This window comes from Pseudomonas sp. SM4, assembly GCF_051913165.1.
Classification (GTDB): Bacteria; Pseudomonadota; Gammaproteobacteria; order Pseudomonadales; family Pseudomonadaceae; genus Aquipseudomonas.
Genome location: NZ_JBODOE010000001.1, coordinates 347419 through 404561 on the forward strand (window position 1 = coordinate 347419; position 57143 = coordinate 404561).

51 protein-coding genes (1 of these 51 running past the window's edge) are annotated in these 57143 nt (G+C 59.8%); 30 read left to right on the forward strand and 21 right to left on the reverse strand.

The annotated features are described in order from the left end of the window. Positions 1 to 18: 18 nt before the first annotated feature. The 3 genes from ACQ4MY_RS01535 to ACQ4MY_RS01545 all read right to left on the reverse strand — a co-directional run bounded on the left by ACQ4MY_RS01535 (position 19) and on the right by ACQ4MY_RS01545 (position 3331). Entirely contained in the window at positions 19 to 963 is a 945-nt protein-coding gene (locus ACQ4MY_RS01535; RefSeq protein ID WP_008080198.1) for an ornithine cyclodeaminase family protein, read from the reverse strand. A gap of 136 nt (positions 964 to 1099) precedes the next feature. Continuing rightward, a complete protein-coding gene (gene rhlB, locus ACQ4MY_RS01540; RefSeq protein ID WP_008080196.1) occupies positions 1100 to 2578 on the reverse strand; it encodes an ATP-dependent RNA helicase RhlB in 1479 nt (492 codons plus the stop codon). A 96-nt stretch (positions 2579 to 2674) separates the two neighbouring features. Beyond that, complete coding sequence (locus ACQ4MY_RS01545) at positions 2675 to 3331, reverse strand: alpha/beta hydrolase (RefSeq protein ID WP_008080194.1); 657 nt, start codon at positions 3329 to 3331, stop codon at positions 2675 to 2677. A 467-nt stretch (positions 3332 to 3798) separates the two neighbouring features. On the opposite strand from ACQ4MY_RS01545, the gene ACQ4MY_RS01550 reads away from it, so the two are divergent. The 9 genes from ACQ4MY_RS01550 (at position 3799) to ACQ4MY_RS01590 (ending at position 12177) form a co-directional block, all read left to right on the forward strand. Next, complete coding sequence (locus tag ACQ4MY_RS01550) at positions 3799 to 4830, forward strand: amino acid ABC transporter substrate-binding protein (RefSeq protein WP_007914328.1); 1032 nt, start codon at positions 3799 to 3801, stop codon at positions 4828 to 4830. 65 nt (positions 4831 to 4895) lie between these two features. Then, positions 4896 to 6077 (forward strand): amino acid ABC transporter permease, encoded by a 1182-nt coding sequence (locus tag ACQ4MY_RS01555; protein ID WP_440093355.1) that lies wholly within the window; start codon positions 4896 to 4898, stop codon positions 6075 to 6077. Between the two features lie 10 nt (positions 6078 to 6087). After that, the gene (locus ACQ4MY_RS01560) at positions 6088 to 7185 is read left to right on the forward strand and encodes an amino acid ABC transporter permease (protein WP_008080192.1); all 1098 of its coding nucleotides are present in this window, start codon (positions 6088 to 6090) and stop codon (positions 7183 to 7185) included. A gap of 13 nt (positions 7186 to 7198) precedes the next feature. Further along, positions 7199 to 7963 carry an amino acid ABC transporter ATP-binding protein gene (locus tag ACQ4MY_RS01565; protein ID WP_008080191.1) on the forward strand — a complete coding sequence of 255 codons (765 nt, stop codon included), beginning with the start codon at positions 7199 to 7201 and terminating at the stop codon, positions 7961 to 7963. A gap of 234 nt (positions 7964 to 8197) precedes the next feature. Further along, entirely contained in the window at positions 8198 to 8857 is a 660-nt protein-coding gene (locus tag ACQ4MY_RS01570; protein ID WP_440093357.1) for a FadR/GntR family transcriptional regulator, read from the forward strand. Beyond that, entirely contained in the window at positions 8847 to 10151 is a 1305-nt protein-coding gene (locus tag ACQ4MY_RS01575) for a CynX/NimT family MFS transporter (RefSeq protein WP_440093359.1), read from the forward strand. Before ACQ4MY_RS01570 ends, ACQ4MY_RS01575 begins: the two co-directional genes overlap by 11 nt. Positions 10152 to 10343: 192 nt before the next feature. Continuing rightward, positions 10344 to 10814: a nuclear transport factor 2 family protein gene (locus ACQ4MY_RS01580; RefSeq protein ID WP_440093360.1), complete on the forward strand. Its 471-nt coding sequence runs from the start codon at positions 10344 to 10346 to the stop codon at positions 10812 to 10814. Between the two features lie 40 nt (positions 10815 to 10854). Then, on the forward strand, positions 10855 to 11157 hold the full coding sequence (locus tag ACQ4MY_RS01585; RefSeq protein ID WP_008083651.1) for a GIY-YIG nuclease family protein: 303 nt from the start codon (positions 10855 to 10857) through the stop codon (positions 11155 to 11157). Between the two features lie 84 nt (positions 11158 to 11241). After that, complete coding sequence (locus ACQ4MY_RS01590; RefSeq protein WP_008083650.1) at positions 11242 to 12177, forward strand: glutathione S-transferase family protein; 936 nt, start codon at positions 11242 to 11244, stop codon at positions 12175 to 12177. An 83-nt stretch (positions 12178 to 12260) separates the two neighbouring features. On the opposite strand, the gene ACQ4MY_RS01595 is transcribed toward ACQ4MY_RS01590, so the two are convergent. Both ACQ4MY_RS01595 and yejK read right to left on the reverse strand, forming a co-directional pair. Beyond that, a complete protein-coding gene (locus tag ACQ4MY_RS01595) occupies positions 12261 to 12611 on the reverse strand; it encodes a glutaredoxin family protein (RefSeq protein WP_008083649.1) in 351 nt (116 codons plus the stop codon). Further along, entirely contained in the window at positions 12611 to 13615 is a 1005-nt protein-coding gene (yejK, locus tag ACQ4MY_RS01600; protein ID WP_440093362.1) for a nucleoid-associated protein YejK, read from the reverse strand. The genes ACQ4MY_RS01595 and yejK overlap by 1 nt, the downstream gene beginning before the upstream one ends. Before the next feature lie 520 nt (positions 13616 to 14135). On the opposite strand from yejK, the gene ACQ4MY_RS01605 reads away from it, so the two are divergent. Beyond that, positions 14136 to 14417, forward strand: a complete 282-nt coding sequence (locus ACQ4MY_RS01605; RefSeq protein WP_003221909.1) for an HU family DNA-binding protein — start codon at positions 14136 to 14138, stop codon at positions 14415 to 14417. Between the two features lie 181 nt (positions 14418 to 14598). Here ACQ4MY_RS01605 and rlmF read toward each other — a convergent pair whose 3' ends face one another. From rlmF to ACQ4MY_RS01630, 5 genes are all read right to left on the reverse strand, one after another. Next, positions 14599 to 15618, reverse strand: a complete 1020-nt coding sequence (gene rlmF, locus ACQ4MY_RS01610) for a 23S rRNA (adenine(1618)-N(6))-methyltransferase RlmF (protein ID WP_440093364.1) — start codon at positions 15616 to 15618, stop codon at positions 14599 to 14601. Positions 15619 to 15855: 237 nt separating this feature from the next. After that, positions 15856 to 18702: a valine--tRNA ligase gene (locus tag ACQ4MY_RS01615; protein WP_440093366.1), complete on the reverse strand. Its 2847-nt coding sequence runs from the start codon at positions 18700 to 18702 to the stop codon at positions 15856 to 15858. A 246-nt stretch (positions 18703 to 18948) separates the two neighbouring features. Then, positions 18949 to 19344, reverse strand: coding sequence for a DNA polymerase III subunit chi (locus ACQ4MY_RS01620; RefSeq protein WP_440093368.1), 396 nt, complete (start codon positions 19342 to 19344; stop codon positions 18949 to 18951). An 8-nt stretch (positions 19345 to 19352) separates the two neighbouring features. Then, entirely contained in the window at positions 19353 to 19781 is a 429-nt protein-coding gene (locus ACQ4MY_RS01625; RefSeq protein ID WP_440093370.1) for a DNA polymerase III subunit chi, read from the reverse strand. A 60-nt stretch (positions 19782 to 19841) separates the two neighbouring features. Next, positions 19842 to 21332, reverse strand: a complete 1491-nt coding sequence (locus ACQ4MY_RS01630; RefSeq protein WP_440093372.1) for a leucyl aminopeptidase — start codon at positions 21330 to 21332, stop codon at positions 19842 to 19844. Between the two features lie 308 nt (positions 21333 to 21640). On the opposite strand from ACQ4MY_RS01630, the gene lptF reads away from it, so the two are divergent. The 8 genes from lptF to pdxJ all read left to right on the forward strand — a co-directional run bounded on the left by lptF (position 21641) and on the right by pdxJ (position 30161). Continuing rightward, positions 21641 to 22762 (forward strand): LPS export ABC transporter permease LptF, encoded by a 1122-nt coding sequence (gene lptF / locus ACQ4MY_RS01635; protein ID WP_158831730.1) that lies wholly within the window; start codon positions 21641 to 21643, stop codon positions 22760 to 22762. Then, positions 22755 to 23816, forward strand: a complete 1062-nt coding sequence (lptG, locus tag ACQ4MY_RS01640; protein WP_008083641.1) for an LPS export ABC transporter permease LptG — start codon at positions 22755 to 22757, stop codon at positions 23814 to 23816. Before lptF ends, lptG begins: the two co-directional genes overlap by 8 nt. Before the next feature lie 173 nt (positions 23817 to 23989). Beyond that, positions 23990 to 25789, forward strand: a complete 1800-nt coding sequence (gene lepA, locus ACQ4MY_RS01645; protein ID WP_008083639.1) for a translation elongation factor 4 — start codon at positions 23990 to 23992, stop codon at positions 25787 to 25789. 5 nt (positions 25790 to 25794) lie between these two features. Further along, a complete protein-coding gene (lepB, locus tag ACQ4MY_RS01650) occupies positions 25795 to 26649 on the forward strand; it encodes a signal peptidase I (RefSeq protein ID WP_008083637.1) in 855 nt (284 codons plus the stop codon). A gap of 169 nt (positions 26650 to 26818) precedes the next feature. Further along, a complete protein-coding gene (gene rnc / locus ACQ4MY_RS01655) occupies positions 26819 to 27508 on the forward strand; it encodes a ribonuclease III (protein WP_016986099.1) in 690 nt (229 codons plus the stop codon). Next, entirely contained in the window at positions 27501 to 28403 is a 903-nt protein-coding gene (gene era, locus ACQ4MY_RS01660; RefSeq protein WP_007909024.1) for a GTPase Era, read from the forward strand. Before rnc ends, era begins: the two co-directional genes overlap by 8 nt. A gap of 114 nt (positions 28404 to 28517) precedes the next feature. Continuing rightward, positions 28518 to 29207, forward strand: coding sequence for a DNA repair protein RecO (recO, locus tag ACQ4MY_RS01665; protein ID WP_158831734.1), 690 nt, complete (start codon positions 28518 to 28520; stop codon positions 29205 to 29207). Between the two features lie 207 nt (positions 29208 to 29414). Continuing rightward, positions 29415 to 30161, forward strand: a complete 747-nt coding sequence (gene pdxJ / locus ACQ4MY_RS01670) for a pyridoxine 5'-phosphate synthase (RefSeq protein WP_008083632.1) — start codon at positions 29415 to 29417, stop codon at positions 30159 to 30161. Positions 30162 to 30244: 83 nt separating this feature from the next. On the opposite strand, the gene mltF is transcribed toward pdxJ, so the two are convergent. Then, positions 30245 to 31705, reverse strand: a complete 1461-nt coding sequence (gene mltF / locus ACQ4MY_RS01675) for a membrane-bound lytic murein transglycosylase MltF (protein ID WP_081500510.1) — start codon at positions 31703 to 31705, stop codon at positions 30245 to 30247. A 285-nt stretch (positions 31706 to 31990) separates the two neighbouring features. Between mltF and purL the strand changes: the two genes are divergently transcribed. From purL to ACQ4MY_RS01690, 3 genes are all read left to right on the forward strand, one after another. After that, positions 31991 to 35887, forward strand: a complete 3897-nt coding sequence (gene purL, locus ACQ4MY_RS01680; RefSeq protein WP_440093377.1) for a phosphoribosylformylglycinamidine synthase — start codon at positions 31991 to 31993, stop codon at positions 35885 to 35887. 5 nt (positions 35888 to 35892) lie between these two features. Next, positions 35893 to 36213, forward strand: coding sequence for an NGG1p interacting factor NIF3 (locus tag ACQ4MY_RS01685; protein WP_440093379.1), 321 nt, complete (start codon positions 35893 to 35895; stop codon positions 36211 to 36213). Positions 36214 to 37342: 1129 nt separating this feature from the next. Next, positions 37343 to 37705: a DUF6124 family protein gene (locus ACQ4MY_RS01690; RefSeq protein ID WP_440093381.1), complete on the forward strand. Its 363-nt coding sequence runs from the start codon at positions 37343 to 37345 to the stop codon at positions 37703 to 37705. Positions 37706 to 37953: 248 nt separating this feature from the next. On the opposite strand, the gene nagE is transcribed toward ACQ4MY_RS01690, so the two are convergent. The 7 genes from nagE to ACQ4MY_RS01725 all read right to left on the reverse strand — a co-directional run bounded on the left by nagE (position 37954) and on the right by ACQ4MY_RS01725 (position 46685). Beyond that, positions 37954 to 39666 carry an N-acetylglucosamine-specific PTS transporter subunit IIBC gene (nagE, locus tag ACQ4MY_RS01695; protein ID WP_440093384.1) on the reverse strand — a complete coding sequence of 571 codons (1713 nt, stop codon included), beginning with the start codon at positions 39664 to 39666 and terminating at the stop codon, positions 37954 to 37956. A 23-nt stretch (positions 39667 to 39689) separates the two neighbouring features. Beyond that, positions 39690 to 42203 carry a phosphoenolpyruvate--protein phosphotransferase gene (ptsP, locus tag ACQ4MY_RS01700; RefSeq protein ID WP_440093385.1) on the reverse strand — a complete coding sequence of 838 codons (2514 nt, stop codon included), beginning with the start codon at positions 42201 to 42203 and terminating at the stop codon, positions 39690 to 39692. A 188-nt stretch (positions 42204 to 42391) separates the two neighbouring features. Further along, entirely contained in the window at positions 42392 to 43414 is a 1023-nt protein-coding gene (locus tag ACQ4MY_RS01705; protein WP_440093387.1) for an SIS domain-containing protein, read from the reverse strand. Continuing rightward, positions 43395 to 44501 (reverse strand): N-acetylglucosamine-6-phosphate deacetylase, encoded by a 1107-nt coding sequence (gene nagA, locus ACQ4MY_RS01710; protein WP_440093389.1) that lies wholly within the window; start codon positions 44499 to 44501, stop codon positions 43395 to 43397. Before nagA ends, ACQ4MY_RS01705 begins: the two co-directional genes overlap by 20 nt. 24 nt (positions 44502 to 44525) lie before the next feature. Continuing rightward, a complete protein-coding gene (locus tag ACQ4MY_RS01715; protein ID WP_440093390.1) occupies positions 44526 to 45257 on the reverse strand; it encodes a GntR family transcriptional regulator in 732 nt (243 codons plus the stop codon). A gap of 283 nt (positions 45258 to 45540) precedes the next feature. Beyond that, positions 45541 to 46056: a L,D-transpeptidase family protein gene (locus ACQ4MY_RS01720; RefSeq protein WP_008081650.1), complete on the reverse strand. Its 516-nt coding sequence runs from the start codon at positions 46054 to 46056 to the stop codon at positions 45541 to 45543. 74 nt (positions 46057 to 46130) lie between these two features. After that, entirely contained in the window at positions 46131 to 46685 is a 555-nt protein-coding gene (locus ACQ4MY_RS01725; protein WP_008081648.1) for an NUDIX hydrolase, read from the reverse strand. A gap of 147 nt (positions 46686 to 46832) precedes the next feature. On the opposite strand from ACQ4MY_RS01725, the gene ACQ4MY_RS01730 reads away from it, so the two are divergent. The 5 genes from ACQ4MY_RS01730 (at position 46833) to purT (ending at position 50100) form a co-directional block, all read left to right on the forward strand. Next, the gene (locus tag ACQ4MY_RS01730) at positions 46833 to 47432 is read left to right on the forward strand and encodes a CoA pyrophosphatase (protein WP_400755683.1); all 600 of its coding nucleotides are present in this window, start codon (positions 46833 to 46835) and stop codon (positions 47430 to 47432) included. 45 nt (positions 47433 to 47477) lie between these two features. Further along, on the forward strand, positions 47478 to 48002 hold the full coding sequence (locus ACQ4MY_RS01735) for a gamma carbonic anhydrase family protein (protein WP_007954617.1): 525 nt from the start codon (positions 47478 to 47480) through the stop codon (positions 48000 to 48002). Further along, a complete protein-coding gene (locus ACQ4MY_RS01740) occupies positions 47999 to 48214 on the forward strand; it encodes a DUF1289 domain-containing protein (protein ID WP_440093393.1) in 216 nt (71 codons plus the stop codon). Before ACQ4MY_RS01735 ends, ACQ4MY_RS01740 begins: the two co-directional genes overlap by 4 nt. A gap of 136 nt (positions 48215 to 48350) precedes the next feature. Then, positions 48351 to 48818, forward strand: coding sequence for a preQ0 transporter (locus ACQ4MY_RS01745; RefSeq protein WP_440093395.1), 468 nt, complete (start codon positions 48351 to 48353; stop codon positions 48816 to 48818). 100 nt (positions 48819 to 48918) lie between these two features. Continuing rightward, the gene (purT, locus tag ACQ4MY_RS01750) at positions 48919 to 50100 is read left to right on the forward strand and encodes a formate-dependent phosphoribosylglycinamide formyltransferase (RefSeq protein ID WP_007908992.1); all 1182 of its coding nucleotides are present in this window, start codon (positions 48919 to 48921) and stop codon (positions 50098 to 50100) included. 113 nt (positions 50101 to 50213) lie between these two features. Here the strand turns inward: purT and ACQ4MY_RS01755 are convergent, their stop codons facing one another. From ACQ4MY_RS01755 to ACQ4MY_RS01765, 3 genes are all read right to left on the reverse strand, one after another. Next, a complete protein-coding gene (locus ACQ4MY_RS01755; protein ID WP_440093396.1) occupies positions 50214 to 51530 on the reverse strand; it encodes an MFS transporter in 1317 nt (438 codons plus the stop codon). A gap of 296 nt (positions 51531 to 51826) precedes the next feature. After that, positions 51827 to 53068 (reverse strand): transporter associated domain-containing protein, encoded by a 1242-nt coding sequence (locus tag ACQ4MY_RS01760; RefSeq protein WP_008081634.1) that lies wholly within the window; start codon positions 53066 to 53068, stop codon positions 51827 to 51829. 12 nt (positions 53069 to 53080) lie between these two features. After that, complete coding sequence (locus ACQ4MY_RS01765; protein ID WP_008081632.1) at positions 53081 to 53893, reverse strand: cytochrome C assembly family protein; 813 nt, start codon at positions 53891 to 53893, stop codon at positions 53081 to 53083. 210 nt (positions 53894 to 54103) lie between these two features. Here ACQ4MY_RS01765 and ffh point away from each other — a divergent pair, with 210 nt between their 5' ends. From ffh to trmD, 4 genes are all read left to right on the forward strand, one after another. Then, a complete protein-coding gene (gene ffh / locus ACQ4MY_RS01770; RefSeq protein WP_008081630.1) occupies positions 54104 to 55480 on the forward strand; it encodes a signal recognition particle protein in 1377 nt (458 codons plus the stop codon). Between the two features lie 251 nt (positions 55481 to 55731). Continuing rightward, positions 55732 to 55983 (forward strand): 30S ribosomal protein S16, encoded by a 252-nt coding sequence (gene rpsP / locus ACQ4MY_RS01775; RefSeq protein ID WP_003185073.1) that lies wholly within the window; start codon positions 55732 to 55734, stop codon positions 55981 to 55983. Positions 55984 to 55988: 5 nt separating this feature from the next. After that, positions 55989 to 56525 (forward strand): ribosome maturation factor RimM, encoded by a 537-nt coding sequence (gene rimM / locus ACQ4MY_RS01780; RefSeq protein ID WP_160056093.1) that lies wholly within the window; start codon positions 55989 to 55991, stop codon positions 56523 to 56525. A 2-nt stretch (positions 56526 to 56527) separates the two neighbouring features. Further along, positions 56528 to 57143: the 5' portion of a tRNA (guanosine(37)-N1)-methyltransferase TrmD gene (gene trmD, locus ACQ4MY_RS01785; protein WP_008081628.1), read on the forward strand. The gene runs 137 nt beyond the window's last position; 616 of the gene's 753 nt are visible here — the first part of the coding sequence; the start codon lies at positions 56528 to 56530; its stop codon lies off the right edge, out of view.

A 57143-nucleotide genomic window follows, 5' to 3' on the forward strand; every position in this document is an offset into this window, starting at 1 on the left:
CGGCAGCTCCTACAGTGGTCAGTTGTTGAGGTGGTAGAGCGCATTGGCGAGGGCGATGTCTTCCAGGCCCAGGCCAATTGAGCGGAAAAACACGTGACGATCGTAATCCGGGCGCTGCACTTTCTCGCTCAGCAGGTCGGCGAGGTCGCCGACGATCAAATCCTTGCTCCAGCCATGTTGTTCAGCAGCAATCAGCATTTCACCCGCCGAACCCGGCGTGGTCAGACGATAGTCGCAGAACACTTGCATCTCGTTGAGGCGCTGCGGTGGTACTTCGTGGGCGCGCGGGGCGTTGGTGCTGATCGAGGTAATCAGCGCCGGTTTACTCAGCTCAGCCGGATCGATCACCGGCCCGGCTGACGAGGTGCAGAGCATGATCACGTCAGCCTCGGCGAGGGCGGCTTCCCGGCTGTCGACGATCTTCAGATTGGGCGTGATGGCTTTCAACAGGGCCTGGGTCTGCGCGTCGGCGGACAGGCTTGGCGAATACAGGCTGATGCTCTGCCAGTCGCGCAGCGACTTCACGTAATGCAGATGCGCCTGCGCAACCTTGCCGCTGCCGATGATCGCCAGTCGCGTGGCATTCAACGGCGCGAGGGCGTCAACTGCCACGGCAGTGGTCGCGGCGGTGCGTGCGGTGGTCAGTTCACCGGCATCGCAGAGCAGCAGCGGTTGACCGGTTTTCATCGACATCAATAGCGTCCACGCCGTCACCAATGGGCCTTGCTCGCGAACGATGTAGGGCGAAGTCTTCATGCCGTACACACCGTCTTCAGCCAGTACACCCAGATAGTTGATGAAGTCACCGGCACCCTGCGGGAATTCCACCAGTTGCTGCGCCGGTTGTACGGCGCTACCCGCCGCAAGGTCGCGAAACAGCTTGCGCAGGATCTGCGGCACATCGAGACGCGCCAACAACTCGCAGGCCTGATGCTGGTCGATCACGTAGGGCGTACTGGACATGTAGGGCTCCGGAATCCGAATGTAAACTTATTAGTCTATTATGGACTTTTAGTATTCTCTCGCAAGCGTCCGATCAAATCCCGGGCGAAAAAAAAGCGCAGTCCGTTGCCGGCTGCGCTTTTCTATTAAACGTCGCTTACTGCGGACGCTTGCGCTCGACCGCACGCAACAGATGCGTCGGTGGCGTTTCACAACTGATCTTGCGACCCAGCTTCTCTTCGATGGACGGCAACTGATAAGAGTCGTCTTCCCCGGCGAAGCTGATCGACACGCCATCAGCGCCCGCGCGACCGGTACGGCCGATGCGGTGCACGTAGTCGTCCGGCACTTCCGGCAGGGTGAAGTTGATCACATGGCTGATGCCGTCGATGTGGATGCCGCGACCGGCGACATCGGTGGCGACCAGTACGCGGATCTTGCCTTCGCGGAAACCTTCCAGGGTCTTGATACGTTTGTGTTGTGGCACATCGCCTGACAATTGCGCAGCGTTCACACCGTCGCGCACCAGGCGCTCTTCGATGCGGCGGACTTCGTCCTTGCGGTTGGCGAAGACCATCACCCGCTCCCAGCCATTATCGTTGACCAGGTTGTAGAGCAGTTTGTACTTGTCGGCACCGGCCACGGCGTAGATGTGCTGCTCGACGTTTTCGCTGGCGACGTTGGTGACTTCGATTTCGACGATCGACGGATCGGTCGTCCATTGCTTGGCGAGGTTCATCACGTCTTCGGTGAAGGTCGCGGAGAACAGCAAGGTCTGGCGCTCGGACTTCGGCGGGGTCTGGCGAATGATCTGGCGTACCTGCGGGATGAAGCCCATGTCGAGCATGCGGTCGGCTTCGTCCAGCACCATCACTTCGACCATGTCCAGGTGCACATCGCCGCGCTGGTTGAAGTCGAGCAGACGGCCCGGAGTGGCGACGAGAATGTCGCAGTGGCGCGCTTCGAGGTGCTTGAGTTGCTTGTCGAAGTCCATGCCACCGACAAACGTCATGACGTTGAGGCCGGTGTACTTGGTCAGGTCGGCAGCATCTTTGGCGATCTGCACCACCAGCTCACGGGTCGGCGCGATGATCAGCGCACGGGGTTCGCCCATGTAGCGTTCTTTCGGCGGCGGCGTTTGCAGCAGCTGGGTGATGATCGAGATCAGGAACGCGGCGGTTTTGCCGGTACCGGTCTGCGCGCGGCCAATGGCGTCTTTGCCGGCGAGGGTGAAACCCAGCACCTGCGCCTGAATCGGCGTGCAATAAGGAAAGCCCAGATCCTGGATGGCGTGCATCAGCTCTGGAGACAGCTTGAAATCGTGGAAGCGGGTTTTGCCTTCCTGTGGTTCGACAACGAAATCTTCGAGTTTCCACGGAATGACCGGCGCCTTGGGCTTCGGTTCGCGGCGTGGCTTGGCCGGTTTCGGCGCTTCGCTGCTGGCGGGTTCGGCGGCGATGGGCGCGGCCGGTGCAGGTTGCGGGTCTGGCTTCGGTGCCGCTATGGGAGCGGGGCGGTCGGCCTGTGGGGCATCGGTGCGATGACCGGGGGCGTGCGACGGCGCACTGGGAACTGGCGCGAGCTGCTCAGCCTCGCTTTTACCGAACATTTTCTTGAGTGCTTCGAGCACGGTCATCTCATCAATTGGTTAAGGAATGTACGCCGGCCAGTGTAATGCAAGAATCGGGCGCGGCGTAGTGGGATGATCAAAGGGCAGGAATTGACCGGAAAATCAGCGCAGACGCTCGCTCAACCAGACGCCGATATCGCGAATTTCCTCGGGTAACACTTCGTGCTCCATTGGGTATTCCTGCCATGTCACGGTGACACCATGGTGCTTTAAATACTCGTAAGCGCTGCGGCCCATCGAGTTCTGCACCACGTTATCGAACTGCCCGTGCAGGCAAAGCACCGGAATTCGTTGCTGACTGGCGGACAATTCCAGTTCATCACTAAATGTCGGCGCATAGGTCGACAACGCCAAAACACCCCCCAACGGCCCCTGCCATTTCAGAAAAGCGCTGTGCAAGACCACTGCGCCGCCCTGGGAAAAACCGGCGAGGAAAATTCGCGAGGCGTCTATTCCGCTGGCGCGCTGCTCTTCGATCAATTCGATGATGCGATCGGCGGACGCTTCCAGCTCATCGCGGTCGATGGCGCGGGCCGGGCTCATGGCCTTGATGTCGTACCAGCTCGGCATGGCGTAGCCGCCGTTAATTGTCACTGGGCGTGTCGGCGCCTGCGGCAGCACAAAACGTGTGCTCAGCAGACTTTCCTGCAGCGCTTCGGCGACTGGCAGGAAGTCATAGCGGTCGGCGCCGAGGCCGTGCAGCCAGATCACGCAGGCGTCTGCGGGCTTAACAGGCTGAAGAATCAAGGGCTCGGTCATGGCTGCTCCAAATATGTGCGGGCGCTCTCATTAAGTGCGTGATTCGAGTGCGCGTCCGGTTGATCCGTTAAGAAGATGTCGCAAGGTTACAAGTTTTGCTATTGACCTGTCGCTCAAACGCTTCAGCGATCGGTGTGGTACGGGCTTTGCTATGGCTTCCAGCGTGCAACCGATCCCGCGCCTGGCGGTAACACTATCAGTGTACCCCTCGGGACGGGATGCAAAGAATCCGGTGATGGATGTTCGCCAATGGCCGCAACGGGCTTAGCGAACGTGAAAGGGCTACCGCCCGTTCGGCCGATTGGTGAGAAGTGAGTTGTCCATGATGTGGATTGTCTCCTACTAGACTCATAGCGAAAGTCTTACGTCGGTTGACCCCAAAAAAAGCCAACACGGGTCAACAACGCCTCAAAAGGGTGCGACTGGACTCAAGCTCCGACACAACAAGAGCAAAACTGGAGGTTTGAATGAAGATGTTGAAATCCACCCTGGCCATCGTGACTGCAGCAACAGTACTCGGTGTCAGCGGGTTCGCTCAGGCGGGTGCAACCCTGGATGCAGTGCAGAAGAAAGGTTTCGTGCAATGTGGCGTCAGCGACGGTCTGCCGGGCTTCTCGGTACCGGACGCGACCGGCAAGATCCTCGGGATCGACGCTGACGTTTGCCGTGCTGTGGCCGCTGCCGTATTCGGCGACGCGACCAAGGTCAAGTTCAGCCAGTTGAACGCCAAGGAGCGCTTCACCGCGCTGCAATCTGGCGAGATCGACATCCTGTCGCGCAACACCACCATGACCAGTTCGCGTGACGCGGGCATGGGCCTGAAATTCCCGGGCTTCATTACCTACTACGACGGCATCGGCTTCCTGGTGAACAACAAGCTGGGCGTGAAAAGTGCCAAAGAGCTGGACGGTGCAACCATCTGCATCCAGGCCGGTACCACCACCGAGCTGAACGTTTCCGACTACTTCCGTGGCAACGGTCTGAAATATACCCCGATCACTTTCGACACCTCCGATGAAAGCGCCAAGTCGCTGGAATCCGGTCGTTGCGACGTGCTGACCTCCGACAAGTCCCAGCTGTTCGCCCAGCGCAGCAAGCTGGCCTCGCCGAAAGACTACGTGGTACTGCCGGAAACCATTTCCAAAGAACCACTGGGCCCGGTCGTACGTAACGGCGACGACGAGTGGCTGGCCATCGTGCGTTGGGTCGGCTACGCGCTGCTCAACACCGAAGAAGCCGGCATCACGTCGAAAAACGTTGAAGCCGAAGCCAAGTCGACCAAGAACCCGGACGTCGCCCGTATGCTCGGTGCTGACGGCGAATACGGCAAAGACCTGAAACTGCCGAAAGACTGGGTGGTACAGATCGTCAAACAAGTCGGCAACTACGGCGAAATCTTCGAGAAAAACCTCGGCAAGAGCACTCCGCTGGAAATCGACCGTGGCTTGAACGCCCTGTGGAACAACGGCGGCATTCAGTACGCACCACCAGTGCGCTAATGGTTCTATCGCCCGGCGGGCCAACCGCCGGGTGATGTTCTGTTCCATTTCTTGCGGGGCACTTCATGCAAAATTCAATCGGCGCACCTAAGCAGAGGCTCAGCCTCAGCGATCCACGAGTGCGTGCGTGGTTATTCCAGATCATCACCATTGTGGCGGTGGTCTCGCTGGGCTGGTTTCTGTTCGACAACACGCAAACCAACCTGCAGCACCGGGGCATTACTTCCGGTTTCGACTTTCTGGAGCGCAGTGCCGGGTTCGGCATCGCTCAACACCTGATCGATTACACCGAAGCGGACAGTTATGCCCGCGTCTTCGTTATCGGTTTGCTCAACACCTTGTTGGTGACAGTGATCGGCGTGATTCTGGCGACGATTCTCGGCTTCATCATCGGTGTGGCGCGGCTGTCGCAGAACTGGATCATCAGCAAACTGGCGACGGTGTATGTGGAAGTTTTCCGCAACATTCCGCCGCTGCTGCAAATCCTGTTCTGGTACTTCGCGGTATTCCTGACCATGCCGGGGCCGCGCAACAGCCACAACTTCGGCGACACCTTCTTCGTCAGCAGCCGGGGCCTGAACATGCCGGCCGCCTTGGCCGCTGATGGTTTCTGGGCGTTCGTGGTCAGCATCGTGGTGGCGATCATCGGCATCGTGCTGATGTGCCGCTGGGCCAACAAGCGCTTCGAAGCGACCGGCGTGCCGTTCCACAAGTTCTGGGTAGGGCTGGCGATTCTGCTGGTGATCCCGACCTTGTGCGCACTGATCTTCGGCGCTCCGCTGCACTGGGAAATGCCCGAGCTCAAAGGCTTCAACTTCGTTGGCGGCTGGGTGCTGATCCCGGAACTGCTCGCGTTGACCCTGGCCCTGACCGTGTACACCGCGGCGTTCATCGCAGAGATCGTGCGCTCCGGGATCAAGTCGGTCAGCCATGGCCAGACCGAAGCGGCGCGTTCGCTCGGCCTGCGCAACGGCCCGACCCTGCGCAAGGTGATCATTCCGCAAGCCCTGCGCGTGATCATTCCGCCGCTGACCAGCCAATACCTCAACCTGGCGAAAAACTCTTCGCTGGCGGCCGGTATCGGTTACCCGGAAATGGTTTCGCTGTTCGCCGGCACCGTGCTCAACCAGACCGGTCAGGCGATCGAGGTGATTGCCATCACCATGAGCGTGTACCTGGCGATCAGTATCAGCATTTCCCTGCTGATGAACTGGTACAACAAGCGCATTGCGCTGATCGAGCGGTAAGGAAAAGCGCATGAGTACTCATACTTTCAAACCCGACATGCCCCCACCGAACAGCAGCATCGGCGTGGTGGCGTGGATGCGCGCGAACATGTTCTCCAGCTGGCTCAACACCCTGCTGACGCTGTTTGCGTTCTACCTGATCTACCTCGTCGTGCCACCGATTCTCAGCTGGGCAATCATTGATGCCAACTGGGTCGGCACCACCCGCGCCGATTGCACCAAGGACGGCGCCTGCTGGGTGTTCATTCAGCAGCGTTTCGGCCAGTTCATGTACGGCTATTACCCGGCTGAATGGCGCTGGCGCGTCGACCTGACCGTGTGGCTGGCGGTGATCGGCGTGGCGCCACTGTTCATCTCGCGCTTCCCGCGTAAAGCGGTGTACGGGCTGAGCTTTCTGGTGATCTACCCGATTGTTGCCTGGTGCCTTCTGCACGGCGGCGTGTTCGGTCTGCCACAGGTGGCGACCAGCCAATGGGGCGGCCTGATGCTGACTCTGGTAATCGCCACCGTTGGTATCGCCGGCGCCTTGCCGCTGGGAATCGTGCTGGCACTGGGTCGACGCTCGAACATGCCGGCAATTCGGGTGGTCTGCGTGACCTTCATCGAATTCTGGCGCGGCGTGCCGTTGATCACCGTGCTGTTCATGTCCTCGGTGATGCTGCCGCTGTTCCTGCCCGAAGGCATGAACTTCGACAAGCTGCTGCGGGCGTTGATCGGGGTGATTCTGTTCCAGTCGGCCTATGTCGCTGAAGTGGTGCGCGGCGGTCTGCAAGCGATTCCCAAAGGTCAGTACGAAGCGGCCGCAGCGATGGGCCTCGGTTACTGGCGTTCGATGGGTCTGGTGATTCTGCCGCAAGCCCTGAAGCTGGTGATCCCTGGCATCGTCAACACCTTCATTGCGCTGTTCAAGGACACTAGCCTGGTGATCATCATCGGCCTGTTTGACCTGCTCAACAGCGTCAAGCAAGCCGCTGCCGACCCGAAATGGCTGGGCATGGCCACCGAAGGCTACGTGTTCGCCGCCCTGGTGTTCTGGATTTTCTGTTTTGGTATGTCGCGCTATTCCATGCATCTGGAACGCAAGCTCGACACTGGCCACAAGCGTTAGGAGTTCTCTGTAAATGAGCGAAGCAATCAAAAAGCCAGTGGGCCCTGAAGGCATTATTCAGATGCAGGGCGTCAACAAGTGGTACGGCCAGTTCCACGTGCTGAAAGACATCAACCTCAACGTCAAACAAGGCGAGCGTATCGTCCTGTGCGGCCCGTCGGGTTCCGGTAAATCGACGACGATTCGTTGCCTCAATCGTCTGGAAGAACACCAGCAGGGCCGCATCGTCGTCGACGGCGTGGAACTGACCAACGACCTCAAGCAGATCGAAGCGATCCGCCGCGAAGTCGGCATGGTGTTCCAGCACTTCAACCTGTTCCCGCACCTGACCATTTTGCAGAACTGTACCCTGGCGCCGATGTGGGTACGCAAGATGCCCAAGCGCAAGGCTGAGGAAATCGCCATGCATTACCTGGAGCGCGTACGCATTCCGGAGCAGGCGCACAAATTCCCGGGGCAATTGTCCGGCGGTCAGCAGCAGCGTGTGGCGATTGCCCGCGCCCTGTGCATGAAACCGAAAATCATGCTGTTCGATGAACCGACTTCAGCGCTTGATCCGGAGATGGTGAAAGAGGTGCTCGACACCATGATCGGCTTGGCTGAAGACGGCATGACCATGCTCTGCGTGACTCACGAAATGGGCTTCGCCCGTACCGTGGCCAATCGCGTGATCTTCATGGACAAGGGCGAAATCGTTGAGCAAGCGGCGCCGAATGACTTCTTCGATAATCCGCAGAATGAGCGGACGAAGTTGTTCTTGAGTCAGATTTTGCATTGATCTGATCGCAGCCTGCGAAATAAACCCGGACCTGTTCCGGGTTTTTTTTTGCCCCGCTCCCCTGTAGGAGCTGCCGCAGGCTGCGATCTTTTGATCTGGTTTTTAAAATCCAAGTCAAAAGATCGTCCGATCGCGGCCCGAACCTGCGGCGGCTCCTACAGGGTTGTGTGGGGGGCCCTTCCTGACTAACATGTCAGAAAATTCATCCTATGATTGGATGAAAGGGCGAATTCTATGTCAGACATTTTTCCACTCATCAAACGATCCCTGGTCGATCAGGCCCTGGATCAGCTGCGTCAGCGCATTAACAGCGGTGCCTGGCAGGTTGGCGAGCGTTTACCAACCGAACCCGAGCTGTGCGCCGAGCTCGGCATCAGCCGCAACACGGTGCGTGAAGCCATGCGCGTGCTGGCGTTTTCCGGATTGATCGAGATTCGCCAGGGCGATGGCAGTTACCTGCGCGCGTTGGTCGACCCGCTCGATACGCTGAAAGCGTTGTCGCGCTGCTCGCTGGAGCAGGCACGGGAAACCCGGCACATCCTTGAAGTCGAGGCCATTGGCCTGGCGGCGTTGCGGCGTACCGACGAAGACCTTGTCGCATTGCGCGAAGCATTGGGCACCAGCGGCAGTCACTACCACGGCGACCTCGACACCTTCATCGCTTGCGATCTGGTGTTCCACCGCCGCTTGGTCGACGCCGCGCACAACCCGGCCCTCAGCGAGCTGTACGGCTATTTCTCCAGCATCGTCGGCGCGCAGTTGCGCCAGACCCTGAACATCGTCCCGCGCCGTCAGGAAGTGTTCGACCTGCACATCGAGTTGCTCGATGCGGTCGAACAACGCGACCCGGAGCGGGCCAAAGCCTTGTCGAGGCAGTTGATCAATGAACCTTGAAACCGAGAAATCCATGTCCCGCAGTGAGATATCCACAACCCCGAAACGCACGGCTGAGCTTGAAGAGCTGCTGATCGACGCCGAGGCCGATGACGAGCAAGTGCAACAAAGCCATCCGCTGGTCCGCCGCCCGTGGCTGTTGTTGCTGGGTCTGATTCTGGTCGCGCTGAATTTGCGCCCGGCGCTGTCGAGCATGGCGCCGCTGCTCAGCGAAGTGTCGAAAAGCCTCGGCTTGTCGGCGGCGCAAGCCGGTTTGCTGACCACGCTGCCGGTGCTGTGCCTGGGTTTGTTCGCGCCGCTGGCGCCGATTCTGGCAAGACGTTTTGGCGCCGAACGCGTGGTGCTGGGAATCCTGCTGACACTGGCTTGCGGCATCATTTTGCGCAGCAGCTTTGGTGAAATCGGTTTGTTCGCCGGCAGCGTACTGGGCGGTGCCAGTATTGGCATCGTCGGCGTATTGCTGCCGGGCATCGTCAAACGCGACTTCGCCAAGCACGCGGGCACCATGACCGGCGTCTACACCATGGCCCTGTGCCTGGGCGCGGCAATGGCGGCGGGCACGAGTGTGCCGTTGAGTGAACATTTTGGCGGCGACTGGACAATTGGCCTGGGCTTCTGGGTCATCCCGGCGCTGGTGGCGGCGTTGTTCTGGCTGCCGCAGGTCGGCCAGAAACACGGCGCACACAATGTCGCCTATCGCGTGCGCGGTTTGCTGCGTGATCCGCTGGCCTGGCAGGTGACCTTGTACATGGGCCTGCAATCGTCGCTGGCCTACATCGTGTTCGGCTGGTTGCCGTCGATCCTCATCGGTCGTGGGTTGACGCCGACGCAGGCGGGTCTGGTGTTGTCCGGTTCGGTGATCATTCAACTCGCCAGTTCACTGGCCGCGCCTTGGCTGGCGACGCGGGGCAAGGATCAGCGTCTGGCGATCGTCGTGGTGATGGCGCTGACCCTTGGCGGTCTGTTCGGCTGTCTCTATGCACCGATCGAAGGCTTGTGGGGCTGGGCGATTCTGCTGGGTCTGGGGCAGGGCGGGACGTTCAGTCTGGCGTTGACCTTGATCGTGCTGCGTTCGCGTGACTCACATGTCGCGGCGAACCTGTCGAGCATGTCTCAGGGTTTCGGTTACACGCTGGCGTCGATGGGGCCGTTCGCGGTCGGCGTGGTGCATGACTGGACCGGCGGCTGGAATGCGGTGGGCTGGATCTTTGGCATCATTGGTACAGGCGCGATCATCGCCGGGCTTGGCGCCGGGCGTGCGCTGTACGTGCAAGTGCAAAGCGAAAGAATCTGACCTCTGTGGGAGCTGCGGCACGCTGCGATCTTTTGATTTTTATCCTTGGTAAATCAACATTAAAAGATCGCAGCGTGCCGCAGCTCCTACGGGGTTTTGTGGGTTGCCGTATTCGGTGGGCGAATGCCGATAGTGTTTCTTCGCTTTGCAGATTATCGTGCTGGCAATCTGTACCTCTTTTGGAGATTGCCCATGAGTGAAGTCCACGCCGCGTTGATCACCCGGTTCTATGAAGCCTTCCAGCGTCTGGATGCCGAAGGCATGGCCGCGTGCTACACCGATGACGTGGTGTTCAGCGACCCGGCCTTCGGCGAACTGCGCGGGCGCGATGCCGGCGACATGTGGCGCATGCTCACCACCCGCGCCAAGGACTTCTCTCTGACCTTCGACAACGTCCGCGCCGATGAGCGCAGCGGCGGCGCGCATTGGGTCGCGACCTACCTGTTCAGCCAGACCGGCAACATTGTCATCAACGATATCCAGGCCCGTTTCGTCTTCCGTGACGGCAAGATCTGCGAGCACCACGATCACTTCGATCTGTGGCGCTGGTCGCGTCAGGCCCTGGGTTTCAAAGGCCTGCTGCTCGGCTGGACGCCGCTGGTGCGCAACGCCGTGCGGGCGCAGGCACTGAAGGGACTGAAGGCATTTCAGGCCGGTCGCTGATAAGATCGCGACCTGTTTCCTACACGCCTCTGATCCCAAAGTGACCAGCCTTAGCGAAAAATCTGTCGATGTTGCCGAACCGGTGAGCAAGTCCTGGTTCGTCTACCTCGTTCGTGCGGCCAACGGCTCGTTGTACTGCGGGATCAGCGACGATCCCGTGCGTCGTTTCGCCAAGCACCAGAGCGGCAAGGGCGCGCGCTTCTTCCTTTCCAGCCCGGCCATGGCATTGGTGTACACCGAACTTTGTCGCGACAAGAGCGACGCCTTGCGCCAGGAACGGTTGATCAAGAAGCTGCGCAAGAGCGCCAAGGAATGCCTGGTTGCGTCTTATCAATCTGACTGATCGGTTCCCATCAGCCAGATCTGTAGGCTGCTAACAAAATGCGCGCTAAGCTGCCGACTCACTATCTGAGCGGCGGAGCCGAGCATGTCCGAGTTGATTCTCCATCATTACCCGACCTCTCCATTTGCCGAGAAGGCCCGCCTGCTGTTGGGGTTCAAGGGCTTGTCCTGGCGCTCGGTGCATATCTCGCCGGTGATGCCAAAACCTGATTTGACTGCCCTGACCGGCGGCTATCGCAAGACCCCGGTGCTGCAAATCGGCGCTGATATCTATTGCGACACTTCCTTGATCGCGCGTCGACTGGAGCAGGAAAAAGCGTTGCCGGCGTTCTTCCCCGAAGGTCAGGAGTTCACCAGCGCAAGTTTTGCCACTTGGGCTGATTCGGTGGTGTTCCAGCATGCCGTGAGTCTGGTGTTCCAGCCGGAATCGGTTGCCGTGCGTTTCGCCAAGCTGCCACCGGAAGCGATCAAGGCGTTTATCGCCGACCGTGCAGGCCTGTTCTCGGGTGGCAGTGCCACGCGTTTGTCCGCCGAACAGGCCAAGCACCAATGGCCGACGATCATGGCGCGTCTGGAGCAGCAGTTGCAGCGCGAACAGGGCGACTACCTGTTCGGCGAGCCGTCGATAGCCGACTTCGCGCTGGCGCATCCCATGTGGTTCCTCAAGGCCACGCACGTCACGGCGCCGCTGGTGGATGAGTATCCGGCGGTTTCTGCGTGGTTGAATCGAGTGCTGGGCTTTGGTCATGGCGCGGCGAGTGCGATGACCTCGGAAGAGGCGCTGGAGGTGGCGCGTAACGCGACCCCGGCGGCATTGCCGGATGAGCAGTTCGTTGACCCGAACGGGTTCAAGGCTGGCCAGCAGGTGGCAATTGCCGCGACCGATTACGGGGTTGATCCGGTGGTGGGTGAGCTGCTGTTTGCCGGTCGCGAAGAGCTGATCATTCGTCGTGAAGACGAGCGTGGCGGCGTGGTGCACGTGCACTTCCCGCGCTTCGGCTTCCGCATCGAGGCTCGCTAAAAGCAAAAGATCGCAGCCTGCGGCAGCTCCTACATATGTCTCATGTAGGAGCTGCCGCAGGCTGCGATCTTTTGATCTTGCTGTTATTTCAGAGCGGCGAGAATCTCGTCCGGGTCGAACCCACGAATCAACGTGCCGTTGACGTCGATCAACGGGATCCCGCGTCCACCCAATGCCTCATACGCCTTGCGCGCCTCGGCATCCTTCTCGATGTCGAACTCCTTGAACGCAATCCCCTTGCTGTCGAGAAAACGCTTGGTCTGTTTGCAGTAGCCGCACCAGTCGGTGGCGTAGAGCACGACGTTGGCCTGCGCGCGCGTCTGCTCGGCAACCATTTGTGACGGATTGAACACCCGCTCGATCTTGCCCCAGTTCTGATAAACCACGACCACCAGCAGAACCAGCGCGACCTTCTTCAGCACATTGCCGAGCATCAGTTGCGCCGCTTCAGCTGATCGGTCAGCGACGTCGGCAAACCTTTGATCACCAGGGTGCCAGCCTCTTCGTCGTACTCGATCTTCGAGCCCAGCAGGTGCGCTTCAAAGCTGATCGACAGGCCCTCGGCGCGGCCGGTAAAGCGGCGGAATTGATTGAGGGTGCGTTTGTCCGCCGGAATCTCTGGCGACAGGCCGTAGTCCTTGTTGCGGATGTGATCGTAGAAGGCTTTCGGGCGCTCTTCGTCGATCAGCTCGGAGAGTTCTTCCAGGCCCATCGGTTCGCCGAGTTTGGCCTGGCTGCTGGCGTAATCGACCAGGGTCTTGGTTTTCTCGCGGGCAGATTCTTCCGGCAGGTCTTCGCTTTCAACGAAATCGCTGAAAGCCTTGAGCAGCGTGCGTGTCTCGCCCGGGCCGTCGACGCCTTCCTGGCAACCGATGAAGTCGCGGAAGTACTCCGAAACCTTTTTGCCGTTCTTGCCCTTGATGAACGAGATGTACTGCTTGGACTGCTTGTTGTTCTGCCACTCGGAGACGTTGATGCGCGCCGCCAGGTGCAACTGGCCGAGGTCGAGGTGGCGCGACGGGGTCACGTCCAGCTCGTCGGTCACCGCCACGCCTTCGCTGTGGTGCAGCAGGGCGATAGCGAGGTAATCGGTCATGCCTTGCTGATAGTGGGCGAACAGTACGTGACCGCCGACCGACAGGTTCGACTCTTCCATCAGCTTTTGCAGGTGCTCGACCGCGACTTTGCTGAACGCGGTGAAGTCCTGGCCGCCTTCCATGTATTCCTTCAGCCAGCCGCTGAACGGGAACGCGCCGGATTCCGGATGGAACAGACCCCAGGCTTTGCCCTGTTTGGCGTTATAGCTTTCGTTGAGGTCGGCGAGCATGTTCTCGATGGCTGCAGACTCGGCCAGTTCGGTGTCACGGGCGTGCAGAACTGCGGGCGTGCCGTCGGGTTTTTTGTCGATCAGGTGGACGATGCAATGACGGATCGGCATGGGCTTCTCGGCTGTTGGAAGGGAGGAGGGCAGGCTCCCCCGAAAAAGCGCTCAGTGTACCCGATTCTCAGCACAGGCCTCCTGTAGGAGCTGCCGCAGGCTGCGATCTTTTGATCTTGTTTTTTTCAAAAGCCAAATCAAAAGATCGCCGCCTGCGGCAGCTCCTACATAACCGGGGAAACTGCGTTGGCGGCAGCGTAAACGGGGGGTTGTAGGGCAAAACCGGGGCGTGCGAACGGGCTTATGCAGTTTTTTACCGATTTAGAGCAATAAAGCTGACCAAATGGGTAGCTAGAGGCGGATATTTCCCCGTCTCTGTGCTAGTTTTGCCCGGTCTTACGCGAAGTCACTGCGTTAAGCGTGCAATCAGCATTTGTCAGGTCGAACCAAACCCTGATTTCGGCATCTATAACCCGACTCGTCGTGGTTATCGCCGAGGGTGCCAGATCCAGAAGATCGGGCTCGATGGCTGACACTGCACTCTGCAATCCATATGAATTTGATAGGGAAGGAACACTACATGGCTCTTACTAAAGACCAACTGATCGCCGACATCGCTGAAGCTATCGACGCGCCGAAAACCACCGCGCGTAACGCTCTGGACCAACTGGGCCAAATCGTTGCCGATCAGCTGGAAAACGGCGGCGAAATCACCTTGCCTGGTATCGGCAAGCTGAAAGTGACCGAGCGTCCTGCCCGCACTGGCCGTAACCCTTCGACTGGCGCTGCCATCGAAATCCCTGCGAAGAAAGTGATCAAGCTGGTTGTGGCCAAAGGCCTGACCGACGCTGTGAACAAGTAAGACGCAGCAATAAAAAACCGTGCACCGGAGTGATCCGGGCACGGTTTTTTTGTGCCTGCGATTTGACGCATTACCCCTGTAGGAGCTGCGGCACGCTGCGATCTTTTGATTTTGTGTTTAAAAATCAATCAAGATCAAAAGATCGCAGCGTGCCGCAGCTCCTACAGGGGGCCGAGCAGGGTTAGCGAACCCAGCGCTCGCGGCGCCAGATCTGCTGCTCGGACTTGGTCTGGAACGTCCACGCCACAAAGCGGCTCTGCTTCTGGCCCTGCGACATCTCCACGACCTGGCTTTCCAGCACGCCGGCCTTTTTCAGTGCAATTTCAATGGCTGGCAGGTTCGACGCCTTCGACACCAGTGTGCTGAACCACAGCACCTTGTGCTGGAAATTCGCGCTCTCGGCGATCAGTTGCGTCACGAATCGCGCTTCGCCGCCTTCACACCACAGCTCGGCCGACTGGCCACCGAAGTTCAGCACCGGCAGTTTACGTTTCGGATCGGCCTTGCCCAGCGCACGCCATTTGCGCTCGCTGCCCTTGGTCGCTTCGTCCATCGAGGCGTGGAACGGCGGGTTGCACATGGTCAGGTCAAAGCGCTCGCCCGGCTCCAGCAGGCCAATCAGGATGTGCTTGCGGTTTTCCTGTTGGCGCAGCTGGATGACCTTGCTCAGGTCGTTGGACTGAACGATGGCCTTGGCAGCAGCCACCGCCGTCGGGTCGATCTCCGAGCCAAGGAAGTGCCAGCGGTATTCGCTGTTACCGATCAGCGGATACACGCAGTTGGCGCCCATGCCGATGTCCAGCACGTTGACGATTGCGCCGCGCGGCACCTTGCCGTCGTTCATGCTCGCCAACAAATCCGCGAGGAAGTGCACGTAATCGGCCCGGCCCGGCACCGGCGGGCACAGGTAGTCTGCCGGGATGTCCCAATGCTGGATGCCATAAAACGACTTGAGCAGCGCCCGGTTGAACACGCGCACCGCATCGGGGCTGGCGAAGTCGATGCTTTCCTTGCCGTACGGGTTGGTGATCACGAACTTCGCCAGTTCCGGCGTGGTCTTGATCAGCGCCGGGAAGTCGTAACGACCCTGATGGCGATTGCGCGGGTGCAGGCTGGCCTTTTCGCGCGGCTCGACGGCCTTGGCCGGGGTCGCGGAGTCAGGCTTCTTGCGCGCAGGTTTGGGGGTGCGGGGGGCGTTCATGGGCGTGGTCGATTCGGGTATGGCTGAAAGTGGCGGGTATTGTCCCACATTGACGAGCTATGCGCCGATCCCATGTAGGAGCTGCCGCCGGCTCGGGCCGCGATCGGACGATCTTTTGATCTTGGTTTTTAAAAGCCAGATCAAAAGATCGCAGCCTTCGGCAGCTCCTACAGGGGAAATGTGCGGGAATGAAAAAGGGAGGCCACTTGGGCCTCCCTTTTTCAGTGCGATTCGCCGTTACAGGCTGGCAATCCGCGCGTGCTGCTCGGCCAGTTTGGCCAGGGCCTGTTCAGCCTCGGCCAGTTTGGCGCGTTCCTTCTCGATGACTTCGGCCGGAGCCTTGTCAACGAAACCGGCGTTGGACAGTTTGCCGCCCACACGCTGGACTTCGCCCTGCAGACGCAGGATTTCCTTGTCCAGACGCGCCAGCTCGGCGCCCTTGTCGATCAGACCGGCCATCGGCACCAGCACTTCCATCTCGCCAACCAGTGCGGTGGCGGACAACGGTGCTTCTTCGCCAGCCGCCAGAACGGTGATCGATTCCAGACGCGCCAGCTTCTTCAGCAGCGCTTCGTTCTCGGTCAGGCGGCGCTGGTCTTCAGCGCTGACGTTCTTCAGGTAGATCGGCAGTGGCTTGCCCGGGCCGATGTTCATTTCGCCACGGATGTTGCGCGTGCCGAGCATCAGTTCCTTGAGCCATTCGATGTCGTTCTCGGCGGCCGGATCAATGCGTTCTTCATTGGCCACTGGCCAAGACTGCAGCATGATCGTCTTGCCCTGAATGCCGGCCAGCGGCGCGATGCGCTGCCAGATTTCTTCAGTGATGAACGGCATGAACGGATGCGCCAGACGCAGCGCCACTTCGAGCACGCGAACCAGCGTACGGCGAGTGCCGCGCTGACGCTCAACCGGCGCGTTCTCGTCCCACAGCACTGGCTTGGACAGTTCCAGGTACCAGTCGCAATACTGGTTCCAGATGAACTCGTACAGCGCTTGCGCGGCGAGGTCGAAACGGAACTGATCGAGTTGACGGGTCACTTCGGCTTCGGTGCGTTGCAGCTGCGAGATGATCCAGCGATCCGCCAGCGACAGCTCGTAGGCTTCGCCGTTCTGGCCGCAATCTTCGCCCTTGTCCAGAACGTAACGCGCGGCGTTCCAGATCTTGTTGCAGAAGTTGCGATAGCCTTCAACGCGGCCCATGTCGAACTTGATGTCGCGACCGGTCGAAGCCAGCGAGCAGAAGGTGAAGCGCAGGGCGTCGGTGCCGTAGCTGGCGATGCCGTCGGCGAACTCGTCGCGGGTCTGCTTCTCGATCTTCTTCGCCAGTTTCGGCTGCATCAGGCCAGAGGTGCGCTTCTGCACCAGGTCTTCCAGCTCGATACCGTCGATGATGTCCAGCGGGTCAAGGACGTTGCCCTTGGACTTGGACATCTTCTGGCCCTGGCCATCACGCACCAGACCATGCACATAGACGGTCTTGAACGGCACCTGCGGCGTGCCGTCCTCGTTCTTGATCAGGTGCATGGTCAGCATGATCATCCGGGCAACCCAGAAGAAAATGATGTCGAAGCCCGTCACCAGCACGTCGGTGGAGTGGAATTTCTTCAGGAATTCGGTCTTTTCCGGCCAGCCCAGAGTGGAGAACGTCCACAAGCCGGAACTGAACCAGGTGTCGAGTACGTCATTGTCCTGTTGCAGCGCCACGTCCGGGCCAAGGTTGTGCTTGGCACGCACTTCGGCTTCGTCGCGACCGACATAGACTTTGCCCGACTCGTCGTACCAGGCCGGAATCCGGTGGCCCCACCACAGCTGACGGCTGATGCACCAATCCTGAATGTCGCGCATCCACGAGAAGTACATGTTTTCGTACTGCTTCGGCACGAACTGAATGCGACCGTCTTCAACGGCAGCAATCGCAGGCTCGGCCAAAGGCTTGGTCGACACGTACCACTGGTCGGTCAGCCACGGCTCGATCACGGTGCCCGAACGGTCGCCTTTCGGCACTTTCAGGTTGTGATCGTCAACGCTGACCAGCAGGCCGGCGGCGTCGAACGCAGCGACGATCTGCTTGCGCGCTTCGAAACGCTCAAGACCGGCGTACTCGGCCGGAATTGCGCCGTCGATGCTTTCGTTCAGCGTACCGTCGAGATTGAACACCTGGGCTGCGGGCAGCACGTTGGCGTTCTTGTCGAAGATGTTCATCAGCGGCAGGTTGTGGCGCTTGCCGACTTCGTAGTCGTTGAAATCGTGGGCCGGGGTGATTTTCACGCAGCCGGTGCCGAACTCAGGGTCGCAGTAATCGTCGGCGATGATCGGGATGCGGCGGCCAACCAGTGGCAGCTCGACAAACTTGCCGATCAGGGCTTTGTAGCGCTCGTCGTTCGGGTTCACCGCGACGGCGGAGTCGCCGAGCATGGTTTCCGGACGGGTGGTCGCGACGATCAGGAAATCGTTGCCTTCAGCTGTTTTCGCGCCGTCGGCCAGCGGGTACTTCAGGTTCCACAGGAAACCTTTTTCGTCGTGGTTTTCCACTTCGAGGTCGGAAATCGCCGTGTGCAGTTTGGTGTCCCAGTTGACCAGACGCTTGCCGCGGTAGATCAGACCGTCTTCGTGCAGGCGCACGAACGCTTCTTTAACCGCTTCCGAGAGGCCGTCGTCCATGGTGAAGCGCTCGCGGCTCCAGTCCACGGACGAGCCGAGGCGGCGGATCTGACGGCTGATGTTGCCGCCGGACTGATCCTTCCATTCCCAGACTTTCTCGAGGAATTTTTCGCGACCCAGATCGTGGCGATTCTGGCCCTGGGCTTCGAGTTGACGCTCCACCAGCATCTGCGTGGCGATACCGGCGTGGTCGGTGCCCGGCTGCCACAGGGTGTTGCGACCCTGCATGCGGCGGAAACGGATCAGGGCGTCCATGATCGCGTTGTTGAAACCGTGACCCATGTGCAGGCTGCCGGTGACGTTCGGCGGCGGGATCATGATGGTGTAGGAGTCGCCCGCGCCTTGCGGGGCGAAGTAGTTCTCGGACTCCCAGGTGTTGTACCAGGAAGTTTCAATGGCGTGCGGCTGGTAGGTCTTATCCATGCGCGGCGGGACCCTATTGGCATTAATTCAGGAAAAGCCGACGAGTATAGCGGGGCATGGGGCCGAGGGCGAGCGGGGGGAGGTCGCGCGGACACTAATGTTGGGGGGGAACCTTTGTGGTGAGGGGATTTATCCCCGATGGGCTGCGCAGCAGCCCCAATATTTCAATCACGCTGCGCGTTTGCAGGGTTAACGACTGCTGCGCAGCCGATCGGGGATAAATCCCCTCACCACAAGGAGGGGGGGTTATTCGTACTGGCTGAGGAGGCGTTCCATGCGTGCATCGAGGCGGCGTTTGATTTCGGTTTCGATGTGCGGGGCGAAGTCGTCGATCACGTCTTGCATGATCAATTGCGCGGCGGCGCGCAGTTCGCTGTCGAGGTGGAGCAGGGCGTCCGGGCCTTTATTTGCAGGAGCCGCAGGCGGTGCGGCGGGTGTCGGGACCGGCGCGGGAGGTGGTTCGACAGCAGCCGGCTCAGCGCCGACAGAGTCAAACAACATCGGAATCTGTTCCTGTTCGCCATCCTCGACCGTGTCGGTCAGCAGTGGCGGTTGCAGGTTGTCGTCGCCGAGCAGCTGACGGATCGATTCGAGATCGTCGAGCAGGTGTGTCGGCTTTTGCTGCGGTTTCGGAGTGTCCATTGGAATGCTCAGAGTCGCTGTAAACGGTGATCTTGCAGAGGATAGCCCTGTTCGCGGTAGAAGCGAAAACTCTCCCGCGCCGCGGCACGAATCGTCGGGTCTTCGACCACCACTTCCGCCACTCGGGCGAACTTGTTGGCGAAGGCCGGGACTTTCAGGTCGAGATTGACCAGCAAATCCTGATGCTGACCGCAGTCATCGCCCACACTCAGCACGATCAAGCCGTCCGGCTCGCTGTCGGCGGGGCCGTGCGGCACGAAGCTTTCGCCCTTGAACGCCCACAGGCGCGCATCGAGATCGTCCCGCTGGGCGGCATCGCGGCAATGCAGATAGATGCGGTGGCCCATGCGCCAGGCTTTTTCGGTGAGCTTGCAGGCAAAGTCCAGGCGAGCCGAAGGGTCGGCGCTGGGCAGAATATAGAAGTCGACTTTGGTCATTGCGGTTCCAGAGCGGCAAGCGGCGTCACCCGAGAGTGACGCCGCCGCCCATCAGCGGTGTCAGGCTTTGGCGCGATCGAGCAGGTATTGGGTCAGCAATGGCACCGGACGGCCAGTGGCGCCTTTGTCCTTGCCGCCGCTGGTCCATGCGGTGCCCGCGATGTCCAGGTGCGCCCAGTTGAGGTTCTTGGTGAAGCGCGACAGGAAGCATGCTGCTGTGATGGTGCCGGCTTTCGGGCCGCCAATGTTGGCGATGTCGGCGAACGGGCTGTCCAGCTGTTCTTGATATTCGTCGAACAACGGCAGTTGCCAGGCGCGGTCGTCGGCTGCCTTGCCGGCGCTGAGCAGTTGGTCGATCAGTTCGTCGTTATTGCCCAGCAAGCCCGAGGTGTGCGCGCCCAGAGCAACGACGCAGGCGCCGGTCAGGGTGGCGATGTCGATTACCGCTTGTGGCTTGAAGCGCTCGGAGTAGGTCAGCGCATCGCACAGCACCAGACGGCCTTCGGCGTCGGTGTTGAGGATTTCCACGGTCTGGCCGCTCATGGTGGTGACGATGTCGCCCGGACGCGTCGCATTGCCGCTCGGCATGTTTTCCGCGCAAGCGAGGATGCACACCAGGTTGATCGGCAGTTTCAGCTCAAGCACGGCGCGCAGGGTGCCGAACACGGAGGCAGCGCCACCCATGTCGTATTTCATTTCGTCCATGCCGGCGCCCGGTTTCAGGCTGATGCCGCCGGTGTCGAAGGTGATGCCTTTACCGACGAGTGCGTACGGCTTCTCGGATTTCTTGCCGCCGTTGTATTGCATGACGATCAGGCGCGGCGGTTGCTCGCTGCCTTGGCCGACGGCGTAGAACGAGCCCATGCCCAAAGATTTGATTTTCTTCTCGTCGAGGACTTCGACTTTCAGATCCTTGAATTCTTTGCCCAGGTTCTTCGCTTGTTCGCCAAGGAAGGTCGGGTGGCAGATGTTTGGCGGCAGGTTGCCCAGATCGCGGGTGAAGGCCATGCCGTTGGCGATAGCGGTCGCGTGGTTCACGGCGCGCTGCACTTCGGCCTGGGCAGCCTTGATGGTCAGCAGAGTGATTTTCTTCAGCGCGCGCGGTTCGGCTTTCTGGCTCTTGAACTGGTCGAAGGTGTACTCGCCGTCCACCAGAGTTTCCGCCAGCAGACGGGTTTTGCCGTAGCTGTCGCGGTTTTTGACAATAACTTCATCCAGCGCCAGCACGGCGTCGCTGCCGTTCAGACCTTTCAGCGTATTGAGGATGCCGGCAACGATTTTACGGAACGGACGATCGCCCAGCTCTTCATCCTTGCCAACGCCGACCAGCAGCACGCGCTCGGCTTTGAGGTTTGGCAGGCTGTGCAGCAGCAGGCTTTGTCCGACTTTGCCGGCCAGATCGCCACGCTTGAGGACGGCGCTGATCGCGCCACCGCTCAGTTCGTCGACCTGCTTGGCGGCGGCGCCGAGTTTGCGGCCTTCACCGACGGCAACCACCAGGGTGGCGGTTTTCAACGTTTCCGGGCTAACGCTTTTTACAACCAGTTCCATGTGCGGATCCCTGAATGAATGGTCAACACGCAGGCGTTCGACGGTGGCCGCAGTCGCCTGCTTATAGAAAGAAGAGGCGCAGGCCAAAGCCTGCGACAAGGGCCGCAGTTTGAACCTCGCTCCCCGCGCCTGACAACCCTCGGTTGTACGATCTGCAAAGGATTACAGACATGGATGAGTGTGCGCAGTGACAGGCGCCCTCAATCACAGGATAATGCCGCATCTTTTTTCGACGGCTCTGCGTTGCGGGCCGGTCGATGTGTTTGCTTGTTTGGCCGCCTTAGCCTGACAACCCTGGAGTGTCTGGTTTGATCGTCTTCCGTTATCTGTCCCGCGAAGTCCTGTTGACCCTCAGTGCCGTGAGTGCCGTGCTGCTGGTCATCATCATGAGCGGTCGTTTCATCAAATACCTCGCTCAGGCCGCTGCCGGCCAGCTCGATCCGGGTTCTTTGTTCCTGATCATGGGCTTTCGTCTGCCGGGGTTCCTGCAACTTATTCTGCCGCTGGGCCTGTTTCTCGGGATCTTGCTGGCTTACGGGCGCCTGTACCTCGAAAGCGAAATGACCGTGCTCTCGGCCACCGGCATGAGCCAGCAGAAGCTGTTTCGCATGACCCTGTTTCCGGCGACCCTGGTGGCGCTGGTAGTGGCATGGCTGAGCCTTGGCCTGGCCCCGCAAGGTGCCAACCAGTTCCAGTTGCTGCTGAACAAGCAGGACGCCCTGACCGAATTCGACACCCTTGAACCTGGCCGTTTTCAGGCGCTGCGTGACGGCACTCGGGTGACCTACACCGAAACCCTGAGCGACGATCGCGTCAATCTGGGCAGCGTGTTCATCTCGCAGAAAAACCTCGGTGCCGATCAGAAGGATCGCGGGATTTCCGTGCTGGTGGCCGAGAAGGGCCGGCAGGAAGTGCGTCCCGACGGTAACCGTTACCTGATTCTCGACAATGGCTACCGCTATGACGGCAGTCCGGGTCAGGCCGACTACCGAGCGATTCATTACGAGACCTATGGCGTGCAACTGCCCAAGCCAGACGTCAGCGAAGAGGTCACCGACCGCGACGCCATGCCGACATCGGCCCTGTTGGGCAGCGACGACATTCGCTCGCGCACCGAGCTGCAGTGGCGTCTGTCCCTGCCGCTGCTGGTATTTATCGTGACCCTGATGGCGGTGCCGCTGTCGCGCGTGAACCCGCGCCAGGGGCGTTTCCTCAAGCTGCTGCCGGCGATTCTTCTTTATATGGCTTACCTGACCATCCTGATTGCCGCTCGCGGCGCCCTTGAAAAAGGCAAGATCCCACCGGCCCTCGGTCTGTGGTGGGTGCACGCGATCTTCCTGGTCATCGGTCTCGGCCTGCTCTATTGGGAGCCGATGCGTCTGAAGATGGCCAGTCGTCGCTCTGCTGCGCTGGAGGTGGCTCGTGGTTAAACTCGACCGCTATATCGGCAGCAGCGTGTTCATGGCGATCATCGCCGTGTTGGCGATCATCCTCGGTCTGGCGACGCTGTTTGCCTTTATCGATGAAATGGGCGACGTCAGCGACACCTACACCCTGCTTGACGTGCTGAGCTTCGTCTTGCTGACCGCGCCACGCCGTCTCTACGAAATGTTGCCGATGGCGGCGCTGATCGGCTGTCTGATCGGCCTCGGCAGTCTGGCCAGCAGCAGTGAGCTGACGGTCATGCGTGCAGCGGGCGTGTCGATCGGCCGTATTGTCTGGGCGGTGATGAAGCCGATGCTGGTGCTGATGCTGGCCGGTGTGCTGATCGGCGAATACGTCGCGCCAGCCACGGAAAGCATGGCTCAGGCCAATCGCTCGCTGGCCCAAGGCAGCGGCGATGCGCAAAGTGCCAAGCACGGTATGTGGCACCGTCAGGGTGACGAGTTCATCCACATCAACGCGGTGCAACCGAACGGCCTGCTGTATGGCGTGACCCGCTACCACTTCGACAAGGAACGCCATCTGCTCAGTTCGAGCTTCGCCAAGAAGGCCGAGTTCGACGGTAATCATTGGCAGCTCACCGACGTCGCGACCACGGTTTTTCATGAGCGCAACACTGAGGTGGTGAACACTCCGACCGAGCGTTGGGACGTGTCGCTGAGCCCGCAATTGCTCAGCACCGTGGTCATGGCGCCGGAATCGCTGTCGATCAGTGGCTTGTGGGGTTACATCCACTATCTGTCCGAACAAGGACTGAGCAACGGTCGCTACTGGCTGGCATTTTGGGTCAAGGTGTTGCAACCGCTGGTCACTGCCGCCCTGGTGCTGATGGCGATTTCCTTCATCTTCGGCCCGTTGCGCTCGGTGACCCTCGGTCAGCGTGTGTTCACCGGCGTACTGGTGGGCTTCACCTTCCGTATCGTCCAGGATTTGCTCGGCCCTTCGAGCCTGGTGTTCGGTTTCTCGCCGTTGTTCGCGGTGCTGGTGCCGGCGGGTGTCTGTGCGCTGGCGGGTGTCTGGCTGCTGCGAAGAGCCGGTTGATGACGGGCGAAATACCCGTGCTTTAAACCTCGAAAACGCCTCGATCGACAGATCGGGGCGTTTTTGCATGCAATCCGGGTGACAGGCGAACGTGACGCTTGCGCCGTGTATCAGGTACAATTCCCGGCTATTTTTCGGCGGGCTATGCCTGCAGCCTTTTTGAGTGTTGATCCGTGAGTGATTTGAGTCATATCCGCAATTTCTCCATCATCGCCCACATTGACCATGGCAAGTCGACGCTGGCCGATCGCTTCATCCAGATGTGCGGCGGCCTGGCCGAGCGTGAAATGGAAGCCCAGGTACTGGATTCCATGGATCTGGAACGTGAACGCGGGATCACCATCAAGGCCCACAGCGTCACCCTGTATTACACCGCCAAAGACGGTATCAAGTACCAGCTGAACTTCATTGACACCCCGGGTCACGTCGACTTCACCTACGAAGTCAGCCGTTCCCTGGCCGCGTGTGAAGGTGCACTGCTGGTGGTCGATGCCGGTCAAGGCGTTGAAGCCCAGTCCGTGGCCAACTGCTACACCGCCATCGAGCAGGGCCTTGAGGTCATGCCGGTACTGAACAAGATCGACCTGCCACAGGCCGATCCTGATCGCGTCAAAGACGAAATCGAGAAGATCATCGGCATCGATGCCACCGACGCCGTCACCTGCAGCGCCAAAACCGGCCTGGGTGTCGACGAAGTGCTCGAGCGTCTGGTGCACACCATTCCTGCGCCGACCGGCAACATCGAAGATCCGCTGCAAGCGTTGATCATCGACTCCTGGTTCGACAACTACCTGGGCGTTGTTTCCCTGGTGCGTGTGCGTCATGGTCGCGTGAAGAAGGGCGACAAGATCCTCGTCAAGTCCACCGGCAAGATCCATCTGGTCGACAGCGTGGGCGTGTTCAACCCGAAACACACCGCCACCACGGATCTGAAAGCCGGCGAAGTAGGCTTCATCATCGCCAGCATCAAGGACATTCACGGTGCACCGGTTGGTGACACCCTGACCCTGGCCTCGACCCCGGACGTTGAAGTGCTGCCCGGCTTCAAACGCATCCAGCCACAGGTTTACGCCGGTCTGTTCCCGGTCAGCTCCGACGACTTCGAAGATTTCCGCGAAGCGCTGCAGAAGCTGACCCTCAACGACTCGTCGCTGCAATACACCCCGGAAAGCTCCGATGCCCTGGGCTTCGGCTTCCGTTGCGGCTTCCTCGGCATGCTGCACATGGAAATCATCCAGGAGCGCCTCGAGCGCGAGTACGACCTGGACCTGATCACCACCGCGCCGACGGTAATTTTCGAGCTGGTGCTGAAAACCGGTGAAACGATTTACGTCGACAACCCATCCAAGCTGCCGGATGTGTCGTCGATCGAAGACATGCGCGAGCCGATCGTGCGCGCCAATATCCTCGTGCCGCAAGAGCACTTGGGTAACGTCATCACTCTGTGCATCGAGAAGCGTGGCGTTCAAGTCGACATGCTGTTCCTCGGCAATCAGGTGCAGGTCACTTACGACTTGCCGATGAACGAAGTGGTGCTGGACTTCTTCGACCGTCTCAAATCCACCAGCCGCGGCTATGCTTCGCTGGACTACCACTTCGATCGTTACCAATCGGCTAATCTGGTGAAACTGGACGTGCTGATCAACGGCGACAAGGTCGATGCCCTCGCATTGATCGTGCACCGTGACAACTCGCACTACAAAGGTCGCCAGTTGACCGAGAAGATGAAAGAACTGATTCCGCGTCAGATGTTCGACGTAGCGATTCAGGCTGCCATTGGTGGTCAGATCGTTGCCCGGACAACCGTCAAGGCACTCAGAAAGAACGTATTGGCCAAATGCTACGGTGGTGACGTCAGCCGTAAGAAGAAACTGCTCGAGAAGCAAAAGGCCGGTAAGAAACGCATGAAGCAGGTCGGCAACGTGGAAATTCCACAAGAAGCCTTCCTTGCAGTGCTCAGGTTGGATAGTTAGGTCCTATGTCACTAAATTTCCCGCTGTTGCTGGTCATCGCCGTGTTCGTCTGCGGCCTGTTGGCGTTGCTCGATCTGTTGATCCTTGCACCGCGTCGGCGTGCTGCCATTGCCTCTTATCAGGGCAGTGTCGGTCAGCCAGATGTCGTGGTGGTCGAGAAACTCAACAAAGAGCCGCTGCTGGTTGAATACGGCAAGTCGTTCTTCCCGGTGTTGTTCATCGTGCTGGTGCTGCGTTCGTTCCTGGTGGAGCCGTTCCAGATTCCGTCCGGTTCGATGAAACCGACCCTGGACGTCGGCGACTTCATTCTGGTGAGCAAGTTTTCTTACGGGATCCGCCTGCCGGTGATCGACAAGAAAATCATCGAAGTCGGTGATCCACAGCGTGGCGATGTGATGGTGTTTCGCTACCCGAGCGACCCGAACGTCAACTACATCAAACGTGTAGTCGGTCTGCCAGGCGACACGGTGCGCTACACCGCTGACAAGCGTCTGTTCGTCAATGGCGAATCGATTGCCGAACAGTTGGTGGGCTCCGAACCGGGTACCTTGGGCAGCGCCGAACTGTACAAAGAAAAACTCGGCGCCGCAGAGCATCTGATCCGCAAGGAAATGAGCCGCTACCGCGCCACCCCGGACCACAGCTGGACTGTGCCGGCCGGGCACTACTTCATGATGGGCGACAACCGCGACAACTCGAACGACAGTCGCTACTGGGATGATCCGAACATTCCCAAGGATCTGCTGGGCATGGTTCCCGACCAGAATATCGTCGGCAAGGCCTTCGCGGTCTGGATGAGCTGGCCGGAACCGAAACTCAGTCACCTGCCGAATTTCTCGCGGGTTGGCCTGATCAAGTAATCACACACGGCGCTGTTGACCACAGCGCCGAATGCATTTCTGGAGCCGGCACAATCGGCTTCGCTATCGCCAGGATTTAATTTTTGAACACAGCGTTAATTGTCCCAGGCCTGCGCCGTATCCCGGCGATGGCAGTGGAATCCAGCCACGAACTCAGCGTGGGTAAACCGTGAGCGTTTCTCTAAGCCGTCTCGAGCGCCAGCTCGGTTACACCTTCAAGGATCAGGAGCTGATGCTTCTGGCACTCACGCACCGCAGTTTTGCCGGGCGCAACAACGAACGCCTGGAATTCCTCGGTGATGCCATCCTCAACTTCGTTGCTGGCGAGGCGCTGTTCGATCGCTTCCCGCTGGCCCGCGAAGGCCAGTTGTCGCGTTTGCGCGCACGCCTGGTGAAAGGTGAGACGCTGGCCGTGCTGGCGCGTGGTTTCGACCTTGGCGATTACCTGCGCTTGGGTTCCGGTGAATTGAAGAGCGGCGGTTTCCGTCGCGAATCGATTCTGGCCGATGCCCTCGAAGCGCTGATCGGTGCAATCTACCTCGACGCCGGCATGGACATGGCGCGTGAACGCGTCCTGGCCTGGCTGGCTGGCGAGTTCGAAGGCCTGACGCTGGTCGATACCAACAAGGACCCGAAAACCCGCCTGCAGGAACACCTGCAATCGCGCGGTTGCGATCTGCCACGCTACGAAGTGGTGGATATCCAGGGCGAGCCGCACTGCCGAACCTTCTTCGTCGAATGCGAAGTTGTCTTACTGAATGAAAAAAGCCGAGGTCAGGGTGTGAGCCGTCGTATTGCCGAACAGGTAGCGGCCGCCGCAGCACTGATTGCCTTGGGCGTGGAGAATGGCAATGACTGATACAAACGCAACTCGCTGTGGCTATGTTGCCATCGTCGGCCGTCCCAACGTCGGCAAGTCGACGTTGTTGAACCACATCCTCGGCCAGAAGCTCGCGATCACCTCGCGCAAGCCGCAGACCACTCGCCATAACATGCTCGGGATCAAAACCGAGGGTGACGTGCAAGCGATCTACGTTGACACCCCGGGCATGCACAAGGGTGGCGAAAAGGCCCTGAACCGTTACATGAACAAGACCGCTTCGGCAGCGTTGAAAGACGTCGACGTGGTGATCTTCGTGGTCGATCGCACCAAGTGGACCGACGAAGACCAGATGGTCCTGGAGCGCGTGCAGTACGTGACCGGCCCGCTGATCGTCGCGCTGAACAAGACCGACCGCATTGAAGACAAAGCCGAGCTGATGCCGCACCTGAGCTGGCTGCAGGAACAACTGCCAAACGCGCAGATCATTCCGATTTCCGCGCAGCATGGCCACAACCTCGACGCGCTGGAAAAGGTCATTGCCGATCACCTGCCGGAGAACGATCACTTCTTCCCGGAAGACCAGATCACCGACCGCAGCAGCCGTTTCCTCGCCGCCGAACTGGTACGCGAGAAAATCATGCGCCAGATGGGCGCCGAGCTGCCGTACCAGATCACCGTCGAGATCGAAGAGTTCAAGCAGCAGGGCAAGACCCTGCACATCCACGCCTTGATCCTCGTTGAGCGTGACGGCCAGAAGAAGATCATCATTGGCGATAAAGGCGAGCGCATCAAACGCATCGGCACCGAAGCGCGCAAGGACATGGAGCTGCTGTTCGACTCCAAGATCATGCTCAATCTGTGGGTGAAGGTGAAGGGCGGCTGGTCCGACGACGAGCGCGCGCTGCGTTCGCTGGGTTACGGCGACCTGTAAGCGATTCGAAGATCAAAAGATCGCAGCCTTCGGCAGCTCCTACATGACGTACACCTGTAGGAGCTGCCGAAGGCTGCGATCTTTTTTGCAATCCCTGATCGGGAAACAACGTTCATGTCGCAAACCCCACCTCCCGCCCAACCCGCCTACGTCCTGCACAGTCGCGCCTATCGCGAAACCAGTGCGCTGGTGGATTTCCTCACGCCGCAAGGTCGGCTGCGGGCAGTGTTGCGCAGTGCGCGGGGCAAGGCCGGGACCTTGGCGCGGCCGTTCGTGTCGCTGGAAGTCGAGTTCCGTGGCAAGGGTGAGCTGAAGAATGTCGGGCGCATGGAAAGTTCGGGCACTTCGGCGTGGCTCAACGGTGAGGCGCTGTTCAGCGGACTCTATCTCAATGAACTGCTGATCCGTTTGCTCCCTGCCGAAGACCCGCATCCTGGCGTCTTCGATCACTACGCCGCGACCTTGCTGGCGTTGGCCGAAGGCCGTCCGCTGGAGCCGCTGCTGCGTTCCTTCGAATGGCGTTTGCTGGATGATCTCGGTTATGGCTTCTCGCTGAACACCGATATCCACGGCGAACCGATAGCCGAAGACGGCCTCTATCGCCTGCAAGTGGATGCCGGCCTGGAGCGCGTTTTTCTGCTGCAACCCGGCCTGTTCAACGGCGTCGAATTGCTCGCCATGGCCGAAGCCGACTGGACTGCACCGGGCGCACTCTCCGCAGCCAAGCGCCTGATGCGCCAGGCACTCGCCGTTCACTTGGGTGGCCGTCCTCTCGTTAGTCGCGAGCTGTTTCGCAAGCCCTAAGGGTCTGTTTACGTCTGGACGCGGCGCAACGGGCGCTGGCTGCGCGCAGGGCTGCGTTGCTCGGAACTCATTTGGCGCAACCAAACTTCGTTCCTCGCGCCTTGCCCTGCACTCAGCCAGCATCCCGTTGCCGCCGCGCCCAGACGTAAACAGACCCTTCACCGTGTATGCTGTGCGCCGAATCTTTTTCTTCAGGAGCGCGCACCCGTGACCACCAGCAATCGCATTCTTCTTGGCGTGAACATCGACCACGTCGCCACCCTGCGTCAGGCCCGTGGCACGCGTTATCCGGACCCGGTCAAGGCGGCGCTGGATGCGGAAGAGGCGGGTGCTGATGGCATCACTGTTCACCTGCGTGAAGACCGCCGGCACATTCAGGAGCGCGATGTGCTCTTGCTTAAAGACGTGCTGCAGACCCGCATGAACTTCGAAATGGGCGTCACCGAAGAAATGATGGCGTTCGCCGAGCGTATCCGTCCGGCGCACATCTGCCTGGTGCCGGAAACCCGTCAGGAACTGACGACCGAGGGTGGTCTGGATGTAGCGGGGCAGGAAGAGCGGATCAAGGCTGCGGTTGAGCGTCTGTCGAAGATTGGCAGCGAAGTGTCGCTGTTCATCGATGCTGATGAGCGGCAGATTGCAGCGTCGAAGCGCGTTGGCGCACCGGCGATCGAACTGCACACCGGGCGTTATGCCGATGCTGAAACGCCGACGGAAGTGGCTGAAGAACTGCAGCGCGTTGCGGATGGCGTGGCGTTTGGTCTGGCGCAGGGGCTGATCGTCAATGCCGGTCATGGCCTGCACTATCACAACGTTGAGGCGGTTGCGGCGATCAAGGGGATCAACGAGCTGAACATCGGCCATGCGCTGGTGGCGCATGCGTTGTTCGTTGGCTTCAAGTCCGCAGTGTCCGAGATGAAAGCGCTGATTCTGGCTGCAGCTCTGAAGGGTTAAGATCAAGAGATCGCAGCCTTCGGCAGCTCCTACATTGGAATGTGTATCCCTGTAGGAGCTGCCGAAGGCTGCGATCTTTTGCTTTAAAGCGGGGCAGGTTCTTGAGCAGGTTTTGACTTGTCGATGGCCGGCACATGCAAATTGCCTTCAGCCACTTGGTCGCCCTCAAGCTGCGGCTGCGTCACCCAGGTCAGAATGTCGTAATAACGACGAATGTTCGCCACAAAATGCACCGGTTCGCCGCCCCGGGCATAGCCGTAACGGGTTTTGCTGTACCACTGCTTCTGCGACAGGCGCGGCAAAATCTTCTTCACGTCCAGCCATTTGTCCGGGTTCAACCCTTCCTTGGCCGTCAGTTTGCGCGCGTCATCGAGGTGACCGCTGCCGACGTTGTACGCCGCCAGGGCGAACCAGGTGCGATCCGGTTCCTTGATCGAATCGTCGAGCTGATCCTTCATATAAGCCAGGTATTTCGCCCCGCCCATGATGCTCTGCTTCGGATCGAGGCGGTTGGACACGCCCATCGCCTGCGCAGTGTTCTGGGTCAGCATCATCAGCCCGCGCACGCCGGTCTTCGAGGTGACGGTCGGTTGCCAGAGCGATTCCTGATAACCAATGGCCGCGAGCAAGCGCCAGTCGACTTTCTCTTTCTTTGCGTAATTCTTGAAGTGCTGTTCGTACTTCGGCAGGCGCTGCTGCAAGTGCTGGGCGAAGGTCGTGGCGCCCATGTAGCCAAGCACGTCGACGTGGCCGTAATAGCGGTCTTTCAGGCGTTGCAGGGTGCCGTTCTTCTGCACTTTGTCCAGATACGCGTTGATCTCGTTGAGCAGGCTGTTGTCTTCGCCCGGGCCTACCGCCCAGCTTTGGCTACGCGCATCGCCGAGGTCGAAGGCGACGCGGATGTTGGTGAAATACACCTGGTTCATCGCCACTTCGTTGGAGTCGACCAGGGTCAGGTCAATCTGACCTTCATCGACCATGCGCAGCAGGTCGACCACTTCAACCGCGTCGGACTCTTCGTATTCGATGCCGGGAAATTTCTTTTTCAGCTCCGCCAGTTGTTCGGCGTGGGTGCTGCCCTTGAGCACCATGATCTTCTTGCCGACCAGATCACCCGGGTCGGTTGGCCGCGACTGACCATTGCGATAAATGATCTGCGGGGTGACTTCAAGGTAGGAATGCGAGAACCGCACCTGCTGCTTGCGCTGCTCGCTGCTGACCAGGCCGGCGGCGGCCAGCACCGGGCCGTTGGGTTTGCCGATCTGATTGAAAAGGTCGTCGAGGTTGTCGGCGGTCTCGATTTTCAATTCGACACCCAAATCGTCGGCGAAACGCTTCACCAGCTCGTATTCGAAGCCGGTTTCACCGCTGCGATCCTGAAAGTAGGTGGCGGGGCTGTTGCGTGTAATCACGCGCAGCACACCATCCTCCTTTATGCGCTCCAGCGTGTTGGGTTTATCAACACAGCCACTGAGCATCAGGAAGAGTCCGGTTGCGATCAGCCATTTGGCGTACCGCGGACGCAAAGCCGTTGGGAAAAACATCTGCGCAGTATACGCAAACGGCTGCGGGCGCCATATCTCGACAGCGCAGGGCCAGTCTGCTAGCGATCACAAAACCGCACGAAACCCCTTGGAAACGGGGCTTCGCGGCTTTTTGTTACAGTAAAAATAAGCGGCCTCTGTATAGCCGATTTACCTGACTCTGGAGTCGGAAACACAGATTGATACCCGAGTGCAACCGTGCGTAGCGTTTCGGGTGATGTTGAGGGCGGTTTAGGCTAGAATGCACGGCCTCAAAGCACACCCCTTCCCGAGGCTGTCCCGAAGATGTTGATCCTGCGCGGCGCTCCTGCCCTTTCTGCCTTTCGCCACAGCAAACTCCTTGAGCAACTGAGCCAGAAGGTTCCAGCTGTCAGTGGCCTGTATGCTGAATTCGCTCACTTCGCCGAAGTCACCGGCGACCTGACCGGCGACGAACAGCAGGTGCTAGCGCGCCTTCTGAAGTACGGCCCAAGCGTTCCGGTACAAGAGCCGACCGGTCGTCTGTTTCTGGTGTTGCCGCGTTTCGGCACCATCTCGCCATGGTCGAGCAAGGCCAGCGACATCGCCCGCAACTGCGGCCTGAGCAAGATCCAGCGTCTGGAGCGCGGTATCGCGTTCTACGTTGCCGGTCAGTTCCGCGACGCCGAAGCGCAACAGATCTCCGACGTGCTGCATGACCGCATGACGCAGATCGTGCTGGCCAACCTCGAACAGGCCGCCGGTCTGTTCAGCCACGCCGAACCGAAGCCGCTGACCGCGATCGACATCCTCGGTGGCGGTCGCGCCGCGCTGGAAAAAGCCAACACCGAGCTGGGCCTCGCCCTGGCTGAAGACGAAATCGACTATCTGGTCGACGCCTTCAATGGCTTGAAGCGCAACCCGCACGACATCGAACTGATGATGTTCGCCCAGGCCAACTCCGAGCACTGCCGCCACAAGATCTTCAACGCCAGTTGGGATATTGATGGTGAGAACCAGGAAAAAAGCCTGTTCGGCATGATCAAGAACACCTACGTGATGCACAGCGAAGGCGTTCTGTCGGCTTATAAGGACAACGCCTCGGTGATCGTCGGCAACGTTGCCGGCCGTTTCTTCCCGAACCCTGAAACCCGCCAGTACGGCGCGGTGCAGGAGCCGGTGCACATCCTGATGAAGGTTGAAACCCACAACCACCCGACCGCGATTGCTCCGTTCCCGGGTGCATCGACCGGTTCCGGCGGCGAGATCCGTGACGAAGGTGCAACCGGTCGTGGCGCCAAGCCAAAGGCTGGCCTGACCGGTTTCACCGTTTCCAACCTACAGATCCCGGGCTTCGAACAGCCGTGGGAAGTGCCGTACGGCAAACCTGAGCGCATCGTTACCGCGCTGGACATCATGATCGAAGGCCCGCTCGGTGGCGCTGCGTTCAACAACGAATTCGGTCGTCCGGCCCTGACTGGCTACTTCCGTACCTTCGAACAGTCGATCACCACCCCGCACGGTGACGAAGTTCGTGGTTACCACAAGCCGATCATGTTGGCCGGCGGCATGGGCAACATCCGCGAAGAGCACGTCAAGAAAGGCGAGATCGTCGTAGGCTCCAAGCTGATCGTCCTCGGCGGCCCGGCGATGTTGATCGGTCTGGGTGGCGGCGCGGCTTCCTCGATGGCCACCGGCACCAGCTCGGCGGATCTCGACTTCGCTTCCGTACAGCGTGAAAACCCTGAGATGGAGCGTCGCTGCCAAGAAGTCATCGACCGTTGCTGGCAACTGGGTGACAAAAACCCGATCAGCTTCATCCACGACGTCGGCGCGGGCGGTCTGTCCAACGCCTTCCCGGAACTGGTCAACGACGGCGACCGCGGTGGCCGTTTCGAACTGCGCAACATTCCCAACGACGAGCCGGGCATGGCCCCGCACGAAATCTGGTCCAACGAATCCCAGGAACGTTACGTTCTGGCCGTCGGCCCGGAAGACTTCGCGCGCTTCCAGGCGATTTGCGAACGCGAGCGCTGCCCGTTTGCCGTAGTGGGCGAGGCGACTGCCGAGCCGCAACTGACCGTGACCGACAGCCACTTCGGCAATAACCCGGTGGACATGCCACTGGAAGTGTTGCTGGGCAAGGCCCCGCGCATGCACCGCTCGGTGGTTCGCGAAGCTGAAATGGGCGATGACTTCGATCCGTCGAACCTCGACATCAGCGAGTCCATCGAACGCGTTCTGCATCACCCGGCCGTGGCGAGCAAGAGCTTCCTGATCACCATCGGCGACCGCACCATCACCGGCCTTGTGGCCCGTGACCAAATGGTCGGCCCGTGGCAGGTTCCGGTGGCCGACGTTGCCGTCACCGCCACCAGCTTCGACGTTTACACCGGTGAAGCGATGGCAATGGGCGAGCGCACTCCGCTGGCTCTGCTGGACGCCCCGGCGTCGGGCCGCATGGCCATCGGCGAAACCCTGACCAACATCGCCGCGTCGCGCATCAACAAGATCTCCGACATCAAACTGTCGGCGAACTGGATGTCCGCTGCCGGCCACCCGGGCGAAGACGCGCGTCTGTACGACACCGTGAAAGCGGTCGGTATGGAGCTGTGCCCTGAGCTGGGCATCACCATTCCGGTGGGCAAGGACTCGATGTCCATGGCTACCCGTTGGAACGACAACGGCGAAGAAAAAACCGTGACCTCGCCGATGTCGCTGATCGTGACCGGTTTCGCGCCAGTGGCTGACATCCGTCAGACCCTGACCCCGGAACTGCGCATGGACAAGGGCACCACCGACCTGATCCTGATCGACCTCGGTCGCGGTCAGAACCGTATGGGTGCTTCGATCCTTGCACAGACCCACGGCAAGCTCGGCAAACACGCGCCGGACGTTGATGACGCTGAAGACCTGAAAGCCTTCTTCGCGGTGATCCAGGGCCTCAACGCCGACGGTCACCTGCTGGCGTACCACGACCGTTCCGACGGTGGTCTGCTGACCTCCGTGGTGGAAATGGCCTTCGCCGGCCACTGCGGTCTGAGCCTGAACCTCGACGGTCTGGCAGAAACCACCGCCGACATCGCCGCGATCCTGTTCAACGAAGAACTGGGCGCAGTGATCCAGGTTCGTCAGGACGCCACACCAGACATCCTCGCGCAATTCAGCGCGGCCGGTCTGGGCGACTGCGTGTCGGTGATCGGTCAGCCGATCAACAATGGCCAGATCAACATCACCTTCAACGGTGACACCGTGTTCGAAGGCCAGCGTCGTCTGCTGCAACGTACCTGGGCTGAAACCAGCTACCAGATCCAGCGTCTGCGCGATAACGCCGACTGTGCCGAGCAAGAATTCGACGTGCTGCTGGAAGAAGACAACCCGGGCCTGAGCGTCAAGCTCAGCTACGACGTCAACCAGGACATCGCCGCGCCTTACATCAAGAAAGGCATTCGCCCACAGGTTGCCGTGCTGCGTGAGCAGGGCGTCAACGGTCAGGTGGAAATGGCCGCTGCGTTCGACCGCGCCGGTTTCAACGCGATCGACGTGCACATGAGCGACATTCTCGCTGGGCGTGTTGACCTGAACGAGTTCAAAGGTCTGGTGGCGTGCGGTGGTTTCTCCTACGGCGACGTGCTCGGCGCCGGTGAAGGCTGGGCCAAGTCGGCACTGTTCAACAGCCGCGCCCGCGATGCGTTCCAGGGCTTCTTCGAGCGTAACGACAGCTTCACCCTTGGCGTGTGCAACGGTTGCCAGATGATGTCCAACCTGCACGAGCTGATCCCGGGCAGCGAGTTCTGGCCGCACTTCGTGCGTAACCGCTCCGAGCAGTTCGAAGCGCGTGTGGCGATGGTGCAGATCCAGGAGTCGAACTCGATCTTCCTGCAGGGCATGGCCGGTTCGCGTATGCCGATCGCCATTGCTCACGGTGAAGGTCACGCCGAGTTCTCCAGCGAAGAAGCACTGCTGGAAGCCGATCTGTCCGGTTGCGTGGCGATGCGTTTCGTCGACAACCATGGCAAGGTTACCGAGAAGTATCCGGCTAACCCGAACGGTTCGCCGCGCGGGATTACTGGTCTCACCAGCCGAGATGGCCGTGTGACGATCATGATGCCGCACCCGGAGCGTGTGTTCCGTGCCGTGCAGAACTCGTGGCGTTCGGAGGACTGGAACGAGGACGCACCTTGGATGCGTATGTTCCGTAATGCACGCGTTTGGGTTAACTGATCGTCGTGTATAAGCTGGCGTTTTTTGTTCCTGACAGTCATGTCGAGGTGGTCAAAGGGGCTGTGTTCGCTGCCGGTGGTGGGCGGATCGGTGACTATGACCACTGTGCGTGGCAGGTGCTTGGTCTGGGCCAGTTTCGACCTTTGGACGGCAGTCAGCCGTTCATTGGTGAAACGGGACAGGTTGAGCAGGTTGAGCAGGTTGAGGAATGGAAGGTTGAGCTTGTGGTGGCGGATGAGTTGATTGTTGCTGTTGTGGCGGCTTTGAAGCTTAGTCATCCCTACGAGACGCCGGCTTATGAGGTGTGGCGGCTGGAAGATTTCTGATCTTCCTGGCGGCTGAAACGGGAAACCCGCAGATGAGTGATTGTCTGCGGGTTTTTTGTTGCCCCCGATTTGCTTTTCTGTAGGAGTGAGCCTGCTCGCGATGGCGCCCTGACAGGCGACCATGCTCTGTCTGGCTGAGTGAATATCCGATTCTTCGGGCGCTGCGGCTGACGGTTCCGCCCTTACGGCGGGTCACTTTTGACAAACGCCTCAAAAGTAACCAAAAAGGCTTGCCCCAACGTTCGGCCCGCTCGCTAGGGCTCGGGGTTCCTTCGATCCGGAATTCATCCGGGCGCATCGCCTCCGGTTTGCTTCGCTGCACCTCCTCTCGATGCATTTGGCTGCGCCAAACGGTCGCTGCGCTCCCACCCCCGGATAAATCCCTCCACTCAGCCTGCCGACGGGGCCTGTGGATCAAGATCAAAAGCTGCAGCCGAGCTTGCGCTCATCCTGTTGAGTGGTGAGGAGCGCGGCGCGTTCGGCTTCTGCCCTTGTAGGAGCTGCCGCAGGCTGCGATCTTTTGATCTTGCTGTCGTAGGAGCTGAGCTTGCTCGCGAAGGCGTACTGCCAGCCGACCTGTTTCTTGCAGGTGTACCCAATCCAACTGTAGGAGTGAGCCTGCTCGCGATAACAACCTCACAGCAACCAATCACCCGCAGATGCACCACAATCCCTGTGGGAGCCTGGCTTGCCAGCGATGGCGGCCTGACACCCAACCAATTTCTGTCTGAATACATCAGGTCAAAACTGTGGGAGCCAGCCTGCTGGCGATGGGGTCAGTCCAATCACCAAAGAATCTGAGTCTGTTTAGGTTTGTGTAGAAATAGCAGAACCTTCCCACAAGGTTTTCAGGTTGTCCGTCGGACGCCCGCTCTCTAGTCTTTGCCTGTCGCTGCCAATTCAGCGACCGGGCGTGAGATCCCCGGAAAGCTTGCAACTAGCGCCAACACTACGATAATTGGCGCCAGCTCAATCTGCTGCCTGTGTTATGGCGGCTGTGTGCGGGCAGACTTCGGTCTGGCCGGTTGCCTGCTCCGGTGGATCTCACCCTGCACATAGCTGCCACCTCTTCGCCGCGTGAGATCCGGCGAACGATGGCATCCTCACTTGCAGTAGCAGGAGTTGAATTTTGGACAAGCTAATACCAGATCCACCCCACGAAACCATCACCCCACTCGAAGCCGCCATTCGCGCCGAAGACCTCGCCAAAAACCGCGAAGCCATCAAACGCGCCCTCGATTTCTACCTCAGCCCCGATCCCGCCAAACCCCGACAACCGAGCACCATGTTCCTCGTCCACCCCAGCGTCGACACCGAAAGCCTGCTCGCCCACGCCTGTGAATCGTTGGCCTCAGCAAACGCCATGGCCAGCAACTTCGCAACCGAGCTAGGCGGCTTGCAACGCAGCACGGCTCTAGCCATCCAGCAAATCATCATGCTCGCCGAACTCGCAGTAAACCGCGCACTGGATCGAGTCGATCCACAAACCTGACGACCGCGTCATCGTTCATCGCCAGCAGGCTGGCTCCCACAAGGTCGTGCACAATTTTGAGAACAGTGAAGAACCTGTGGGAGCCTGGCTTGCCAGCGATGACGGCCTGATTCTTCGGATAGATAGCTTCCCTGTAGGAGCTGTCGAGTGAAACGAGGCTGCGATCTTTTGCTCTTGCTTATGATTGTAAAAAAGCAAAATCAAAAGATCGCAGCCTGCGGCAGCTCCTACAGGGGTGATGTGTAGGGTCAGGCCTTGGCGCTGACCTCACTTCGGTTGACCAGGCTTTCCAGTGCCCCGCTCAAACTCGCTGCTTTATCCCCCACCAGCAAATGCCAGACCCCGCCATCCAACTGGCTGACACCGTGACAACCCAGATCCTTCAACTGCGCCTCGGACAACGCCTTGCCATCCGCCAATTGCAGGCGAATCCGTGTCATCGCAATGCAATCCAGTTGCAGCACATTGTCGCCGCCGCCCAGCGCATTCAGCCATTGCTGCGCCTCGGAACCGGCAACGGCTACAACTTTCGGCTCATCAACAACAGCGGTTTCAACCAAAACTGCACGTCCGAGAGAAGGCATCGCCAGTCGAATCTCATCCGCAATGCTGTCCGCCATCGGCCCGACCACTACCTGCAAACTGCCGCCCTTGCCGGGGCGCACAACCGCCATCGCACCCAGCGCTTTCAGATCAGCATCCGAAGCCTTGTTGCGATCAACCATCTCCAGCCGCAACCGCGTGGTGCAGGCGCCAACCGTCAGCAGATTTTCAGCGCCGCCCAACGCCTTGATGTATGCACTGGCGCGCTCGTTTTCAGTCAGTACGGCTTTTTCACTGACAGCGACATCCTCACGCCCCGGCGTTTTCAGATTGAAGCGACGAATGCAGAAGTCGAAGACGAAGTAGTAGATCACCGCGTAAGCCAACCCAACCGGGAACACCAGCCAACCATTGGTGGACTTGCCCCAGCCGAGAGTCATGTCGATAAAACCGCCGGAAAACGTGAATCCCAAGTGAATGTTCAGCGCGTTGGTAATCGCCATCGACAACCCGGTCAGCAGCGCATGCAGCAGATACAGCAGCGGTGCGAGGAACATAAAGGCGAATTCAATCGGTTCAGTCACCCCGGTCAAAAACGAAGTCAGCGCCATCGACAGGAAAATCCCGCCCATGACTTTGCGGCGTTCCGGCAGCGCATTGCGGTACATCGCCAGACACGCCGCCGGCAGGCCGAAGATCATCATCGGGAACATGCCGGTCATGAACTGGCCACCCTTCGGATCGCCGGCGAAGTAGCGCGACAAGTCGCCAGTCACCAGTGCACCAGTGGTTGGGTCGGTGAAGTTGCCGAACACAAACCACGCCATGTTGTTAAGGATGTGGTGCAGGCCGGTGACGATCAGCAGGCGGTTGAACACGCCAAACACGAACGCGCCGATGCTGCCGCTTTCCATCATCAAGGCGCCGAAGGCGTTGATGCCGTGCTGGATCGGCGGCCAGATGTAGCCGAACACCACGCCCAGACCGACCGCTGCGAACCCGGTGACAATCGGCACAAACCGCCGGCCACCGAAGAACGCCAGATACTCCGGCAACTTGATGTCCTTGAAGCGGTTGTACAGCGCGCCAGCCATCAGGCCGGCGACGATGCCGGCGAGCATGCCCATGTTGATGCTCGCATCGAGCACCTTCAGCGTGGAGATCATCACCAGGTAACCGATCACCCCGGCGAGGCCGGCGGTGCCGTTGTTGTCCTTGGCGAAACCGACGGCGATGCCGATGGCGAAGATCATTGCCAGGTTGGCGAAGATCACCTGGCCGGCATCGTGGATGATCGCGATGTTCAGCAGGTCAGTGTCACCCAGACGCAGGAGCAGGCCGGCAATCGGCAGGATCGCGATCGGCAGCATCAGCGCGCGGCCGAGGCGTTGCAGGCCTTCGATAAAGAGTTGATACATGGCGTTTGTCCTTGTTGTTTTTGTTAGCGCAGTGGCCAATGTTGATGACAGGCGTGGCGCACGGCGGCGGCGCTGCTCAACTTGAGCAGGTCGCGGCTGAGGCGCTGGCATTCGGCTTCGTGCACCTGGCGCACGCGATCCTTAATTTCACCGATTTGCACCGGGCTGACCGACAATTCGGTAACGCCCAGACCGATCAACACCGGCGTCGCCAGCGGATCGGAGGCGAGGGCGCCGCAGACACCGACCCAACGCTTGTGCACCGCCGCGCCTTCGCAGGTCATGGCGATCAGGCGCAGCAGCGCCGGGTGCAGGGCGTCGACGCGGGCGGCCAGACCGGCGTGATCGCGATCCATAGCCAAGGTGTATTGCGACAAATCGTTGGTGCCGATGGAGAGGAAGTCAGCGTGTTCGGCGAGTTGTTCGGCCTGTAATGCGGCGGCGGGGACTTCGATCATTACGCCGATTTCTGGACGCTGAGCGATGTTCATCTCCAGGCACAGCGCTTCTACGCGCTGGCGAATGTGCAGCAGTTCGTCGACTTCGGTAACCATTGGCAACAGGATTCGGCAGCGACGCAGCGGGCTGACTTGCAGCAGCGCGCGCAGTTGCTGATCGAGGATTTCCGGACGGGCCTGAGCCAGACGAATGCCGCGCAGACCGAGCACCGGGTTGGCTTCGATCGGCAGCGGCAGGTAATCGAGTTGCTTGTCGCCGCCGACGTCGATGGTGCGGATGATGACTGACTTATCGCCCATCGCATCGATCACAGCTTGGTAGGCGCTGCGTTGCTCTTCCACGTCCGGAGCAGTCTGCCGGTCGACGAACAAAAACTCGGTGCGTAGCAGACCGACGCCATCGGCGCCGTTGGCAAAGGCATCTGCCGCTTCAGCGCTGGAGGCGACATTGGCGACGACTTCGATGTGCACGCCATTTCGCGTTTCTGCTGGCAAGTGAGCTTTGGCCTGCTGCGCGTCGCGAAGTTGCTGGCGATCGATTTGCGCCTGTTGAACTTCAGCCAAACGATCGGCATTTGGTGTCAGTTCGAGACGTCCACCGTCAGCGTCGAGCACTACTGATTGGCCTTGCGGCTGATGAAGCAACGCCGAACCCAGTGCAACCATGCACGGCAGACCTTTACCGCGAGCGAGTATCGCCACGTGTGAAGTCGCGCCACCCTCGGCCATGCACAAACCGGCGACGCCTTGCGTGCTGAGTTGCAGCAGATCCGAGGGGGTCAGTTCATGCGCCGCGACAATGGCGCCTGCAGGCACATCGTAATTCCGCACTTCACCGAGCAACACGCGCAGCACGCGTTGTTTGAGGTCGCGCAGATCATTGGCGCGTTCGGCCAAGAGTGCGCTGCCGGTGTGTTGCAGCACTTCGCATTGCACATCGATCGACTGGCTCCAGGCGTGAGTCGCCGCAATGCCTTGTTCGATGGATTGTTGTGCCGCGTCGAGCAATGCCGGGTCTTCCAGCAACGCCAAGTGTGCGGCGAAGATTGCTTCTTCGTCGGCGTTCTTGTGTTTTTTCGCTTGGGCGAGGGTGCCGTCGATTTCGCTGCTGACCTGTTGCAGTGCAGCTTCAAGCACTTGCTGTTGTTGCAGCGGATCGTGATTGCCCGTATCCGCCGGCAAACTGATCGCATTCAAACGGAACAGCGGTCCACCGACCAGTCCCGGCGCGGCGCAGACACCGTGCAACACACCTGCCTCGGCCGGGCGCTTAAGAGGGGCAATACTGACCGGTGCCGCCGCGTGATGATCATCCGGCAGGGCAGTCGCCAGCGCCGTGAGCAACGCTTGCAGCGCCGCTTCAGCATCCGGCCCCTGACAGCTGACCTGCACTTCATCCTGTTCGCCAACCGCCAATCCCATCAAACCGATCAGGCTGTTGCACGGCGCCGATTTACCACCGAAGTGCAGTTGCGACTGACTCTTGAAACCTTGCGCGGTCTGCCGAATCAGCGCTGCCGGGCGCGCATGCAAGCCGCCGCGATGCGCCACCAACACATGACCATAAACCTCTGGCCCACCGACGACTTCGGCGCTCGCTGCCGAACCGTTGCGCGCAACAATGTGCAGCAGCGGATCGCCGACTTTCACCGCTTTCAGCGTAATCGGACGTACCTGAAAATCCTGACTGTTGGTCAGGATCAACAGGCTGACGAGGCTTTTGCACTGCTGGCCGACCTTGTCCAGGTCGTAGCGCAACAACGGCTGGCCTTGAGTCACGCGACCACCTTCCTTGACCAGCATCGAGAAACCTTCGCCGTTCAACTCCACGGTGTCGAGGCCCAGATGCAGGAGGATTTCCGCGCCGTTGTCGGCACGCACGGTGAGTGCGTGGCCGGTGCGGGCGACGTGGATGATCACCCCGGCGCACGGCGAGTACAGCGTGTCGTTGATTGGGTCGATGGCGATGCCGTCACCCATTGCGCCGCTGGCGAACACCGGGTCCGGGACTTTGGCGAGCGTGAGCACCGGGCCGCTGAGCGGGGCGCTGAGGGTCAGCTCTTTATTGTTGTTGTGCATGGCTCGGTCTCATCGGTTAAATCTCGGTTCGATATCCCCTGTAGGAGCTGCCGCAGGCTGCGATCTTTTGATCTTGTTTTTTGTGAATCAAAATCAAAAGATCGCAGCCTTCGGCAGCTCCTACAGGGGTTGTGCATCAATCGACGGTTCTGCATCCGCCGATAGGGTTATGCATCGATCAACGGGTGTCAGTGCGTGCGGGTTACTTTGCTCAGGTGGCGCGGTTGGTCCGGGTCCATGCCACGGGCCACGGCCAAACCTGCCGCCATCACGTAGAAGCTCTGGATCGCCAGAATCGGATCGAGCGCCGGGTGTTCGGCGCGGGTCAGGGTCAAGTCGCGTTCGGTCAGGTCGTCCGGTGCGGCCAGCAACACGCGGGCGCCGCGTTGGCGCATTTCTGCTGCCAGGCTCAACAGGCCAGCCTGTTCAGCACCGCGCGGTGCGAAAACCAGCAACGGATAGTGTTCGTCGATCAACGCCATCGGGCCGTGACGCACTTCGGCGCTGCTGAACGCTTCGGCCTGAATCGCCGAGGTTTCCTTGAATTTCAGCGCCGCTTCCTGAGCGATGGCGAAACCGGCACCACGGCCGATCACCATCAAACGCTCGCAATCGCGCAACGCTTCGATGGCCACGCTCCAGTCCTGTTTTGCCGCTTCGCGCAGGCCTTCAGGCAGGGCGTTACCGGCCTCGAGCAATTCGCTGTCCTCTTTCCAGTGCGCGATCAAACGAGCGCTGGCGCTGAGAGTGGCGATAAAACTCTTGGTCGCGGCGACGCTACTTTCAGTCCCGGCGAGCAGCGGCACGCTGAACTCACACGCAGCTTCCAGTGGCGAATCGGCGGCGTTGACCATCGACACACTGAGCGCGCCACGCTTGCGCAACAGACGCAGGCTGTTGACCAGATCCGGGCTTTGTCCCGATTGCGAAAAGGCGAACGCGACCTGACCACTGACCTTCAACGGCGCTTGCTGCATGGTCACCACTGACATCGGCAACGACGCCACCGGCACGCCCAGTTGCTGCATGGTCAGGTAAGCGAAATAGCTCGCCGCGTGGTCGGAGCTTCCACGCGCGACGGTCATCGCCACTTGCGGTGGCTGACGACGCAGGCGCCCGGCGATCTCGATCATTTGCGGGTCGAGCTGTTGCAGTTGGGCTTGCACGGCCTCGAAGGAGGACAGCGCCTCCTCAAGCATTTTTGAAGTCAATGTCTTCTCCTTCGACCATGACGGCGGTCAGTGTGAGTGAGCGATCGAGCCGCACGCAGTCGGCCCAGGCACCTGGTGCAAGGCGCCCGCGTTCGGTGATGCCGAGGTAGTCGGCGGGGAATTGCGACAGACGCTGCGAAGCCTCGGCGATCGGCAAACCGATCTTCACCAGGTTGCGCAGGGCCTGATCCATGGTCAGCGTGCTGCCGGCCAACGTGCCATCGGGCAGGCGCACGCCGCCCAGGCATTTGGTCACCGTGTGGCTGCCGAGCTTGTACTCACCGTCGGGCATGCCGGCGGCGGCGGTCGAATCGGTGACGCAATACAGGCACGGGATTGAGCGCAGGGCCACGCGAATCGCGCCGGGATGCACGTGCAGCAAGTCCGGAATCAGTTCGGCGAATTTGGCGTGGGCGAGTGCCGCGCCAACGATGCCCGGCTCGCGATGATGCAGCGGGCTCATGGCGTTGTAGAGGTGAGTGAAACTGGTCGCGCCAGCCTCCATTGCAGCAACGCCTTCCTCGTAACTGCCGAGGGTGTGGCCGATTTGCATACGCACGCCACGGCTGCTCAGTTCACGAATCAACGCGTCGTGACCGGCGATTTCCGGGGCGATGGTGATCACGCGGATCGGTGCCAGTGCCAAGTATTCTTCGACTTCGGCCATCAACGCGGTGTGGGCGAAGTTCGGTTGCGCACCAAGTTTGCCGGGATTGATGTACGGGCCTTCGAGGTGGACGCCGAGAACGCGGGCGGCACCTTTCGGACGCTGTTCGTAGAATTCTCCGACTTCCTTTAACACGCTGGAGATCTCGGCACTCGGCGCGGTCATGGTGGTGGCCAGCAGCGAGGTGGTACCAAAACGCACGTGGGTTTTGGTGATGGTCTCGAAAGCGCTGGCGCCTTCCATGATGTCTTTGCCGCCGCCGCCATGCACGTGCAGGTCGATGAAGCCCGGCAGCAGATACGGCAGGTCATTGGTTGCCGGATCGCAAGGTACGCCTTCGATCGACACGACTTTGCCGTGTTCGTGGATCAGCCGGCCGCGAATCCAGCCGCTGGCGGTGAGGATGTTGTCTTCGGACATTTTGGTTCTCGCTTGTGGCTGCGCTTAACGGCGAAGCTCTGCAACAAAGTCGTAGTAGTCGTTGCGGCAATAGGTGTCGGTGACTTCGATCGGCGTGTTGTCTTCGAGGTAGCCGACCCGGGTCATCAGCAGCATGGCGGTGCCGGGGGCGATGCCGACCAGCGCGGCGAATTCGTCCGAGGCGTTGATCGCCTGAATGTGCTGCAAGGCGCGGACGATCGGTTTGCCGATGCCGTCGAGGTATTCGTAGAGCGAATCGCCGACCAGTTGTGGCTTGGGCATGATCGAGGCGGGCAGGGTGCTCATCTCGATGGCCATCACCGTGTCATCGGCTTTGCGCAGACGTTTCATGCGCGCGACCTTGTCGTTCGGCGACAGGCTGAGGCGGATCAATTCTTCGTGGGTCGGCAGGGTGATTTCGCGTTCCAGCCATTGCGAGCTGGGCACGAAGCCTTTCAAACGCAGCATCTCGCTGAAACCGGACAGGCGCGACAGCGGTTGTTCGAGGCGTGGGGTGATGAAGGTGCCGGAACCTTGCAGGCGGCGGATCAGCCCTTGATCAAGGAGGACTTCGAGGGCTTTGCGCGCGGTGACGCGGGAGATGCCGAGCAACTCGCTGAGATTGCGTTCCGAGGGCATCGCCTGCTCGGACTTCCACTGCCCCGAGTGGATCGCGGCTTCAAGGTTGCGCGCCAGTTGCAGGTACAACGGTGTCGGTTGAGTGTCGTCGGGGCGTAAGGCCTGGAGGTCATTCATGTAGTTCGTTTCCGGCACCGATGTAGGATTGTTTTGATTCGGTTGTCGGGCGAAAGCTAATACCACTTGAATACCATGTCAACGCAGTGAAATGGCCTGTAGCCCGCTAATGTCGGGGCTTTGAGAGGGGGTGGTCTGAAGTGGTATTAGAGCTGGAGGCTGAAAAGCAAAAGATCGCAGCCTGCGGCAGCTCCTACAGTGGGAAGTGGTATCACCTCTGTAGGAGCTGCCGCAGGCTGCGATCTTTTGATTTATTTTTTTGCAGGTGACCAGTGGTTGATCGTTAAGGGCGGATTTCAACCATCGTGCCATCCGGCACCAGGCTCCACACTTCGCGCATGTCAACGTTGCGCATGGCGACGCAGCCGTCCGTCCAGTCGAGGGTGTGGAACAGGTCTTCCGGGGTTTCTTCGGAATCCGGCGTGCCGTGGATCATGATCATCCCGCCAGGCTCGACGCCTTCACGCCGGGCGCGGGCGGAGTCGCTGATGTTCGGATAGGAAATGTGCATCGACAGGTTGAATTTGTCGCTGGTCTTGCGCCAGTCGATCCAATAGAAACCTTCCGGTGTGCGTTTGTCGCCTTCAATCAGCTTCGGGCCTTTTTTCGCGCCCTTGCCCAGGGAGATGCGATAGGTCTTCAGCGGCTTGCCGTCGGCAATCAACTGCAGTTGATGCGCCGATTTGAGCACCAGAACTTTCTCGATAAGCGGGGTATTCGCCGGCGTCACGGTGGTCACGAAGGACGCTTGGGAGACGCTGACGAACGACAGGCAGAACAGGGCAAGCAACCAGCGCATTGAAACGATTCCCCAAGGAGTGACGCAGATAAGTGTTGTGTAGGAGCTGCCGCAGGCTGCGATCTTTTGATCTTCTAACCAACAATGACCGGCTGCACCAACGGCGGAATCGATTCCGAACGCACCGGATACACCTCAACCCGCCGATCAGCAAAGAAGCATTCTAAGGTACGCCCCACCGTCCTGAAAGCCAGCTCATCCCATGGAATGTCGGCTTCGTCGAATAGTTGCACTTCAAGGCTCTCGGGGCCGGCGGCAAAGTCCAGATCAACCAGCTCTGCGCGGAAGAACACATGCACCTGACTGATGTGTGGCACATCGATCAGCGTATAGATGCTCAGATTACGCACGCGGGCGCAGGCTTCCTCGGCGGTTTCGCGGATCGCGGCCTGTTCGATGGTCTCGCCGTTCTCCATGAAACCGGCGGGCAGCGTCCAATAACCGAGGCGCGGTTCGATGGCGCGACGGCAGAGCAACACTTTCGTGCCCCAGGTCGGCACGCAACCGGCGACAATATTGGGGTTCTGATAGTGAATGGTCTGACAGCTGTCACAGACAAATCGCAGCCGCGAATCGCCTTCGGGAATGCGCTGGGTGACCGGGTTACCGCAGTGGCTGCAAAATTTCATGCTGGGCTTCCTGAATGCTGCGCCTATCTTGGCGTGCAGCGGTGTCGGTCGGCAAGTTGTCGTTTCGCGACATGGCGAGATTCGGGGGCTTGGGCGGCTGCAATGATTGGTGCATGATGCAGGGTAAGGCACTGATCGAGAACACTCATGCTGGACGAGCTACTGCATAGGGTAAGCAACCACACACCGCGCACGCTGGAGACCGACAAACGTTTCCCCGAGGCCGCCGTTCTGGTGCCGATCACCCGCAGTGACCAACCGGAACTGGTCCTGACCCTGCGCGCCAGCGGGCTCTCGACCCATGGCGGCGAAGTGGCTTTCCCCGGTGGACGCCGCGATCCCGAAGACCCGGATCTGATCTTCACCGCCCTGCGCGAAGCAGAGGAAGAGATCGGCCTGCCGCCGGGACTGGTCGAAGTGATCGGCCCGCTCAGCCCGCTGATCTCTCTGCATGGCATCAAGGTCACGCCTTATGTCGGTGTGATTCCCGATTTCGTCGAGTATCAGCCCAATGATGCCGAGATCGCCGCGGTGTTCAGCGTACCGCTGGAATTTTTCCGCAAGGACCCTCGCGAACACACCCATCGCATCGACTATCAAGGTCGCAGCTGGTACGTGCCGAGCTACCGCTATGGCGACTTCAAGATCTGGGGCCTGACGGCGATCATGATCGTCGAGTTGATCAATCTGCTTTATGACGCCAAGATCAGTCTGCACCAACCGCCGAAAAGCTTTATTGGCACGTAAGCCATCGTTCGAATGGCCATCACCGTGAGCCCTGAGGAAAACAAGATGAAATACCGCTTGGGCGACGCCCGTGTCGAGACTCACCCGCAGAGCTGGGTCGCCCCCAATGCCGTGCTGGTGGGCAAGGTCAAACTGGAAGAGGGCGCCAACGTCTGGTTCAACGCCGTGCTGCGTGGCGACAACGAACTGATCCTGATCGGCAAGAACAGTAATGTGCAGGACGGCACCGTGATGCACACCGACATGGGCTATCCGCTGACCATCGGCACCGGTGTGACCATCGGCCACAATGCGATGCTGCATGGCTGCACCGTGGGCGATTACAGTCTGATCGGCATCAACGCGGTGATTCTCAACGGTGCGAAGATCGGCAAGAACTGCATCATCGGCGCCAACTCGCTGATCGGCGAGGGCAAGGAAATTCCTGATGGTTCGCTGGTGATGGGCTCGCCGGGCAAGGTTGTGCGTGAACTGACCGAGCCGCAGAAGAAGATGCTTGAGGCCAGCGCCGCCCACTATGTGCATAACTCGCAGCGTTACGCGCGCGATCTGGTTGAGCAGGAAGAATGAACACGCCAGAAAGACCGGTTGCCTCGCCTTGCGTGAATATTTGTGCGCTGGATGAGGAGGATATTTGTACTGGCTGCCAGCGTACGGTGGAAGAGATTACCCGTTGGGGTCGCATGACCAATGATGAGCGCCGGGTGGTGTTGGGGTTGTGTCATGAGCGGGCGAAGGCGAGTGGTTTGGTGTGGATGATTGGGTCGACCCCGAACAAGTAGCGAAGAGCAAAAGATCGCAGCCTTCGGCAGCTCCTACATTTGAAATGCGTTCCCTTGTAGGAGCTGCCGCAGGCTGCGATCTTTTGATTCTCCTTTGGCTGAAGTAATCTGTGCGCCAATCTGCCAGGTCGCCTCCATGATTTTCCTCATCGCCTACATCAGCAGCGTCGTGTTGATCAATTTCGCCTTCTCTACCGCGCCGCACCTGGACATCATCTGGTCGGCCTGGGGCGGTCTGGTGTTCGTGCTGCGCGACATGGTGCAAATCCGTTTCGGCCACGGGGCGATCGCGGCGATGCTGGCAGCGTTGGTACTGTCTTACGTCACCTCCGACCCTTCCATCGCATTGGCCAGCGCCACGGCGTTCGCGGTTTCCGAGTGCATCGACTGGCTGGTGTTCAGCATCACCAAACGGCCATTGCGCGACCGCTTGTGGATCAGTTCGGCACTGAGCATCCCCCTCGACACCTTCATCTTTTTCGGCATGATCGACCTGTTGACGCCGCCGGTGATCATCACCGCGCTGCTGTCGAAATTCGCGGGTGTCACGGCTGTCTGGCTGATCATGGCCTGGCGCGATCGCAAACAGACCGTCGCCGGCTGAAGCCAAACCCTCGGGTTCATGTAAAATGCCGCGCTTTCTCCCCATGGAAAGCGCGGCTGGCGTTGCTTTCCTCGATGATCCGCTTCTTTGAGGACCTGAGATGACCCGTATCGGAACTCCATTGTCGCCAACCGCGACCCGCGTATTGCTGTGTGGCTGTGGTGAGTTGGGCAAGGAAGTGGTGATCGAGCTGCAACGCCTGGGCGTTGAAGTGATCGCCGTCGACCGTTACGCCAACGCGCCGGCCATGCAAGTTGCCCATCGCAGCCACGTGATCAACATGCTCGACGGCGCCGCTCTGCGTGCGGTGATCGAAGCCGAGAAGCCGCACTTCATCGTGCCGGAAATCGAAGCCATCGCCACCGCCACTCTGGTTGAACTGGAAGCCGAAGGCTTCACCGTGATCCCGACCGCGCGCGCTGCGCAACTGACCATGAACCGCGAAGGCATCCGTCGTCTGGCCGCTGAAGAGCTGGACCTGCCGACCTCGCCTTACCACTTTGCCGACACCTTCGAGGACTACAGCAAAGCTGTTGAAGACCTGGGTTTCCCTTGTGTCGTCAAACCGGTGATGAGCTCGTCGGGCAAAGGCCAGAGCCTGCTGCGCAGCACAGATGACGTGCAGAAAGCCTGGGATTACGCGCAAGAGGGCGGTCGCGCCGGCAAAGGTCGGGTGATCATCGAAGGCTTTATCGATTTCGACTACGAAATCACCCTGCTGACCGTGCGCCATATCGGCGGCACCACGTTCTGTGCGCCGGTCGGTCACCGTCAGGAGAAGGGCGACTACCAGGAATCCTGGCAACCACAAGCCATGAGCCCGATTGCCCTGGCTGAATCCGAGCGCGTTGCCAAAGCGGTGACTGAAGCGCTGGGTGGCCGTGGTCTGTTCGGTGTTGAGCTGTTCATCAAAGGTGATCAGGTATGGTTCAGCGAAGTCTCGCCGCGTCCGCATGACACCGGTCTGGTCACGTTGATTTCCCAGGATCTGTCGCAGTTCGCCTTGCACGCTCGCGCGATTCTGGGCTTGCCGGTGCCGTTGATTCGTCAGTTCGGGCCTTCGGCTTCGGCGGTGATTCTGGTGGAAGGGCAGTCGACGCAGACTGCATTCGCCAATCTCGGCGCTGCGTTGAGCGAGCCGGATACGGCATTGCGCCTGTTTGGCAAGCCGGAAGTGAATGGTCAGCGCCGCATGGGTGTGGCGTTGGCGCGGGATGAGTCGATCGAGGCAGCGCGTGCCAAGGCGACCCGTGCTGCTCAGGCTGTTGTCGTAGAACTCTAAACCGAGTCGCGTCCATCGCGGGCAAGCCCGCTCCCACAGGTTTTTTGTCGTACACAAAAATTGTGATCAACAGAAAACCCTGTGGGAGCGGGCTTGCCCGCGATAGCGATCTGTCAGGCAACCTGATTCAGATCGTTATCCCGCGTCTCTTTCAGACACAGCACCGCAATCAAACTCAGCACCGCCGCCCCCGACACATACCCGCCGACATAACTCAAACCACCCATCGCCACCAGTTTCTGCGCAAAGAACGGCGCCGCCGAGGCCCCGACAATCCCGCCCAGGTTATACGCCGCTGAAGCACCGGTATAACGCACGTGGGTCGGAAATAGCTCCGGCAACAGTGCGCCCATCGGTGCAAACGTCACGCCCATCAAAAACAGCTCGATGCACAGAAACAGCGCCACGCCCCAGGTCGAACCTTGCGTCAGCAATGGTTCCATCAAAAACCCCGACAGAATCGCCAGCACGCCACCGATGATCAGCACCGGTTTGCGCCCATAACGGTCGCTCGCCCAAGCTGACAACAGTGTAGCCGCGGCCATGAACAGCACGGCAAAACACAGCAGCCCAAGGAATGTCTCGCGGCTATAACCGAGCGTGGAAACCCCATAGCTGAGGGAGAACACCGTCGAGATGTAGAACAGCGCGTAACACACCACCATCGCCGCTGCGCCCAACAAGGTCGGTGCCCAATACTGGCTGAACAGCTCGACCAGCGGCACTTTCACCCGCTCCTGACGCGCGATGGCATTGGCGAATACCGGCGTTTCATGCAGTTTCAAGCGCACGTACAAGCCGACCATCACCAGCACCGCGCTGAGCAGAAACGGAATCCGCCAGCCCCAGCTGCGAAATTGCTCATCATCGAGGGTCATGGCCAGAGTCAGAAACAAACCGTTGGCCGCGAGAAAGCCAATCGAAGGGCCGAGCTGCGGAAACATGCCGAACCACGCGCGTTTGCCCTTCGGTGCGTTTTCCGTGGCGAGCAGGGCGGCACCGCCCCATTCGCCGCCCAATCCCAGGCCCTGACCAAAACGCAGCACGCACAATAGAATCGGTGCCCACGCGCCGATGGTGGCGTAACCCGGCAGCACGCCAATCAGCGTTGTACATACGCCCATCAACAGCAAGGATGCGACCAGCGTCGACTTGCGCCCGATACGGTCACCGAAGTGGCCGAACAGCGCCGAGCCCAGCGGTCGGGCAAGGAAGGCGATACCGAAAGTAAGAAACGCCGAGAGCATCTGCGCGGTGCCGGACGTCTGCGGAAAGAACACCGGCCCGATCACCAGCGCGGCCGCCGTGGCGTAAACATAGAAGTCGTAGAACTCGATCGCGGTGCCGATAAAACTCGCCGTCGCCACGCGGGTGGCGGAGTTGGTTGGTTGGGCAGGCGCGGTGTCGCTGTAAGCGGTACTGGTCGTCATGCGGTGATCCCTGACAGTCATGAGCTCCGTTGGAGCGAATTATTATGGTCGAACACCCAGGGATGTGGGATGAGGCGCGGTCGCTGTTTCAGGTAGGAACAGTCGCCGGAGTGCAGCGGAAATGGCCGAAACCTGTTGTGTGCGGGGTAAGCACGAGGGCCGGCGTAGCTTGGGTAAGCTGATCCGATTATAGGAAGGGGGCTAACGATCAAACAAGAGCAAAAAGATCGCAGCCTTCGGCAGCTCCTACATGGGAACGCATTTCAAATGTAGGAGCTGCCGAAGGCTGCGATCTTTTATCGGGCAGGCAGCAAAGCAGGCACAGACGAGGTATGCCAGATCAGCACCTTGCTCACCCGGTTCTCTTCAGTCTCAAGAATCTCCAGCCGATAGCGCCCGATCTTCAAGCACACCGCGCTCTCAGGAATCGTTTCCAACGCCTCGGTCACCAAGCCATTCAGCGTTTTCGGCCCATCGCTCGGCAAGTGCCAGCCCAGGCACTTGTTCAATTCACGAATCGACGCGGTGCCATCGATCACCATCCGCCCATCCGCCTGCGGATGAATATGCGGGTTATCGAGGCTGTGCTCGCTTTCGAACTCGCCGACGATTTCTTCGAGAATATCTTCCAGGGTAACGATGCCAAGCACTTCGCCGTACTCGTCGACGACCATGCCCAGCCGCCGCTGTTGCTTATGAAAGTTCAGCAGTTGCAGTTGCAGTGGCGTACTTTCCGGAACGAAATACGGCTCATAACTCGCCGCCAACAGCGCCTCGATAGTCAGATCGCCATTGTTCAACAGATGACGGATCTGCCGGGTATTGAGTACCGCTTCAACCTGATTGATGTCGCTGTGGAACACCGGCAGGCGCGTGCGCTTGTTGTGGCGCAGTTGCTCGATGATCTCTTCAATCGAGTCGTCGAGGTTGATGCCGTCGACATCGCTGCGCGGTACCAGAATGTCGTTAACGGTGATGTTGTCCAGCGCATGTATCCCCGAAACCGGGTGCGCGTGAACAGGATGCTCGGGATCATCACGACGATCGCTGGGCGCGTCATCGTCGCTCTGCTGTACCACTTGCGGTTTGCGCGCGAACGGGCGGATCAGCAGGCTGCTGGCGCGGCTGAACAGCCAGGCCAGTGGATAAACAATCTTCAGCGGCACCGCCAGCAAGGTATTGCCGAACGTCAGCACCGCGTCGGGATAACGTTGAGCGACCGTGCGCGGGAAGTAATCGGCGAACACCAGCAGAATTGCCCCGGCACCGAGGCAGGCGGCCCACGGGCCGTCTTCTTCGCAAAGGAAAATCGCCAGCAGCGTCGCGATGATCACGGCGAGGGCTCGGCACAAGGTGTTGCAGAGGATCAGGCTGTCGAGCGGGAAGCTCAGCTTCGCCAGCGGTTTATCGCTGGCGCGCGAGGCAGTGCGTTGTGCGAGCAGGTGCTGCTGCGCGATTTCGACGGCGGTAAACAGCCCTGACCATAAAATCAGCAGGACAAATACCGCGAGCATCGGCCCTATGGGCAAACCGTCCATTTATGCCGCCCGTCAGATGTGCAGAATGTATTCACGAACCAGTTTGCTGCCGAAATACGCCAACATCAGCAGGCAGAAACCGGCGAGGGTCCAGCGAATCGCCTTGTGACCGCGCCAGCCGAGACGGTTGCGGCCCCACAGCAACACGCTGAAGACGATCCAGGCGAGGCACGCCAACAGAGTCTTGTGCACCAGGTGCTGGGCGAACAGGTTCTCGACGAACAGCCATCCGGAAATCAGCGACAGCGACAGCAGCGTCCAGCCGGCCCAGAGGAAACCGAACAACAGGCTTTCCATGGTTTGCAGCGGCGGGAAGTTCTTGATCAGCCCGGACGGGTGCTTGTGCTTGAGCTGGTGGTCTTGCACCAGCAGCAGCAAGGCCTGGAACACCGCAATGGTGAACATGCCGTAGGCGAGGATCGACAACAGAATGTGCGCGAGGATGCCCGGCTCTTCATCGATGATCTGCACCGTGCCGGTCGGCGCGAACTGCGCCAGCAGCACGGTGATCGCGCCCAGCGGGAACAGCAGCACCAGCAGGTTTTCCACCGGAATGCGCGAGCAGGCGATCAGCGTCAGGGCGATCACCGCTGCGGCGATCAGGCTGGAAGCGCTGAAGAAATCCAGACCCAGACCAATCGGCGTCAGCAAATGCGTGAGCAGGCTGGCAGCGTGGGCCACCACGGCGAAAACGCCGAGGCCAACCAGCAGGCGCTTGTTCGCCTTGGCGCCAGTGGCCAAGCGGGTGCTCTGATAAAGGGTCGCAGCGGCATATAGAAGGGCGGCGGCGAGGGTGGTCAGCAAACTGGGTGACAAGGGGAGCATAAATCCTGTTAGGCAAGCCCGAAAGGGGCTGAGTTTGGCATAGAACCGCCACGACACGAAAGACTCAGGAAGCTGACAGCGAGGTGTCCGCCAGCCGCAGTCTTCGCTATAATCCGCGACCTGCCCACGCCGCAGGCTCGCCGAGCACATGTTGATTCCGGTCTGGGCCGCCATTATCCCGGTCTACACAGGGCCTGAAAGGATCGCGCAATGTTTGAAAACTTAACCGACCGTCTCTCGCAGACGCTGCGCCATGTCACCGGCAAGGCGAAGCTGACCGAGGACAATATCAAAGACACCCTGCGTGAAGTGCGCATGGCGTTGCTCGAAGCCGACGTCGCCCTGCCGGTGGTCAAGGACTTCGTCAATTCGGTCAAGGAGCGCGCTGTCGGCACCGAGGTGTCGCGCAGCCTGACGCCGGGCCAGGCGTTCGTGAAGATCGTCCAGGCTGAGCTCGAAAGCCTGATGGGCGCGGCCAACGAAGATTTGAACCTGAGCGCCGTACCGCCAGCCGTCATTCTGATGGCCGGTCTGCAGGGCGCCGGTAAAACCACCACCGCCGGTAAACTTGCGCGCTTCCTTAAGGAGCGCAAGAAGAAGTCGGTCATGGTCGTGTCGGCGGACGTTTATCGCCCGGCCGCTATTAAACAGCTGGAAACCCTGGCCAACGACATCGGCGTGACGTTCTTCCCGTCCGACTTGAGCCAGAAGCCGGTCGACATCGCCACCGCAGCTATTAAAGAAGCCAAACTGAAATTCATCGACGTGGTCATCGTCGATACCGCCGGTCGTCTGCACATCGACGAAGAGATGATGGGCGAGATCAAGGCACTGCACGCCGCGATCAACCCGGTCGAAACCCTGTTCGTGGTCGACGCCATGACCGGTCAGGATGCGGCCAACACGGCCAAGGCCTTCGGTGATGCGCTGCCGCTGACCGGTGTGATCCTGACCAAGGTCGACGGCGACGCCCGTGGCGGTGCCGCCCTGTCGGTGCGCGCGATCACCGGCAAGCCGATCAAGTTCATCGGTATGGGCGAGAAGAGCGAAGCGCTCGATCCGTTCCACCCTGAACGTATTGCCTCGCGGATTCTCGGCATGGGCGACGTGCTCAGCCTGATCGAACAGGCCGAAGCGACCCTCGATAAAGACAAGGCCGACAAACTGGCCAAGAAGCTGAAGAAGGGCAAGGGCTTCGACCTCGAAGACTTCCGCGATCAGCTGCAACAGATGAAGAACATGGGCGGCCTCGGCGGCCTCATGGACAAACTGCCGAGCATCGGCGGCGTCAACCTGTCGCAAATGGGCAATGCCCAAAACGCCGCAGAGAAGCAATTCAAACAGATGGAAGCCATCATCAATTCCATGACCCCGGCCGAGCGCCGCGACCCTGAGCTGATCAGCGGTTCGCGCAAACGCCGGATCGCCATGGGTTCCGGCACTCAGGTGCAGGACATCGGTCGCTTGATCAAGCAGCACAAGCAGATGCAGAAGATGATGAAGAAATTCACCGCCAAAGGCGGAATGGCGAAAATGATGCGCGGCATGGGCGGAATGTTGCCCGGCGGCGGCATGCCGAAAATGTAAAGAATCCGCGCCGGTCGTCGCACCGGCGCAGACCCTGCAAGGACGCAGGATCAACAGCAAACCCGCACTTGGCGGGAGCTGACCGGCCGTTTTCATCGACGGCTCTATATGCAGATCTGCACGGCATGCCATAGGCGCCGGAAAAAGTCATTTGCAAAAGTCCGGATATTCCTTAGAATATGCGGCCTTTCGGGCACCCATGCCCGCTGTGCATTTAGATTTGCAGCACCGACTACAGGAACGATGTTCACATGCTAACAATCCGTCTTGCCCTTGGCGGCTCCAAAAAGCGCCCGTTTTACCACCTGACCGTAACCGACTCGCGTAACCCGCGTGACGGCTCCCACAAAGAACAGGTTGGTTTCTTCAACCCTGTTGCCCGTGGTCAGGAAATCCGTCTGTCCGTGAACCAAGAGCGCGTAGCCTACTGGCTGAGCGTTGGTGCACAGCCTTCTGAGCGTGTTGCTCAGTTGCTGAAGGAATCTGCAAAGGCTGCGGCCTGAGCAATATGAACGCGACGCCTGCTGTTGCCGATGATTTGATCGTTATTGGCAAAATTTATTCTGTTCATGGCGTTCGCGGCGAAGTGAAGGTTTATTCCTTTACTGATCCGACTGAAAACCTGTTGCAGTACAAAACCTGGACGCTCAAGCGCGAAGGCAATGTCAAACAGGTCGAGCTGGTCAGTGGACGCGGGAGCGATAAGTTCCTGGTCGCAAAGCTCAAGGGTCTTGATGATCGTGAAGAAGCTCGTCTTCTGGCCGGTTATGAGATCTGCGTGCCGCGCAACCTGTTCCCTGAATTGACCGACGGCGAGTACTACTGGTACCAGCTGGAAGGTCTGAAGGTCATCGATCAACTGGGGCAATTGCTCGGGAAAGTCGATCATCTTCTGGAAACCGGCGCCAATGATGTAATGGTCGTCAAGCCTTGCGCTGGCAGCCTGGATGATCGCGAACGCTTGTTGCCCTATACGGCGCAATGTGTGTTGGCAGTCGATCTGGCCGCGGGCGAGATGAAGGTGGATTGGGACGCGGACTTCTAAGCGTGGCTAACTTGCGCGTAGAAGTGATCAGTTTGTTTCCCGAAATGTTTTCCGCCATCGGCGACTACGGCATCACCAGTCGAGCGGTCAAACAGGGGCTCTTGCAGCTGACCTGTTGGAACCCGCGGGATTACACGACGGATCGGCATCACACTGTGGACGATCGCCCGTTTGGCGGTGGTCCGGGCATGGTGATGAAGATCAAGCCCCTGGAAGATGCTCTGGTTCAGGCCAAGGCAGCAGCCGGGGAGGCGGCGAAGGTGATTTACCTGTCCCCCCAAGGCCGTCAACTGACTCAGTCGGCGGTACGCGAGTTGGCACAATCGGATGCATTGATCCTGATTGCCGGCCGCTATGAAGGCATTGATGAGCGTTTTATTGAAGCTCATGTCGATGAAGAGTGGTCGATTGGCGACTATGTACTGTCTGGCGGCGAGCTGCCGGCCATGGTCCTGATCGATGCGGTTACACGACTGCTGCCTGGAGCTTTAGGGCATGCGGACTCCGCCGAGGAAGATTCCTTTACGGATGGTCTGCTGGATTGCCCGCACTACACCCGACCTGAGGTGTATGCGGATCAGCGTGTACCCGACGTGTTGCTGAGTGGCAACCACGCGC

What these genes read in the sequence shown, in the direction of transcription:
- ACQ4MY_RS01740 (WP_440093393.1), top strand. Translation starts at nt 47,999, where the DNA reads ATGAACACGCCAGAAAGACCGGTTGCCTCGCCTTGCGTGAATATTTGT.
- ACQ4MY_RS01630 (WP_440093372.1), bottom strand. Translation starts at nt 21,332, where the DNA reads ATGGAACTGGTTGTAAAAAGCGTTAGCCCGGAAACGTTGAAAACCGCC.
- ACQ4MY_RS01545 (WP_008080194.1), bottom strand. Translation starts at nt 3,331, where the DNA reads ATGACCGAGCCCTTGATTCTTCAGCCTGTTAAGCCCGCAGACGCCTGC.
- rlmF (WP_440093364.1), bottom strand. Translation starts at nt 15,618, where the DNA reads ATGAACGCCCCCCGCACCCCCAAACCTGCGCGCAAGAAGCCTGACTCC.
- ACQ4MY_RS01535 (WP_008080198.1), bottom strand. Translation starts at nt 963, where the DNA reads ATGTCCAGTACGCCCTACGTGATCGACCAGCATCAGGCCTGCGAGTTG.
- ACQ4MY_RS01565 (WP_008080191.1), top strand. Translation starts at nt 7,199, where the DNA reads ATGAGCGAAGCAATCAAAAAGCCAGTGGGCCCTGAAGGCATTATTCAG.
- ACQ4MY_RS01575 (WP_440093359.1), top strand. Translation starts at nt 8,847, where the DNA reads ATGAACCTTGAAACCGAGAAATCCATGTCCCGCAGTGAGATATCCACA.
- purL (WP_440093377.1), top strand. Translation starts at nt 31,991, where the DNA reads ATGTTGATCCTGCGCGGCGCTCCTGCCCTTTCTGCCTTTCGCCACAGC.
- ffh (WP_008081630.1), top strand. Translation starts at nt 54,104, where the DNA reads ATGTTTGAAAACTTAACCGACCGTCTCTCGCAGACGCTGCGCCATGTC.
- ptsP (WP_440093385.1), bottom strand. Translation starts at nt 42,203, where the DNA reads ATGCACAACAACAATAAAGAGCTGACCCTCAGCGCCCCGCTCAGCGGC.
- ACQ4MY_RS01760 (WP_008081634.1), bottom strand. Translation starts at nt 53,068, where the DNA reads ATGGACGGTTTGCCCATAGGGCCGATGCTCGCGGTATTTGTCCTGCTG.
- lepB (WP_008083637.1), top strand. Translation starts at nt 25,795, where the DNA reads ATGTCACTAAATTTCCCGCTGTTGCTGGTCATCGCCGTGTTCGTCTGC.
- rpsP (WP_003185073.1), top strand. Translation starts at nt 55,732, where the DNA reads ATGCTAACAATCCGTCTTGCCCTTGGCGGCTCCAAAAAGCGCCCGTTT.
- ACQ4MY_RS01745 (WP_440093395.1), top strand. Translation starts at nt 48,351, where the DNA reads ATGATTTTCCTCATCGCCTACATCAGCAGCGTCGTGTTGATCAATTTC.
- nagA (WP_440093389.1), bottom strand. Translation starts at nt 44,501, where the DNA reads ATGTCCGAAGACAACATCCTCACCGCCAGCGGCTGGATTCGCGGCCGG.
- ACQ4MY_RS01560 (WP_008080192.1), top strand. Translation starts at nt 6,088, where the DNA reads ATGAGTACTCATACTTTCAAACCCGACATGCCCCCACCGAACAGCAGC.
- ACQ4MY_RS01730 (WP_400755683.1), top strand. Translation starts at nt 46,833, where the DNA reads ATGCTGGACGAGCTACTGCATAGGGTAAGCAACCACACACCGCGCACG.
- ACQ4MY_RS01605 (WP_003221909.1), top strand. Translation starts at nt 14,136, where the DNA reads ATGGCTCTTACTAAAGACCAACTGATCGCCGACATCGCTGAAGCTATC.
- ACQ4MY_RS01725 (WP_008081648.1), bottom strand. Translation starts at nt 46,685, where the DNA reads ATGAAATTTTGCAGCCACTGCGGTAACCCGGTCACCCAGCGCATTCCC.
- ACQ4MY_RS01615 (WP_440093366.1), bottom strand. Translation starts at nt 18,702, where the DNA reads ATGGATAAGACCTACCAGCCGCACGCCATTGAAACTTCCTGGTACAAC.
- ACQ4MY_RS01550 (WP_007914328.1), top strand. Translation starts at nt 3,799, where the DNA reads ATGAAGATGTTGAAATCCACCCTGGCCATCGTGACTGCAGCAACAGTA.
- ACQ4MY_RS01765 (WP_008081632.1), bottom strand. Translation starts at nt 53,893, where the DNA reads ATGCTCCCCTTGTCACCCAGTTTGCTGACCACCCTCGCCGCCGCCCTT.
- ACQ4MY_RS01555 (WP_440093355.1), top strand. Translation starts at nt 4,896, where the DNA reads ATGCAAAATTCAATCGGCGCACCTAAGCAGAGGCTCAGCCTCAGCGAT.
- recO (WP_158831734.1), top strand. Translation starts at nt 28,518, where the DNA reads ATGTCGCAAACCCCACCTCCCGCCCAACCCGCCTACGTCCTGCACAGT.
- ACQ4MY_RS01620 (WP_440093368.1), bottom strand. Translation starts at nt 19,344, where the DNA reads ATGGACACTCCGAAACCGCAGCAAAAGCCGACACACCTGCTCGACGAT.
- ACQ4MY_RS01570 (WP_440093357.1), top strand. Translation starts at nt 8,198, where the DNA reads ATGTCAGACATTTTTCCACTCATCAAACGATCCCTGGTCGATCAGGCC.
- rimM (WP_160056093.1), top strand. Translation starts at nt 55,989, where the DNA reads ATGAACGCGACGCCTGCTGTTGCCGATGATTTGATCGTTATTGGCAAA.
- ACQ4MY_RS01625 (WP_440093370.1), bottom strand. Translation starts at nt 19,781, where the DNA reads ATGACCAAAGTCGACTTCTATATTCTGCCCAGCGCCGACCCTTCGGCT.
- era (WP_007909024.1), top strand. Translation starts at nt 27,501, where the DNA reads ATGACTGATACAAACGCAACTCGCTGTGGCTATGTTGCCATCGTCGGC.
- ACQ4MY_RS01580 (WP_440093360.1), top strand. Translation starts at nt 10,344, where the DNA reads ATGAGTGAAGTCCACGCCGCGTTGATCACCCGGTTCTATGAAGCCTTC.
- ACQ4MY_RS01755 (WP_440093396.1), bottom strand. Translation starts at nt 51,530, where the DNA reads ATGACGACCAGTACCGCTTACAGCGACACCGCGCCTGCCCAACCAACC.
- yejK (WP_440093362.1), bottom strand. Translation starts at nt 13,615, where the DNA reads ATGCCGATCCGTCATTGCATCGTCCACCTGATCGACAAAAAACCCGAC.
- purT (WP_007908992.1), top strand. Translation starts at nt 48,919, where the DNA reads ATGACCCGTATCGGAACTCCATTGTCGCCAACCGCGACCCGCGTATTG.
- rhlB (WP_008080196.1), bottom strand. Translation starts at nt 2,578, where the DNA reads ATGACCGTGCTCGAAGCACTCAAGAAAATGTTCGGTAAAAGCGAGGCT.
- ACQ4MY_RS01715 (WP_440093390.1), bottom strand. Translation starts at nt 45,257, where the DNA reads ATGAATGACCTCCAGGCCTTACGCCCCGACGACACTCAACCGACACCG.
- nagE (WP_440093384.1), bottom strand. Translation starts at nt 39,666, where the DNA reads ATGTATCAACTCTTTATCGAAGGCCTGCAACGCCTCGGCCGCGCGCTG.
- ACQ4MY_RS01590 (WP_008083650.1), top strand. Translation starts at nt 11,242, where the DNA reads ATGTCCGAGTTGATTCTCCATCATTACCCGACCTCTCCATTTGCCGAG.
- ACQ4MY_RS01720 (WP_008081650.1), bottom strand. Translation starts at nt 46,056, where the DNA reads ATGCGCTGGTTGCTTGCCCTGTTCTGCCTGTCGTTCGTCAGCGTCTCC.
- ACQ4MY_RS01735 (WP_007954617.1), top strand. Translation starts at nt 47,478, where the DNA reads ATGAAATACCGCTTGGGCGACGCCCGTGTCGAGACTCACCCGCAGAGC.
- ACQ4MY_RS01595 (WP_008083649.1), bottom strand. Translation starts at nt 12,611, where the DNA reads ATGCTCGGCAATGTGCTGAAGAAGGTCGCGCTGGTTCTGCTGGTGGTC.
- mltF (WP_081500510.1), bottom strand. Translation starts at nt 31,705, where the DNA reads ATGTTTTTCCCAACGGCTTTGCGTCCGCGGTACGCCAAATGGCTGATC.